This window comes from Rhizobium hidalgonense (assembly GCF_005862185.2).
GTDB lineage: Bacteria > Pseudomonadota > Alphaproteobacteria > Rhizobiales > Rhizobiaceae > Rhizobium > Rhizobium hidalgonense.
This window is the reverse complement of sequence record NZ_CP054027.1, coordinates 1,966,987-2,024,657: the sequence shown is the minus strand read 5'-3', so window position 1 is coordinate 2,024,657 and position 57,671 is coordinate 1,966,987. Positions and strand designations below refer to the sequence as shown.

Here is a 57,671-nt window from a genome sequence, read left to right as displayed (position 1 = left end):
CGGAAACCATCGCCTCCGAACGCATCATGACCGTCGGCCAGGCCGTGCGCCGTGAGGTCTCGGCCATGAATGAAGGCATCGAGCGCACCATCGCGCGTGCCTCCGAGCTGGAAACGCTCGTCCATTCCGAAGTCAATGCACTTGAACGTTCCTATGCCGACAACGAGCTGCGCGTCCGCGGCCTCGTCCACGAGCTCGGCTCCGAGCGCGAGGCGATCGTCAACCATGCCGACCGCATCCGCACCTCGATCGGCAGCGTCCACGACCAGTTGAAGGAAGAGCTGTCGCTGGCGACCGAAGAGATCGCGGTGCGGCTTTCTACATCGGGCGAAGCCTTTGCCTCGCTGATCGATACGCGCGCCGCGACGATTCTGGAAAAATCCGACAATGCCCTGCAGTCGATCGGCAGCCTGCTTGCCGCCAAGACCGATAGCCTGTTGCAGACACTGAACGCATCGGGCTTCGCGCTCGCCACCGAATTCGACAACCGCCTCGAAGCGCTCTCGGTCAACCTCAATGACCATGGTGAAAAGCTGCTCAGCCAATTCGAGACGCGCGCCTCGACCATGGACAGCAGCACCGAGAAGCTGAATGCCGCGCTGCAGGAGCGCACGCAGCAGCTCAGCGAGATCCTGATCGCCCGCACCCGCGAGATCAATGAGAGCCTGACATCGGGCGAACGCACCATCGGCGGTACGCTCGACGACGTGCTGTCGAAGCTGAATAGCGCCCTTGATGAAAAGGGCGCGAGCTTCCGCCAGAGCCTGCAGAGCACGGCCGACGACGCCGTCATGGATCTCGACGTGCGCTCCGGCTTCTTCGAAGAGCGGCTGCAGACGACGGTTGCCCAGCTATCCACCGCCTTCGACGAACGCGTCGCTGAATTCACCAGCGCCTTCGACAAACGCACCGGCTCGCTCGACACCAAGCTGATGGAGAGCCTCGCTCGCATCAACGAGACGCTGACCGGCGGCTCGGATTCGATCGACGGCATCCTGAGTTCCGGAATCGACCGGCTCGGCACCTCGATGACCGACCAGCAACTGGCGCTCGCCACGGCACTCGCCACCGGCCATGACGTGCTGGAAAGCACGCTGGGCACCCGGGCCGACGAAATTACCACCGCGCTCACCAGCCGCACCGGCGAACTGACGTCGGCGCTGCAGAGTGCCACCTCGGAAATCGCGCTGACGCTTGCATCCGGCACCTCCGAGCTGCAGAACAATCTGCAGGCACGCTCGGCCGAATTCCGCGACACGCTGCGCACCACCACCACCGATCTGACCACCGCCGTTGCCGCCGGCACCGAGCAGGTGACTGCAGCCTTCGGCGGTCGCGCCGAGGAGCTGAGCGATGTGCTTGCTGCCCGTACGGCAGAAATCAGCGAGGCGCTCGGCACGGCCCACGGCCGCATCGACAGCGTCATGGCCGAGCGCGGCGGCGCCCTGGTCGACGCGCTCACCACCCATCACGGCCGCTTCGAAGAAGCGCTGACGACCCGCGCCGACGCCATCATCGATGCCGTCTCCGGCACCCATGACCGCCTGGCCGAGACGCTTGACGAAAAGGCCATGGCGCTCGCCATCTCCCTGAACGAGAGCCAGGCCCGCATCGAGGATACGCTCGAGACCCGCTCCGGAGCGCTGCTGAGCGCGGTATCGGGCACGCATGACCGCCTCTCCGAGACGCTCGATGAAAAGGCGATGGCGCTCGCCATTTCGCTCAACGAAAACCAGGCCCGCATCGAGGATACGCTCGAGACCCGCTCCGCCGCCCTGCTGAACGCCGTCTCCGGCACCCATGCCCGCCTCTCCGAAACTCTGGACAGCAAGGCGGCCGCCCTGACCACCTCGCTCGACGAGCGCCATGCCCGCATCGACAATGCACTTGGAACGCGTGCAGAGGCGTTGCTGAACACCGTGTCCGGCACGCGTGATCGCCTTGCCGAGACCCTCGACGAAAAGGCCGCCGCCTTCGCCATTTCCTTGAACGAGAGCCAGGCCCGCATCGAAGAGACGCTCCAGACCCGCTCGGCGGCTCTGCTGAACGCTGTCTCCGGCACCCATGACCGCCTGTCCGAAACGCTGGAAGACAAGGTCGCAGCTTTTGCTACCTCGCTCAGCGAAGGCCACGCCCGCATCGACGAGACGCTCGAAAGCCGCTCCGCGGCTCTGCTGAATGCCGTCTCCGGCACCCATGACCGCCTCTCCGAGACGCTGGACGAAAAGGCGATGACACTCGCCATCTCCTTGAATGAGAGCCAGTCGCGGATCGAAGACACGCTGGAAGCGCGCTCCGAAGCCTTCCTGAAGGCTGTGTCCGGAACGCATGACCGTCTTTCGGAAACGCTCGACAAAAAGTCGGCAGCTCTCGCCGCCTCGCTGAATGAGGGCCAGAGCCGCCTGCAGGACACGCTGGAGAGCCGCTCGGAATCCTTCCTCAATGCGGTCTCCGCCACCCACGACCGTCTGTCCGAAACGCTCGACGACCGGGCGATGGCGCTTGCCATTTCGCTGAACGAGAGCCAGAGCCGTCTCGAAGAGACCCTGACATCAGGCGCCGATGCAATCACCCAAGCGGTCTCCGGTACGCATGACGGCCTGAACGGTGTGCTCGACCGGAAGGCAGCGGCCATTGCCGCCTCTCTGAATGAAGGCCAGGCCCGCCTCGAGGAAGCCTTAGTGCACCGCACCGCTGCGATCATCGGCGCGGTAACGGCAACCCACGACCGGCTGACCGACACGCTCGACGAAAAGACCATGGCGCTCGCCATTTCGCTCGACGATAACCAGAGCCGCTTCGACAGTGTGCTCGAAGCGCGCAGCAACGCCATCATGGAGGCCGTCTCCGGCGCCGAGTCACGCGTTGCCGGCGCCTTCACCGACAAGACCGATGCCATCCGCGCCGCCTACACCGACAATCAGCAGCGGCTCGAAAATGCGCTTTCCGAGCATAGTGCCGCCCTTTCGGGCGTTCTCGATGCCGGCGGCGCTCGCTTCGAGGATCTCGTCGGCGGCCTGACCGGCCGCATCGAAGGCCGGCTGAGCGATGCCCATGCACGGCTCGGAGGCCTTGCCGACGAGACCGCGGCGCGTATCGAAGGCGGGCTCACCTCCGCCCACGAGCGCATCCGCACGACGCTTGAGGATCGCGCCAACGCCATCGACCTGTCGCTGAACCAGGCTCATGCGCTGATCAGCGATACGCTGACCGAACACGCAACCAGCATCGGCACCTCGTTGGCGACGAGCGTCAGCATGCTCGAAATGTCGCTGGAGGACCGTGAAGCTTCGATCCGCCAGGCCATCGATGCCAGCGCCCAGACGTTGGAAGACCGCATGCATGCCGGCGCCGGCCAGATCGCCGGCCGCTTCCAGGAGGCGGCAAATGCGATTTCGAGTTCCACGCAGAATTTCTCCGCCCAACTCGATCAGTCGGTCGAAAACCTGACGGGCCGTTTTGAAGAAACCGGATCGCGTGTGGAATCCAGTCTTGCAGCGATCGAAACTCGCATCAGCAACGGCGTCGGCGGTGTTGCCGAAAGGGTCGAAGCGGCCAGCGGCCAGCTCTCCAGCGTGCTTGCCGACGGCATCTCCCGTCTCGGCGCGCTCGGCGACGACGCCAACCGGCGCATCTCGGCAACGCTCGAAGGCAGCGCCGCAAACCTTACTCAGGCGATCGACAGCCGCGCTGCCAATCTGGCCGAGACGCTCGACAGCCGGACCACCACCCTGACCGGCGCCATCGACGGCCGCACCGTGAGCCTCGGTGAAACCCTCGACCGCGGCAATGAACGCATCGAGGAACGTCTCTCCACCATGGACCGTGCCTTGACAGTCGGCCTCGAGGCCGTCAACCGCACCATCGAGGGCAAGGCCGCCGGCCTCGCCTCGACGCTGCGCAGCGCCGTTGCCGAAGCAGCCCAGGGAATGGAAGGCGAAGCGACGAGAACCACCGAGCTGCTCGGCAAGACCGGCCAGCAATTCGCCGAAGATCTTAATACGAAAAGCGACGAATTCACCCGCACCATGGATGAGCGCTCGTCGCAGATCGTCACCCGCGTCACGGAGGCTCAGAGCCGGCTGGCAAGCCAGGCCGCAGCCGTCGCACAGACCTTCTCGGAAGCCGGCAATGCCATCGTCAACAAGGTTGCCGAGGCCGAGACCATTGTCGGTAAGCAGGTCAATGCCATCTCCAAGGCGCTGTCGGATGCCGGCCAGTCGCTGGAGACGCGCGGCGACGCCATCCGCTCGACGCTGTCGGGGGCCGGCAACGAGATTTCCGCCACGATGGCGGATGTCGATCGGGCGCTCGAAGCCCGCAGCAGTGCTATCCGCTCCAATCTCGAAGAGCGCGCCCGCGAGATCGATACGACCTTTTCCGACATCGACCGGGCGCTCGAAGCACGCGGCGATTCGATCCGCGCGACACTCGAAGAGCGCACCCGCGACCTCAATTCGATGCTAGCAGGCCGTTCGGTCGAATTGACCCGCATCCTCGACGAAACCGCCCGTCCGATCATCGACCGATATACCGATGCCGGCGAACAGGCCGCCGCCCGCATCACCGCCGCGGCCAACCTCAGCGCCGACCGTCTGCGCGCCGAAAACGAAGCGCTCGCCAGCGCCGTTGCTGCCCGCACCGAGAATGTCGCCAATGCCGTTAGCGCCATCGAAAACAGCCTGGTCGGCAACGTCAACGGCCTTGTCGAGCGCATGGCGGAAAGCAGTGCGGCGATGGCGATGATGATGAACCGCGCCGCCGAACAGCTGACGAGCGTCGACAGCCGTCTCGGCGACACCACCACGCGCTTTGCCGACTCCGCCACCAAGGCTGCCGAGATGGTCAACGCCTCGACCCGGCTTCTCGAAGGCAAGGTCGACCGCCTCTCCGACATTTCCGGCCAGACGCTGTCGCAGGTCGGCGGCATCATCGGCCGTTTCGACGAGCACTCCAAGGTGCTGACACAGGCCTCGCAGCTTCTCGGCGCAGCCCAGTCCAACCTTGCCTCGACGCTCGAGGAACGCGAAGGCGCGCTGCAGGCGCTCTCCGTCAGCCTGGTCCAGCGCTCCGACGAAATCGAAAAGACCATGCGCGGCCTCGGCGGCATGATCGAGACCGTGTTCGAGCGCGCCGAACAACGCTCCAGCCAGGTCACCGGCAATCTGCGCCAGGGCGTGCAATCCTCCTTCGCCGATATCGGCCGCATTCTCACCGAAACCGAGAAGCGCGCCCAGGAAGCCGCCGAGACGATGCGCGAGGCGATCACCCGGGCCGGCGACGAGGCCAATACGACGATCGACGGCACCTTCGCCAACGTCGAGCGTCGCTCCGGCGACCTCTCCAATCGTATTCGCGGTGGCCTGACGGCTTCGCTGTCGGAAGTCGAGCGCATGCTCGGCGAGGCCGGCCGCGCCTCCGACGGTGCCGCCCAGCACATGCGCGAAGCGTTGCGCGAGGCGATCGATGATGCCGTCGGCCGCTTCTCCGGCGCCACCGATGATATCCGCCGCTCCGCCGTCGACATCCGCAACGAGCTCGACGCCACCCGCGCCGAGTTGAAGCGCGGCGCCTTCGACCTTCCCGAGGAAGCCAAGGAAAGCGCCTCGGCCATGCGCCGGGCCGTCGCCGAGCAGATCAAGGCGCTGCAGGATATCTCCCAGCTCGTTGGCCGCTCCAGCCAGCAGCTTGAGATTTCCGAGCCCGTCGCCCGCACGCTCGCTCAGGCGCAGCCGGCCCCGCGTGCCGCCCCGCCGATAGCAAGTCAGCCGATCGCAAGTCAGCCGGTGGCACCTCAGCCGCCGCAGCCGGCAGCGCCCCCGCCGATCGAAGCGACGGGCCTCCGCGGAACGATCGCTCCGACAGTATCCGCCGCCGCCGCCCAGCGCGCCGCTCCGCAGCCTGCCCCTGCCCGTCAGGAACCAGGCCGCCAGGAACCGGCTCGCACCGAAAGCGGCGGCTGGATCAGCGATCTCCTGCGCGGCGCATCGCGTGAGGAGGCCGCCGAAGAGGCGCCTGCCCGCACCCCGGCGCCAACGGCAGCACCGGCTGCGCGCAGCAATGATCTGCGCAATCCGCGCCACGTGGTCGAATCGCTGAATTCGCTTTCGGTCGATATCGCCCGCGCCATCGATCACGACGCCTCGGTCGATCTCTGGCGCCGCTATCAGCGCGGCGAGCGCGACGTCTTCACCCGTCGCCTCTATACGCTGAAGGGCCAGCAGACCTTCGATGAGATCAAGCGCAAATACGACCGAGAACCGGAGTTCCGCACCGCCGTCGACCGCTATATCGGTGATTTCGAGAAGCTGCTCGCCGACGTTGCCCGTACCGATCCGAACCAGACCGTCTCGCAGTCCTACCTCACCTCGGATACGGGCAAGGTCTATACAATGCTCGCCCATGCAGCAGGCAGGCTCAGCTGAGCCTGTTTGTAACCATCGATCGTTTATGACCGAATTGGACAGAAAGCCGCCGCCACACATATCGGGCGGCTTTCGTTTGTCGGAAGGGCGCGACCGAGAACGCCTATGGTGAGGTATCCGAAATGACCAAGGCCCTGCTGATCATCGACGTGCAGAATGCAATTCTTTCCGGAAAAGCCGGGCCTGAGCGCCAACCGCATATCGATGCCGCGCTGGACGAGACCGTCGCCCGGCTCGCATCGCTCCAGGAAAAGGCGAGGCAGGCGACCGCGCCGGTCGTGCTGGTCCAACATGACGGCGGCAGCGGCCACCGATTGGCCGTCGGCACGGAAGGATGGGCGTTGCGTCAGGAGATTGCGCCGAAACCAGGCGAGGTCGTCGTCCGCAAGAAAAGCGCCGACTCATTCTTCGAGACCGATCTGGCCGAACGTCTGAACGAACGCTCGGTCACCCACCTCGTTATCGGCGGCTGCATGTCGCAATTCTGCGTCGACACGACGGTCAGGCGCGCCGTTTCCCTCGGATATGACGTGACGTTGATTGCCGATGGTCACACCACCGGCGATACGGCAACCCTCACCTTCTCCGAGATTATCGCCCACCACAATGAAACGCTCGACGGTTTCGACGCGGGCAAGGCGACGGTAGACATCCGTCCGGCCGCCGGGATCACCTTTTCATAAGCCTTGGCCACGGAAAGACCGGGACCGCCAGGCGGTCCCGATCGTCTGTCTTTCACCGTTCGGCTGCTATGCTCCAATTGTAAACGCATCGATCGAGGCCGATGGCGATTTCGAGCACGAGGACGTCGTGATCTATGGCCGCTCCCTTCTTGGGTTGCGACCGGTAGCGCTGCGGAAAATCGGTGCGCCGCGAAATCGAGCAGACCTCCATCCACTTGTCGCCATTGTCGACCTCGATATCCATCGTCACCTCGGAATAGGCGGGCAGCCGGTCGGAGGCGACGATCCGCGTCGGCAGACGGATCAGCGAGGCGATCATGCGGCGCACCGGTTCGAGGCAGGCGGCGTGATAGTCGTTGCCGCTGTCGGCCGTGAAGGCACATTGGAATTCGATCTGCCAGAACTCCTTCAGCCGCATATGTTTGGTCGGCTGTTCCTGCTCACGGCGATAGGACCGGCCGGCCTGCCAGATACAGAGCGGCAGCCGCGTCTTTGAGTGATTGCCGAGAATATGCTGCATATAGGCATAGGTCGACGGCGTCGTCTCAGGCCTCAGCACCAATGTTGTATCCCCGGCTGAGAGCGCCTCCTGAACCCAGATATCGGCATTCGAATAGGCGCTTGACACCAGCGACCGCGGCATCAGCGCCGGCGCCTCGACTCTTCTGATATCCCAGGCCGGATTGATGGATCTGAGAAAACTGCGGACCTCTTGCGAGAAAAAGCCGATCATATGATCGCGCAGATGGATCTCGCGCTCCTCCCAATGGACGAGCGAATTGACATGATAAAGATTGAGCACGGTGCCTGTCTCCCTGGCAGCGTTGATTGACGTGGTGAGGGGCTTTACGTCCAGCCGCGCGCCGGACGCTCAGAGCGCCCGCACGTCACAGCAGGACGCGGAGACCTCGTCCGTCAAAAGCGCGCACAATCGCGACCTGCAGGCAGGTGCCGATATGGCGGGAGAAAGGCGCGCGCTTCATGCTCATGTTGAATTTCTACGTGCCGCTAGCGCCATTGTCAAAACCCAAGACGGTGAGACAAAATGAATCAGCTGTGGATGGGCTTTTTTATTGCCGCCTGTCCTTCATTTCGTCACAAACTTTCTCGATCCGCTTGCGTTTAGCCAATGGCTCACCCGCCGTCCAACGACAGAGCCCACCGCTCAACGACAGAGACAGTAATATCGATGACCAAGACGACCTCCCGGCTCCTTGCCACCGCGCTCTCCTCCGCCTTGCTGACGGGCGCTTTCACCCTGGCTCAAGCCGGCCAGGCAAGCTTCGTCGTCGATGCGCAATCCGGTCAGGTTCTCGAAGCCTCCAATCAGGATGAGTTGAACTATCCGGCGTCACTGACCAAAATGATGACGCTCTATCTCGCCTTCGAGGCCCTGCATGAGGGACGGCTCAAATGGGACCAGAAGCTCACCATGTCGGAAAATGCCGAGAGCAAGGAGCCATTCAAGCTCGCCGTCGGCGCCGGCCGCCAGGTAACGTTGCGCGAAGCGGTCGAAAGCATCGTCGTCTTATCCGCCAACGACTCTGCCGTGGCGATTGCCGAACAGCTCGGCGGCTCCGAACAGGCTTTTGCCACTGTCATGACCGACAAAGCGCACCAACTTGGCATGTCGAATACGGTCTTTAAGAATCCCTCGGGCCTGCCCGATCCGGAGCAGGTCACCTCGGCGCGTGACATGGCAACCCTCGGCGTTTCGCTGATGCGGGACTTTCCGGAGGAGTTCAAGCTCTTCTCCATGCGCGGCTTTCAGTTCCGCGGCATGAAGCTGCGCGGCCACAACAACCTGATGTATCGATATGAAGGCGTCGACGGCATCAAGACCGGCTATACCGATGCATCGGGCTATAATGTCGTAACGTCGGCGCTGAAGGACGGCCGCCGCGTCGTCGGCGTCGTGATGGGCGAAAAGACGGCAAGCCTGCGCGACGACAAGATGGCAGGCCTGCTGGACAGCACCCTGTCCTCGTCATCGAATGCGACAGCTTCCACAACGCCAGGCACCCAGCTGGGAGCGACGATGACGGACACACAACCGACGAAGTAGGCCTGGGTCTGCTATCTGAAAGCCACTTCCAGGTGCTGCCGGTCCTGGGCAATCACCCGGCAATTCGTTTCGAATCCTTCTCCCTTGATGGCAAGAATGAACTCGGAAGGAATGCCGGCCGAATTGGAAACCGAAATGCCGGCGCTTTCCGAGCCGATGGATTTGACGGTGCAGTCGATGGTCGAGCGTCGATCGTTGAACAGGATCGAACCCGCCTTCAGCACCCGCCGCCGCGCGCCGATAGCATGATCCGCATGGATGGAACTCCATGACACGCAACGATTTCGCCCGGAATGTTTGGCCTGATACATTGCGGCATCCGCCTGAGCCAATAGCGTCTCGATCTCCTTGCTGACCATCGAGAGCGCCGACGTTCCGAAGCTCGCCGTGACATTCAAGGCGCCGTGATCGCCGCGAATGGACTGCGCGGCGATGGCGGCCCGGAGTTTCTCGGCGACGGCGACAGCCCCTTCCCGATCGACATGCGGCAGGATGACGGCAAATTCCTCGCCCCCGATCCGCCCGAACAGATCACCGGCGCGAAGGGTCGACTTGCAGGTCGAGGCGACCGCCTTGAGAACCGCATCGCCCGCGGCATGCCCATGCGTATCGTTCACCCGCTTGAAATGGTCGATATCAAAGGCGATGCAGGCCAGGTCATGCTGGTGCCGCAAAGCGACCGAAATCAGCTGGTCGGCTTCCTGCTTGAAGGCGCGCCGCGTCATCGCCTCGGTCAGACTGTCGGTGGCGGCCGACTGCACGAGTTCGATGCGGTCCATCGCCGCCCCCGCCAACTCCTGGAGAATGTCGAGATCTCTGCTGCCGAACGACCTTGGCCGGCGATCGATCGCGCAGACCGTTCCGATCATATGCCCGTCCTTCGTTCGGAGCGGCACGCCGGCGTAAAAGCGGATATGATCCTCGCCGGTCACCGCAGGATGTTTTGAAAACCGTGCATCCTTGGTGGCGTCCTGCACGATAACAGGCTCGTCACAGTCCACCACGCAACGGCAGAACGTGTCTTCAAGCGACACTTCGTCGGCTGAGAGGCCGGAGCAGGCCTTGTACCATTGCCGGTGCGCATCGATCAGGGAGACGATGCCGATGTCGATGGAAAATATTTGCTTTATCAGGCGGACGATCCGCTCAAAACCTTCGTCCCTCGGTGTGTCGAGAATGTCGAGTTGCTGCAGCGCAGCCAGGCGAGCATTGTCGCGCTGGATGGCTTCTGATGACGACTTTCCGAATACGCGTGCGACCACCATGCAGCATGCCTCCTGACAGCGATGTCATGATGCGTTCCACAAATTCGTGAAGAAATTGAATACGATGACAGCCCCAAGCTTTTGGGGCCGAATATTTTTCAGAACAGGCAACCCTCAATGGCGACGCAATGGTGGCCAAACGCCATCTCAGATTGAGCGCAGCGTCCAGCTGACGATCTCGGAGACCACCGTGGAGAAGGCGCGGTCGAGGCCCTTGACAAAGCCGACATTGTCGCCACCGGCCGACGCCATGGCGCGAAACACCTTCTGGGCGCGGACCGAGCCGTTGCGGTCGTTGAGAATCTTCGCGGAGATTTCGACCACCGCCTGGTTGCCGTTCGAAGCATCGATCTCGAAAGAGCGGACATCGGTGACAATCTGGTAATCGATCGCCAGCCCCTGCCCCGGCATGCCGACGCCGCCAACCTTGCCGGAATTCTCGAAGGCCTCCACCAATTTCGATTGGACTATGCGCGGTAGCTTGTCGCCCCACTGCGCCCGCGACAGATACTGGATTTCCGAAGGCGAAACGCGGATGACAATCTGTTCGCTGTCGAGCGCCTTCAGCGCCGTCGGGCTGGCGATCAGGATCTGGCGGGATTTGGCCGCGGGTCCGTCACCGTCGACGGCGGCAGATAGGTCATAGGTATCGTTCTTGGCCGCGGTACCACACCCCGAAAGGATCAGCGCCGTCAGCAGCGGCGCGATCACCGTTCCCCTGATCCACGAACGGCGCGACAACAGATGCGATGCGACCATATTCGGCTACCCTGACTTTCCCTGTTAACGCCGCGTCCGGCCGTCGTACTGCTTGACCGTGTCTCCGCCGAAGATCAGGCGTTGCGGATTGCGGTCGAAGTTGGTGATCGTATCGTTCAGATTATTCACGGTTCCGCGCATGTCGTTGACGAGAGTCTGCACATCGCGCAAACCGCCGCTTGAGAATTTCTGCAGATTATCGGCGATCGGACCGATTCGCGAATTCAAATTGTCGGCGACCTTCTTGAAGGATTCCAGCGTTTCGCGCGCTTGTGCAAACATCGATTGCGTATTGTCGGTGCCGAGCAGCGCATCGACTTTGATGAGAATGCCGTCGATACGGGTCGAGGCCGAATTCAGCTTGTTGGTAAGCTGCGAGACGTCCTGAATCGTCTGGTCGATATCTTTCTTGCGGGCCGAAACCGTATCGGCGACATCACGAATCGAGGCGACGGCGGTGCGCGCATCCTTGGTCGCCTGGGCGATGTCGTCGACCGAGCCCTTCACCTTGGCGGGGTCGATCTGGGCGACGAGCGTGTCGACGCGGTCGAGCGTCGCCTGTGCCTGCTTGCCGAAATCGTTGAAGGTGGTGGCCGTCTGGTCGAACTTCTGGACCGCCCCCTTGAGCTCGCCAGAGGCATCGGCGACATTGGCGGTGATCTTCTCGGCGTTGGAAACGATGTTGTCGATCTTCTGGGCGTCGACAGCCTTGACCAGCGATTCCACCGCCTGCAGTGTCGAATCCACGCGGCCGGAGACGGCCTTCACCGTATTGGAGAGCTCACCGACGCTTTGCAGGAAGGCGTCGATATTGTCGGAATTCTTGGCCAGCGCATCCGAGAAGGTCTCTGCATTCTTGAATGTCTGGGTCAGCGGCGCACGTGAATCCTGGATGAAGCCCTGAAGTTCGCCGACTGCGTCATTGGCGCGATCGAGGATCTTGTCGGCGGTCGCCAGAAGATTGGTGACGCTCGACTGATCGGCGACGATGACGGCGCGTTTGCCGTTGTCGATCGCGTGCTGGAGGATGCTTTCCTCGCCCTTGCGGCCGCCCGACAATTCGATATAGGCGGCCCCGGTCAGGCCCTGAATTTCAAGAGCGGCCTTGGTCGAGGGGTAGATCGGCGCGTCGGTGCGCACCTGGGTGAAAGCCAGCGAATATTGCGGATCGTCGGCGTCGATCGACAGTGTCTGCACCGAGCCGATCTGGATGCCGTTGAAGCGCACCGGCGAGCCGACGCTGAGGCCATTGGCCGAGCCCGGAATACGCACGATCAGCTCGGTCATCGGGCCGCCGCGGCCATATTCGGCCATCCAGTAGACGAAGCCGAAGGCCGCCGCGATCACCAGCACCGTGAAAAAACCGACAATCGTGTAATTGGCTTTGGTTTCCATTTATCCGATCACTTCCCGCTCACGCCGTGCCGCGCGCCATTGTCCTGCGGCACGATCGAGCGCGCCCGTTTACCCTTGAAATAGGCCTGCACCCAGGGATCGTCATAGGCCAGCATGTCGTCGATCGTGCCTTCCACCATTACCCGTTTCTTTCCGAGCACGGCAATACGGTCACAGACCGAAAACAGGCTGTCGAGATCATGCGTCACCATATACACGGTCAGTCCCAGACTATCGCGAAGGTTGGCGATCAGCTCGTCGAATTCGGCAGCGCCGATCGGGTCGAGACCCGAGGTCGGCTCGTCGAGGAAGACCAGTTCGGGATCGAGTGCCAGCGCACGGGCGAGCGCCGCGCGCTTGATCATGCCACCTGAAAGTTCGGACGGGTATTTGTCGGCGGCATCGGCAGCCAAGCCCACCATGCGGATCTTCAAATGCGCCAGTTCGTCCATCAGCGAGCGGGGCAGGTCGAGATATTCGCGCATCGGCACCTGGATGTTTTCCTTGACCGTCAGCGACGAAAACAGCGCCCCCTGCTGAAACAGCACGCCGAGCCGCATATCGAGCGCGTTACGCTGCGGTTCGGTGAGTTCGTCGAAATCCTGGCCCAGAATCTTGATCGTGCCGGAGCGGCGCGGCAGCAGCCTCAGCACCGTACGCATCAGTACCGATTTGCCGGTGCCCGACGCGCCGACAAAGCCGAGGATCTCGCCGCGATAGATATTCAGGTTGAGATTGTCGAGCACCACCTTGGAGCCGAAGGCGACGGTGACGTCGCGCGCCGAGAGCACGATATCCCTCTCGTTCCTGTCTTCGGTATCGGTCGGTTTTTCCACGCGGTTTACCATGCTAGAAGTCGATCGCTGCATAGAACATCGCAAAAAGCCCGTCCATCAGGATGACGACGAAAATCGCCTTCACCACCGCGGCCGTTACATGCTGGCCGAGCGACTCCGCGCTGCCGCCGACCTTCAGCCCTTCGACGGCGGCGACGATGCCGATGACCAGTGCCATGAACGGCGCCTTGATCATGCCTGACAGAACCGTCGACAGCGTTACCGCCTCGTGCAGGCGCGACAGGAAGTTGGCGAAAGTGATGCCGGAATAGCCCCAGGCGACGGCGGCCGCACCGGCGAGCGAGGCGAAATTTGCCAGCACTGTCAGAAGCGGCAGCGCAATGGTCAGCGCCACCAGCCGCGGGAAGATCAGCACGCCGATCGGGTTCAGCCCCATCACCTTCAGCGCGTCAATCTCCTCGCGCATCTTCATCGAGCCGATTTCGGCGGTGATCGCGCTGCCCGAACGACCGGCGATCATTATCGAGGTCAACAGCACGCCGATTTCGCGCAATTGCAGGATGCCGACGAGATCGACGACGAAGACTTCAGCGCCGAAATAACGCAGCTGGAAGGCGCCCTGCTGGGCGATGATCGCCCCGATCAGAAACGACATCAGAAGGATGATCGGAACGGCGCGAACGCCCATATGGTCGATCTGGTTGACGATCGAAGCCGGCGAAACACCGCTGCCGCGCCCGAATTTCATCTGCGCGCCGCGCACGGCGGAGCCGAGGATATACATCGAGGCGGCCAGATTGTCCCAGAGATCGTAAGTCATCTTGCCGATCGGCACGAAGATGCGCGCGACAAGCGAGACCCTCTCCCTCTGCTCCGGCTCCGGTTTGGCCGGCTCCTCGGAAAACATCTCCAGCATTTCGTCGATATGCGGATTGGTGCCTTCGAAACGCACCGTTCGCCCGGCCGCCTCCTCTTCCTTCTTCAGCCGGCACAGCAGCCAGATGCCGGCGGTATCGATATCGGAAATGTCGGAGAGATCGACCGTCAGATCGCCGGCCTTCTGGTGCAGGAGCTTTTCGAAGTCGCGCAGCACGAAATGCACATAGGCACTGCGCCAGTTGCCCTTGAGACGAACATGCTGCCCCGAACCATCGGCATGGTCGTCCACTTCAAGTGAGGCAACGTTGCGATTCTCGGCGTTCAAGATACTTATGTCTTTCAAGGCTTGCAGCGACATTGCCGAATCGCGAACGATGGTTCGGCGCCGGCGCGTCAATATACAGAAGCAGGCTGCAATTTCCATGCTCGCAGGACAGCAATAATGCCGCGCAGCCTCGATATTCAGATGAATTCCTTTCCGATTGCCGGGAGCTTCACCATCTCGCGCGGCGCCAAGACCGAGGCCGAGGTAATCACCTGCGCGCTCGCCGAAGACGGTGCGCGCGGGCTTGGCGAATGCGTGCCCTATCGCCGTTATGGCGAGACCATGGAGAGCGTGTTCGCCCAGATCGAGGCCGCGCGTCCGCTGGTCGAGGCCGGCATCTCGCGCCGCGACCTTTTGTCGGCGATGCCGCCGGGCGCTGCTCGCAATGCCGTCGATTGCGCCCTCTGGGACCTCGAAGCGAAACGAACGGGCGAAAGCGTCGCGGCTCGTCTCGGCCTTGCCGATCAGAAGCCGCTCACAACTGCCTACACCATCTCGCTTGGTGAACCGGAGGTGATGGCCGCCCAGGCGCGCGAACATGCCGGCCGCGCGCTGCTCAAGGTGAAGGTCGGAACCGGCGACGATGAAAGCCGCATCCGCGCCGTCCGTGCGGCCGCACCCGACGCCGCCATCATCCTCGATGCCAATGAGGGCTGGCCGGAAGCGGTGCTGGAACGCCATCTCCATATCGCTGCGGAAGCGGGTGTGGCTCTCGTCGAGCAGCCGCTGCCGGCCGGCCGCGATGCGCTGCTTGCTGAAATCCGCCGGCCGCTGCTGGTCTGCGCCGACGAAAGCGTCCACCATACCGGTGATCTCGCAAGCCTTGCCGACCGCTACGACGCGATCAACATCAAGCTCGACAAGACGGGCGGCCTGACGGAAGCCTTGGCGATGAAGGCCGAGGCCGAACGCCTCGGATTCAGCATCATGATCGGCTGCATGGTCGGCACCTCGCTGGCAATGGCGCCCGCCGTGCTGCTCGCCCAGAATGCCGATTTCGTCGATCTCGACGGTCCGCTGCTGCTTGCCCGCGATCGCGAACCCGGCCTGCGCTACGCCGCTTCCCTGGTCTTTCCGCCCGAAAGCACGCTTTGGGGCTGAAGGTAGTAGGCCAAGATGACAAGGCCGAGGCCGGAGAATGCGACCAGCGCCATGACGTAATAGCTGACGACGCCGAGCCAGGCATAGAGATAACCCGACGCCAGCGTCATCAGCGCCATCGCCATGCCGACATAGAAGAAATAGGCGCCTTGCGCCGAGGATTCCTGCGTCTCCTGCACCGTCGCCATGATCCGCCGCTGCACGCCCGTATGCACGAAGGCATAGGTGAAGCCGTGAAAACACTGCAGCAGGAAAAAACCGGCAAAACCCGCATTCATGGGAAACAGGATCCAGCGGCAGACGCTGACGGCACAGCCGAAGCGGATCAGCGTCCAGGCGTTGAAGCGCCGGTTGAGGCGCTTCGACAGGAAGAACACCGTCACCTCGGAAGCAACGCCGGCGCTCCAGAGCAGGCCGACTTGAGCGCCTGAAAAGCCTAGCTGATGCCAATAAATCGAGGAGAAGGCGTTGAGTACCGCATGGCTCGACTGCTGGATGGCGACACCGATCAAAAGCAGCAGCAAATGCGGCTCGCGCAGCCCGCTGCCGGTAGCGGCTGGAATGTTGATCGGCTGGCCGCGGCGCCGCGTCGGCCCGATGCGCGGACAGAAGATCGCCATAACAACGGTCATGGCAAAGCCGAACACCATGACGACAAGCACCATTCCGCCGCCGAACCGGCTGACCATCTGGCCACCGACCAGCGTCGAGACGATGAAGGCGATCGAGCCCCAAACGCGCATCGACCCGTAATCGAGCCCCCAGCGGCGCACGCCCGAAATGACGATCGATTCGACGACGGGCACATAGGGCGCGAAGGTGGCGCCCTGCAGCGCGTAAACGATAGTCACGGGCCAGAAGCTGGTCGTCCAGAAAAGCGCGATCGCCGTCAGCAGCGACAGGCCGCCCGACCAGAGCAGCACGTCGGCGCGTTCCTTCAGACGGTCGGCGATCATGGCCACGACAGGCGCCACCAGCACGCGAACCACCATCGGTATGGCAAGGATGATGCCGATCTCGTGGTCGCTGAAGCTGTGGGTCGCGAGCCAGACCGGAAAGAACGGCAGAACGATGCCGTTGACGAGCAGCGGGGCGCAATAGGAAAGCGCACTGAGCAGCCGGAAGCGCGGCGGCGCTCCCTCACTCGGGGAATGTTGAGCGGGAATCATCGGTGGACCTGAAGGAAACTGATCGTTGTCCTAACACACCACCCTGGAAGCGACTATTGCGAGAAATAGCCTCACTGAAACGTTTTAGAAAATAATGGGGCCTGTCACCTGGCGGTAACGGCTAAATCACTGGGAGCGCGGCGCGGATACGCCGGCGCCAAAATCACGCGGCCAAAATCAAGCAGCCTGGGGGGCCAGTTTTGCATCTTCGAGATGCTCGAGGGCAACAAGCGCCGGCACGCTGCTGGCGAGCGCCCGCCAGGTGATCAGTTCGAAGGTGCCGTCCTCATGTTCGGCGACCGCCGTGCAGCTTTCAACCCAATCGCCGGTATTGATATAGCGGATGCCGTCCATATCCTGGATGATGGCATGATGGATGTGTCCGCAGATCACGCCGTCGGCGCCGTTCTTGCGGGCTTCCTCTGCAACGACGCGCTCGAACTCGCCGATGAAGTTGACAGCATGCTTGACCTGCAGCTTCGCCCAGGCCGAGAACGACCAGTAGGGCATGCCGAGGCGGCGGCGAACGGCGGCCAAGAGGATGTTGATGCGGATCGCCGTGTCGTAGGCCCAGTCGCCGAGATAGGCGAGCAGGCGCGCGTTGCGGACGACGACGTCGAATTCGTCGCCGTGCAGGATCAGGTATTTTTTGCCGTCGGCGCCGTCATGCATCATGCGATCGACGACCTCGATGCCGCCGAAATGCATGCCTGGGAAATCGCGTAGGAATTCGTCGTGATTGCCGGGAATATAGACAACGCGCGTGCCCTTGCGCGCCTTGCGCAGAAGCTTCTGAACGACATCGTTGCAGACCTGCGGCCAGTACCAGCTGCGCTTCAGGCGCCAGCCGTCGACGATGTCGCCGACGAGAACGATCGTATCGGCCTCGTGGTGGCGCAGGAAATCCAGGAGGAAATCAACCTTCGCGGCCTTCGAGCCGAGATGGACATCGGAAATGAAGAGCGTGCGGAAATGTCTGGGTTCCATCATGTCTATCATGAGCTGCTGCTCATGCCCCATCTTTCATCTAGCCTTCCAAAACCAGACTCGTGTTTCAGGAAGATGACAAACTGGGGAAAAAGCCCTGCAAACCCCATCCCACGCAAGCAGCTAGCGTATCGTCGGCTGCTTCCTCCCGGCAATGTTGCCCTCTCCATCGCGCGCGTTCATGATGACGGCGATTCCATATCCGACAATGCGGGATGGCTGATGCGTCTCTTTCTCGTTCGCCACGGCGAATCTCTCGGCAACCTCAACGAACGGGCCTATCGCCAATTCGGCGATCACAACGTGCCGCTGACGCAATGGGGCCATCGCCAGGCGGTGGAAGCCGGCGGCGCCATCGCCTCCTATTTGAAGGCATTGCCGGGCGCGGATTTCGGCAAGCTGCAGATCTGGTACTCGCCATTCCTCAGGACACGGCAGAGCAAGGATGCCCTGCTCACAGCCTTGCCGGAAAGCGTCGTCGGCGAGATCCGGGAGGATTACCTGCTGCGCGAGCAGGATTTCGGTCTTTTCACCGAAATCTATGACCACGCCGAACAAAAGCAGAAATTTCCCGAAGAATTCGAAAAATGGGCAAGGCTACGCAGCAACAGCGGCAAGTTCTACGCGCGGCCGCCGGATGGCGAAAGCCGGGCGGATGTGGCCCAGCGGGTGCGCCTCTTCCTTCAGACCGTCATGCGCGAGGCCGAAAACAGCAGCGACAACGTCGTCATCGTCGGCCATGGCGTCACCAACCGGGCGGTCGAAATGAATTTTCTGCACCGCCCTGTCGAGTGGTTCGAGCGTTCCGACAACCCCGGAAACGCCGATGTCACGCTGATTGAAGGGACGCGCTTGCAAGGATACGAGTCGATCCTGTTGCACCAGGCCGCTGACCGGCAGCCGGGACAGGAAGATGATCTGCGCGATGCCTATGGCGCCGACGTGACAATCACCCCGAAGACCGCCGGGTAGGTCTCCGGCGGGTTACAAAGGCAACCCGCCAACTCTTCACGTGAGGTGACGCGTCATTTACGTCGGCGACGTCACCGTCGCCGGTTCCTGCCCCGCCGAAGCCTCCTCCTTCGCCGCCTCCGGCCGTCTCGTCCTCAACAGACGCAGCACGAAGACGAAGAAGACGGGAACGAAGAAGATCGCCAGCACCGTTGCCGAGACCATGCCGCCGAGCACGCCGGTGCCGATCGCGTTCTGGCTGGCGGCGCTTGGCCCGGTGGCGATCGCCAGAGGCACCACCCCGAAGGTGAAGGCGAGCGAGGTCATGATGATCGGCCGGAAGCGAAGACGAGCGCCTTCGATCGCGGCATCCATCAGCGATTTCCCCTCGGCAAAGCCGTCCTTGGCGAATTCGACGATCAGGATGGCGTTCTTCGCCGACAATCCGATGATCGCGATCAGACCGACCTTGAAGTAGATGTCGTTGGACATGTCGCGGCTCATCACCGCGAGCACGCAGCCGAACACGCCGAGCGGGACGACCAGCATCACCGACAGCGGAATGGACCAGCTCTCGTAAAGTCCCGACAGCAGCAGGAAGACAAAAAGGATACTGAGGCCGAACAGGAACGGCGCCTGCGATCCCGATCTCAGTTCTTCCAGCGACTGGCCGGTCCATTCGAAGCCGAAACCGTCGGGAAGCTCCGAGGCCAGCCGTTCCATTTCTGCGATCGCCGCACCCGATGAATATCCGGGGGCCGGGGCGCCCGAAATGCGAACCGAGGGATAGCCGTTATAACCGACGATCTGCGCCGGTCCCTTCTGCCATTCGGCCACCGCGAAGGATGACAGCGGCACCATGCCGCCGCTCGCATTGCGGACATTGAGCTTCATCAGGTCTTCGGCCTGAAGTCTGCTCTTGTCCTGCGCCTGCACGATGACGCGCTGCATGCGGCCCGAATTCGGGAAGTCGTTGACATAACTCGAACCGAGGTTGGAGGTGATCGTGTTGTTGATGTCGGCGAAGGCGACGCCGAAGGTATTTGCCTTTTCGCGGTCGATGACCAGCACCAGCTGGGCCGAATCCGGCATGCCTTCCGGACGGATCCCGGCGATGATGGGGTTCTGAGATGCTTTGCCGAGCAGCATTCCTGCGGCCTCGGTCAGTGCCGCCTGGCCCTTGCCCCCGCGGTCTTGCAGGCGAAAGGTGAACCCGTTGGTGGTGCCGAAGCCTTCGATCGGCGGCGGCGACAGCGCGAAGGATGTCGCATCCTTCAACGCGAATAGCTGCATATTGGTGCGGTTGGAGATCTCCTGCACCGAATTGCCTGCGCCGCGTTCGGCCCAGTCCTTGAGGGTGACGAACACCAGGGCGGCATTCGGCCCCTGCCCCGAAAAGCTGAAGCCCTGAATGGCGACGACGTTGGCTACCGCCGGCTCCTTCTTGAAGATCGTCTCGATGCTTTCGAGCGAGGCCACCGTGCGGTTGCGGCTCGCCTCAGGCGGTCCCTGCACGTCGACGATCAGGAAGCCCTGGTCCTCATCCGGCACGAAGCTGCTCGGCAGGTTGACGAAGAGATAACCGAGCCCGACGACCAGCGCGACATAGACGGCCATCACCCGCCAGGATCGCTTGGCCAGTCCGCCGACGGTGCGGGCATAACGGCCGGTCAGCCGGTCGAAATTGCGGTTGAACCAGCCGGCAATACCCTTCTTCTCGTGATGGCCTTTGATCGGCTTCAGGAAGGTGGCGCAGAGCGCCGGCGTCAGCGACAGTGCCAGGAAGGCCGAAAACAAGATCGAGACGACCATGGTCAGGCTGAACTGGCGGTAGATGATGCCGGTCGAGCCCGGGAAGAACGCCATCGGCACGAAGACGCAGGAGAGCACCAGCGTGATCCCGAGGATGGCGCCGGTGATCTGCCGCATCGCCTTTTTGGTCGCCTCCTTCGGCGACAGCCCTTCCACCGCCATCAGCCGCTCGACATTTTCGACCACGACGATGGCGTCGTCGACAAGAATGCCGATGGCAAGCACCATCGCAAACATCGTCAGCACGTTGATCGAGAAGCCTGCGGCAAACATCACTGCAAGCGTGCCGAGCAGAGCGACGGGTACGACAAGCGTTGGAATGATGGTGTAGCGGAAGCTCTGCAGGAAGATGAGCATGACGATGAAAACGAGCGCGACGGCTTCGGCGAGCGTATGCGCCACCTTCTCGATCGATGCGGACACAAACGGACTGGTGTCGTAGGGAACGGAATATTCAACGCCCTCAGGGAAGAATCGTGACAACTCCTCCATCTTCGCCTTGACCAGATTGGAGGTGCTGACGGCATTGCCGGTCGACGACAGCTGGATGGCGATGGCAGCACTCGGCTGGCCGTTCAGCCGGGTGGAAAAGCTGTAGCTCTCGCTGCCTTCTTCGATGCGCGCGACGTCGCTCAGCCTGACGTTCGAGCCGTCGGCATTGGCGCGCAGAACGATATCGCCGAACTCCTTGGTATCGGTCAGCTGACCCTTGACCAGCACCGTCGCCGTCAGGTCCTGCGAGATCGGATTGGGCGCCGCGCCGATCTGGCCTGCCGCGACCTGGGCATTCTGCGCCGAAATCGCCGTGCTGATATCGGATGCCGTGAGGTTGAGGCCAACCATTTTGTCGGGATCGATCCAGATGCGCATCGCCCGCTGCGATGCAAACAGCTGCGCGCGGCCGACGCCGTCAAGACGGCGCAGCTCGCCGATGACATTTCGGTTGAGATAGTCGCCGAGCGCCACCTCATCGGTCTTCCCGTCCGTCGATGTCAGCGAGATGAACATCAGGAAGCCTGACGACGCCTCCTCGACCGTGATGCCCTGATCCTTGACGGACTGCGGCAGCCGCGGTTCGACCCGGCGGATGGCGTTCTGAACGTCGACCGAAGCCTGGTCGATATCGGTGCCGGCTGCAAAGGTCGCGGTGATCGTCATCGCACCCGAAGTGTCGGAGGTCGATTCGAAATAGGAAAGGTGCTCGACCCCGTTCAGCTCTTCCTCGATCTGACGGGTGACACCCTGATAGATGTCCTGCGGCGATGCGCCGGGATAGCTGGTGGTGATGCTGAGTTGCGGCGGTGCGACCTTCGGATATTGGGCGACCGGCAGAAACGGCAGCGCGATCAGGCCGGCAATGGAGATGAAGATCGCAAAGACCCAGGCAAGGATCGGGCGATCGATAAAGAAACGTGCCATCGATCTTACTCCGGCTTCTTGGCGTCGCCGGACGCGACTTCGCCGCTACGCCACTCTTCCGGCGCGACCTTGGCACCCGGCTGCAGTTTCTGCACACCGTCGACGACGAGGCGCTCGCCCGCGGACAGGCCGCTTTCGACCACCCATTCATTGCCGGAGGATTGACCGAGCTCGACGTCGCGCGGCTGCGCCACATCTCCCTGCTCGACGACATAGACCTGCGCCTTGCCGTCGGCCGCGCGGATGACGGCGCGTTGCGGGATGAGGATCGCCTTCTCGCGGACGGCCTGTTCGATGCGGACCCTGATGTAAAGGCCCGGCAGCAGATCACCCTTCGGATTGGGGAATTCGCCGCGCAGGGTGACCTGGCCGGTCGTCGCATCGACGCTGGCGCTGCTGAAGAGCAGCTTTCCGGACTGACTGTAGACTGTGCCGTCGTCGAAGATCAGCTTGATGTCGGCTTTGCCTGGTTCCGTCGAGGCGAGGCTGCCGTTTTCGACCGCCCGCTTCAGCGCCAGCAAGTCGCCGGAGGATTGTGTGAAGTCCGCATAGACCGGGTCGATCTGCTGGATCAACGCCAACGCATCGCCGGCATCGGCCGTCACCAGTGCGCCCTCGGTTACCAGCGCACCGCCGATGATGCCTGAGATCGGCGCCCGGACTTCGGTATAGCCGAGATTGATCTTCGCCTCGTCGAGCGCTGCCTGCGCCAGCGCCACATCGGCATCGGCCTGGGCAAGGGCGACAGCCGCCGTATCATATTCGATACCGCTTGCGACATCGCGGTCGCGCAGCGACTTCTGGCGGTCGAGCTGCAGGCGGGCGTTGGTCTGCGTCGCCTTGGCGCGCTCGAGGCTTGCCTCGGCGCTTGCCACCCGGACCCGAAACAGCGCCGGATCGATCCGGTAGAGCACGTCGCCCTGGTGAACGAGGCTGCCCTGCTCGAAGACCCGCTGCTGCAGGATGCCGGAAACTCTGGCCCGCACCTCCGAAACCCGCGTCGCGGCAATGCGCCCGGGCAATTCGCTGACGACGGGAACCGGACGTGCGTTAAGCGTCAGCACGCTGACGGCGGCCGGCGGCATGGCGCCGCCTTCCTGAGCGTAAGCCGGCAGGCCGACGGCGACGATCAGCGCCAGCACTAGCGCGCAACGCAATGATTTCGTATGAAAAAGCATGTTCATAAGCCTTCCTGATGGTCCCGCTGAGGTCCAAAAAAGCACAGCCCGCCGAAATGACGTTCGGCGGGCCTCCTCAGCCGACAGGTAATCGATATTTTTTCGATTTTCAAGATACCTACCGGTTGGTATGATAGTGAAATCACCTTACGAGTTTCCCGTGACACTGCGATCCCGAGAATGATACTGACTTCTTGGGCACCTCGTCACGAAGCGCCGCACGAATACGGATCGTCCATTGATAGATAGCCCTCGGAACAGAAAGAAACAGCCTGATGTTGTGCGGCAGGCTCTTCTCGACTGCGCCACGAAACTGGCGCTCAAACATGGTCTTTCCGCCGTCAGCCTGCAGGCGGTCGCCACTGCTGCCGGTGTGACCAAGGGCGGCCTGTTTCATCATTTTCCCAACAAGCAGGCTCTCATCGAGGCCGTCTTCGACGGGATGATGGAAAACCTGGATCGCGAGATCGACGAGGAATTGGAAAAGGACGAGGGCGGCCACGGCACATTCACCCGCGCCTATGTCCGCACCCTGTTTGCCGACCGCGCGCAAAACAACAGCCCATGGTCGGCGCAGACCATGACCGTGCTTGCCGACCCCTACTCCAAAAGCCTCTGGCACCGATGGATGAATGACCGCCTCGTCAAGCACGCCGCGACCGACACGGGAATCCGGCTGGAAATCGTGCGCCTGGCCGCGGACGGGGCATGGCTTGCCCATGTCCTCAGGCCCGACGACCATGCGGGTTCCGACGACGCCAGTCTATTGCAGGAACTGATCGAACTCACCGATAAGTGACAATCAGCCGGCTCGTCACTGCCATGAGGGCCGCGCGTCAAACTGAACGCGCGGCGGAGACTTCAACTCGGAAAGCTCCGACCCTCAGGCAGCCCGCACCGCCGCCATCGGCTTCACATTCTGGTTCATGCGAAACAGGTTGTTCGGATCGTAGTGCCGCTTGATTTCGGCAAGCCGGGCGTAATTGGCGCCGTAAGCCATTTCAACCCGATCGGCCTCATCCTCAGGCATGAAGTTGATGTAGGCGGTGCCGACTGCATGCGGCTTGGTTGCCTCGAACAGCTCACGCGCCCAGCCGGTGCAGCCTGCATCCATCCCCGCCTCCCGCCAGCGCGCATGCACATTCATGACGAAATGCGAGCTGCGCTGCGGAAATGCGGTGGCTTCGGTGGGAATGCGGCCGGCCGCACCACCGACATGGCCGACGAATATTTCGCACTCCGGCCCCGGCAGCTTGCGCACGGCGTCGACCAGCACCTCGATCGCCGCATCTGAAAGCGAGGCGAAATCCTGGCTCTTCCAGTAGTTGCGCGCACCTGGCGTCAGCAACGGATCGAATGCCTGCTGCCAGCCGGTGAACGGCACCGGGCCGACGACATCGGCGATCGGTTTTCCGATTGCCCGCAATCTTTCCGTCGCCTTTTCCCCCGCCGCGATGTCTCCGCAATAGCACATGGCGAGCACCACGATTTCCTTGCCGTGCCATTCGGCCGGCAGGAAGGGCAGCGGCGGCGCCTGGCGCATCACCACCCAGCAGGTCAGTTCATCGGGTGCCGCTTCGAGCGCCTGCCGATATTCCCTCAACACCTTTTCCGCATCGGCAAAAGGATGCACCACCAGCCCGGCGAGGACCTCGGTATTGAGCGGGTTGAGCTGAAACTCGAAGGAGGTGACGACGCCGAAATTGCCGCCGCCGCCGCGCAAGGCCCAAAAGAGGTCCGGCCTTTCCGTCTCGCTCGCCTTGACCAGCTCGCCATCGGCCGTCACCACATCGACCGAGACCAGATTGTCGATCGTCAGCCCGAATTTGCGGGTCAGCCAGCCGAAGCCGCCGCCGAGCGTCAGACCGGCGATGCCGGTGGTGGAATTGATGCCGGTCGGCAGCACCAGCCCGAAGGCCAGCGTTTCCTGGTCGACATCGGCAAGCGTTGCGCCTGGCTCGATCCTGGCGCGACGTATCTCCGGGTCGACCCGCACCGATTTCATCGCCGACAGGTCGATGACGACGCCGCCCTCGCAGACAGCGTTGCCGGCAATGCCGTGCCCACCGCCACGCACCGAAACGAGCAGATTATTGTCGCGTGCAAACCGCACGGCGCGCACGACATCGGCAGCGCCGGCGCAACGCGCGATCAGCCCGGGCCGCCGGTCGATCATCGCATTCCAGATCGCCCTAGCCTCGTTGTAATCCATATCCTTGCTGGTCAGGAGATTGCCGCGAAATCCGGCGGCAAACGCATCGATGGCCACGTCATTGACCATCGTCTGCCCCTTTTGCAGGGTCGTCAGGTTCAAATTGTCCATGATTTCCTCCATGCGACCGGCGCCCCGCACCGTCGCGGCCGCATCTTGCGCTTGCAGCGGCCGTCAAACAAGTTTTCCAAAGGGATTAGCTAGCCGCGGCGCACGCGGCGATTCGTACGCTGGTCAAGCCGGGGTATCCCACGAATGCCCACCTCACGAAAACTTCTCCCAGCCCTCATTTCCATACTGTCGCCCGTATCCGATTGATGTATGGAGGGAACTCCCAAAAAGACGTGCACGGAGGCGGCAATGGATCACCAGGAAAAATCCAAAACGGACAAGAACCTGACGAGCGGCGATCTCGACGAGCAGGCGCTGTTCTTCCACCGCTATCCGCGCCCCGGCAAGCTGGAGATCCAGGCGACCAAGCCGCTCGGCAACCAGCGCGACCTCGCACTTGCCTATTCCCCCGGCGTCGCCGCCCCCTGCCTTGCCATCCGCGACAATCCGGAAATGGCGGCCGAATATACCTCGCGCGCCAATCTCGTTGCCGTCATCTCCAACGGCACCGCCGTGCTCGGTCTCGGCAATATTGGTCCGCTGGCCTCCAAACCGGTCATGGAGGGCAAGGCCGTGCTTTTCAAGAAATTCGCCGGCATCGACGTCTTCGATATCGAAATCGACGCGGCAAGCGTCGACCAGATGGTCTCGACCGTCTCCTCGCTGGAGCCGACCTTCGGCGGCATCAACCTCGAGGACATCAAGGCGCCGGAATGTTTCGAGGTGGAGCGGCGCCTGCGCGAAAAGATGAAGATCCCTGTTTTCCACGACGACCAGCACGGCACGGCGATCATCGTCGCCGCCGCCATCCTCAACGGGCTGGAACTCGCCGGCAAGGCGATCGAAAACGTCAAGATCGTCGCCTCCGGCGCCGGGGCCGCCGCCCTTGCCTGCCTGAACCTGCTGGTCATTCTCGGAGCAAAACGCGAAAACATCTGGGTCCACGATCTCGAAGGCCTCGTCTATGAGGGCCGCACCGAGCTGATGGACGAATGGAAATCCGTCTATGCCCAGAAGAGCGACACGCGCACGCTGGCCGAAAATATCGGCGGCGCCGACGTCTTCCTCGGCCTGTCGGCCGCCGGCGTGCTGAAGCCGGAGCTGCTGGCGCAGATGGCCGACAAGCCGCTGATCATGGCGCTCGCCAATCCGACGCCGGAGATCATGCCGGACCTTGCCCGCGCCGCCCGTCCCGACGCGATGATCTGCACCGGCCGTTCGGATTTCGCCAACCAGGTCAACAACGTCCTCTGCTTCCCCTATATCTTCCGCGGCGCGCTCGATTGCGGCGCCGAGACGATCAATGAGGAAATGAAGATGGCCGCCGTGCGCGCCATCGCCGCCCTGGCCCGCGAAGAACCGTCCGATGTCGCCGCCCGCGCCTATTCCGGCGAGACCCCGGTCTTCGGCCCGGATTACCTGATCCCCTCGCCCTTCGATCCCCGCCTCATCCTGCGCATTGCGCCTGCGGTCGCCAAGGCTGCCGAACAGAGCGGCGTGGCGCGCCGGCCGATCCAGGATTTCGACGCCTATCTCGATCAGCTGAACCGCTTCGTCTTCCGCTCCGGCTTCGTCATGAAGCCGATCTTCGCCGCGGCAAAGGCCGCAGAGCGCAAGCGTGTCATCTTCTCCGAAGGGGAGGACGAACGTGTGCTGCGCGCCGCCCAGGTGCTGCTCGAAGAAGGCCTCGCCGAACCGATCCTGATCGGCCGCCCGCAGGTCATCGAGACGCGCCTGAAGCGCTACGGCCTGCGCATCCGGCCGCTGCAGGATTTCGAAGTTATCAATCCGGAAGACGATCCGCGCTTCCGCGAATATGTCGATCTCTATTTCTCCCTCGTCGGCCGCCGCGGTGTCATCCCGGAAGCCGCGCGCACCATCGTGCGTACCAATACCACCGTCATCGGCGCGCTGGCGCTCAGGCGCGGCGAGGCCGATGCGCTGATCTGCGGCCTGGAAGGCCGCTACGAAAAGCATCTGCGCGACGTCCGCCAGATCATCGGCAAACGCAAGGATGTCCGCGATTTCTCCGCCCTCAGCCTGATGATCTCGCAGCGCGGCGCCACCTTCTTCACCGACACCTACGTCACCTTCAATCCGAGCGCTGAGGAAGTTGCCGAGTCGACGGTGCTGGCGGCCGAGGAAATCCGCCGCTTCGGCATCACCCCGCGTGCTGCGCTCGTCTCGCATTCCAATTTCGGCTCGCGCGAATCCGAAAGCGCCACGAAGATGCGCAACGCCCTGCAGCTGGTGCGCGACACCGCGCCCGATCTCGAGGTCGATGGGGAAATGCATGGCGAAAGCGCTATCACCGAAGCGCTGCGCAAACGTGTCATGCCGGATACGACGCTGCACGATGAAGCAAATCTGCTGGTCTTCCCGAACCTCGACGCCGCCAACATCACGCTTGGTGTGGTGAAGTCGATGACCGACGGCCTGCATGTCGGCCCGATCCTGCTCGGCACCGCCCTGCCCGCCCACATCCTCGCGCCCTCGGTCACCTCCCGCGGTGTCGTCAACATGGCGGCGCTGGCCGTCGTCGAGGCGTCGCAGCCGGCATAGCCGGCTGCGAACATATCAGCCACCCGGGATCGACAAGCGCCCATTGTCCGCGAGCACATCCGCGCGTTCGTTGCCGATAATTCCCGAATGGCCCTTGCACCAGGCAATGCTCACCAGGGCGTTCCGGGATAGCTGAAGATCGACCGCTTTCCAGAGTTCCGCATTGTCGATCGTTCGCCTTCGCCCATTCCCGTTCGGGCCGCTTTTCTTCCAGTCGTTGTTCTTCCAGATATGTCGCCGGCTGTTGCAGCCTTTGACGGCATAGATGGAATCCGACCAGATGACCGCGGCTTCGCCAGTTGTTTGGCTATTGATCCACATGGCTGCCTTGAGAACGGCGGTCAATTCCATCGCATTATTGCTGGAATCTTCAACGCCACCGTAATCGGCGGCAATTTCCACCGCATCGCGATAAGCGATAAACGACCATCCTCCATGCCCGGAACCGGGCTCGTAACAACCGTCCGCGAAGACGTGAAGGCCGTGTTGGGAGCCCGGTGCGCCTGATGCCGGTGCGGAGGATCGGATCTCGTCGGGAATGCCTGTCATTTTCACCGGGTCTCGGGCGATTACTGGATAAGGTCGCGAAAATACGCTAGGATTTCATCTGAGCTTATTAAGAGAAACACGTTAAGGGAAAACGCGCGGCCGGTTGAAGTCGCCAGTGACCATCGACACTTTCTCATCCGGAACGAGCCGTGAAACGCCGAAACCTGTCTCTTGCGCTTCTTCTTGCCATCGCGGCGCCCGCCGCCGCGCAGACCAGCGTCATCTGCGAGGATCTGCGCGGCCGCCTCGCCGACCTGCCGCGATCGATCGGCAACGGCAACGGCCCGGAAGCCCGCCAATATGCCAGCGCCATGGCCGAGCAGAACCTTGAACTGCGCAAGGTTCGCAACGACCTGCGCAGCTACGGCTGCACCTCCGGCAGCATGGTGGTGATCGGCGGCGAAAGTGCCGATTATTGCGACGAGCTCTCGCAGGCCGAAGCCCGGATGATCGACAATATCCGTTATCTCCAGGACCGCCGCGCCGAGCTGCGCGCCCAGGGCGGCGGTGATGACGGCGCCCGCCGCGAGTTGATTGCCGCGCTCGACCGCAACGGCTGCAACAGCGAAAACTTCTATGCGCCCGACGAGCGTCGCGCCAACGACCCCGCTCCGAGCGTCGAGGAACAGGCAATGCGCTCCGATACCTTCATCCCGCTCGGCGGCGGTGGAGAGGTCGACCCGCGTTACGGCCTGCCGCGGGCCGACATGATGTCGCCTGTCAGCACCATGTGCGTGCGCAGCTGCGACGGTGGTTTCTTTCCGATCAGCTCGAACGCCACCTCGGTCGATTTCGGCCGCGACGCCGAGACCTGCGCCAAGATGTGCCCCGGCATCGAGACGGAACTCTTCTATCGCGACGTGACGAGTACCGAGGCCTCGAACATGATCTCGGTTGCAACCGGCACGCCCTACAGCGCCATGAAGAACGCCTTTGCCTACAAGAACCGCACACCTGGCGAAAAGACCTCCTGCGCCTGCAATCTCACCGCCTATTACGACGAGATGCGCGGCAAGCAGGCGGTGAGCCAACCGCCGCAGCAGGGCTCGATCACCACCATCCACACCAATCCGCCGGCGAAGGATGCCGCTGCGGCCGCCGCGCCGCAGCCATCGGTTCCGGAACGTCCCTACGACCCCACGAAGAGCAAGGTCCGCCAGGTCGGCCCGCAGTTCCTCGCCGGCGATCAGGGCTCGATCGACCTCGCCAATCCGGCAACGCCGGGACCGCAGCCGCAACAGCAGTGATTGGCCGAGCCGCGTTCGAAGCGACGCCGTTCAGCGCTCGCTGCGCCCCCAGCCATCATGAAACACCAGCTCCTCGAGCGGCAGCCGCTGCCGCCAGCCTTTGACGGAGAGTTCCGGCTGGTCATAGAGCCGATCGACAAAACCGGCGCAGAGCCAGGCGACCACCTCGATATGCTCGGGTATGCCGAGAATGCTCTTCAGGTCGCCTTCCCGAAAGATGCTAACCCAGCCGATGCCGATCCCCTCAGTGCGGGCCGCTAGCCAGAGATTCTGGATCGCGCAGACTGTGGAATAGCTGTCCATCCTCGGATTATGAGTGCGCCCCAGCACCACGCTGCCGCTGCGGGTGGGATCGCAGGTCACGCATATGCCGAGCGGCGCCTCGACGATGCCTTCGAGCTTGAGCGAGCGATAGGCCTGCCGCCGCTCGCCCTCGAACATTAATGCCGCCTCCTCGTTGGCCTTGGCAAAAGCGTCCCGGATGCGCGCTCGCACAGTTGGACTTTTCACCAGAATGAAATTCCACGGCTGCATGAAGCCGACGGAGGGCGCATGATGGGCGGCCGTCAGCAGCCGCGCCACGACATCGTCGGGCAACGGGTCGGGCAGGAACTGGCTGCGCACGTCGCGCCGCGTCATGATCGCGTGATAAACGGCTTGGCGTTCAGCCAAGGAAAAACCGGACGCCACTGACAGGGCATCCTCATCAAAGGGTCGCATCGTCAAATCCCCAACAACGCAACCGCCCGCCGTCCGCGCGGGTTGGGTCTATCTTGCCAGGCCGGTCTTCTGACTTGGCGTCATCCGTCTGCCGCAGCCTTCCCGGCAAGAGCCAGTGGCGTAATGTTGCGGCAAGCGTCGGCCTTACAGCGTTGGGCACGTTCCGGCCTTGCACCGGATTCCCGATTCTCCCGCTTTGACGGCGGGCACCTGACGGCGCATCTATTTCAGGAAACGGGTGCTGCGGCAAGGCCGCTCCGATGGCGCAGTCGAAAGCGAAGCGCAATAATGAGCTCACCCCGCCCCGCGTCGGTTTGAAGCAGCTCGCCAAACCCCTTCATCGATCGTTTCTATGGCCTTATCATCGCCGACGGCGTATGGACGATGCAGTCCCTCGCAGCACCCCGGTTGCCCGTGTCCCGCCTGACGCCCATGATCCTTGCGGTCGCCCTGTTCATGGAACAGATGGATTCGACCGTGATCGCCACTAGCCTGCCGGCCATCGCCGCCGATATCGGCACCTCGCCGATCGCGCTGAAGCTTGCCGTCACCAGCTATCTCGTGGCGCTGGCGATCTTCATCCCGATCAGCGGCTGGATGTCCGATCGTTTCGGCGCGCGCAACATCTTCCGCCTGGCAATCTCAGTCTTCATGATCGGCTCGGTCGCCTGCGCCTTTTCCAATTCGATCGCCGCTTTCGTCGTCTCGCGGCTGATCCAGGGCGCCGGCGGCTCGATGATGACGCCGGTCAGCCGCCTGCTGCTGGTTCGGGGAACGCCGCGCCACGAACTCGTTGATGCCATGGCCTGGCTTACCATTCCCGCCCTGATCGGCCCGATCATGGGGCCGCCGATCGGCGGTTTTCTGACCACCTATCTCACCTGGCACTGGATCTTCTGGATTAACGTCCCGATCGGCGTCGCCGGCATTATCCTCGTCACGCGTTTCCTGCCGGCGGTCGAGCCGCGCAGTCCGCGGCCGATGGATTTTCCCGGCTTCTTCCTTTGCGGCATCGGCTTTTCCGGCTTCGTCTTCGGCCTGTCGGTCATCAGCCTGCCGGCCGTGCCCATCATCTACGGTTATATCACCGTGGCGATCGGCATCCTTGCCGGGTCTATCTACCTTCTGCATGCCCGCCGCGCGCCCCATCCGCTTCTCGATCCGAAAATGTTCCGCTACCCGCTGTTCCGGGCGGCTATCCTCGGCGCCTCCAATTTCCGCATGGGCCTCGGCGCTCTGCCCTTTCTGATGCCGCTGATGCTGCAGCTCGGTTTCGGCCTGACGCCGTTGCAATCGGGCTCGGTCACCTTCGTCAGCGCGCTCGGCTCGATGGGGTCGAAATTCGCCGCTTCGCGCACCTTCAATGCCTTCGGCTTCCGAACCGTCATATCGATCACCACCTTGCTGGCGGCAATCTTCCTCGGCATCAACGGGCTCTTCACCGTTGCAACGCCGCTGCCGCTGATCATGGCCTGCCTGCTGATCGGCGGCCTGTTCCGCTCCATGGCCTTTTCCGGCGTCAACGCCATGGCCTTCGGCGATGTCGACGATGCCGACAGCAGCCAGGCGACCGCGATCAACGCTGTTGCCCAGCGTATCTCCATGGCGATGGGTGTGGCGATTGCCGGCAGCATCCTGGAAATTTCGAGCAGTCTCCACGGCGGCAGGCTGCTGGTTTCGGATTTCCACATCGCCTTTTTCAGCGTCTCTGCCATTTCGGCGCTGGCCTGCATCACCTTCCTGCGCCTGCCGCGCGATGCCGGCGCGGAGCTGACGACGCGCCGCCGCAAGCATCGCGGGATCGAGCCCGACGGGGCCATGGCGGAAAACAGCCCCTAATTTCGCAAGAAAAGCAGCTCTCGGCGATCAAGGCCGGCCGAAACGCCGGTCCGCGCCGGTATCCCATTCTACTTTATGATTTATTCACACATCAAAGACACACTGCGTCTGCGCGTTTTGGGTCGCAAGGGGGACATGGGCATGAGTGCTCATGCTGCGACTGCCGGCGTGGATGCCCGTGTTGATAGGCTGGTCGAGAACATATCCGACTGAGCTGCGTTTCGAGGCCCCCGCGGCATGTTCCAACTTTTGAAAACGATGCCTCTGACAGCCAAGCTGGCGGCGATTATCGTGGCCGTCAACCTTTGCGGCATCTCCGCTTTTGCAACCTACACCTGGATGTACGAAACCAGGGCGTTGATCGATGGCGCCAAGGCGAACTGGTCCAAGGATGCGGAGCAGTTTGCGTCCCTGGCTGCCGGCGGCGTAAAATGGGGCAAGGCGAACGCCGTTCGCGAGGCCTATTCGCTCTACCGCGACGATCCCTCGCTCGACCTGGTGCAGTTTGCTGCCTTCAACGCGGAACCTGCCGCCGTCGACACGTGGACGCGCGACGGCATTGACGGTCTGCCCGCACCGGCCGATCTGGCGAAACGCCTCAGCACCAAGCCCGAAAAAACGACGATCGATGACAGCGGAATATCTGCCGGCGTGGTCACGATCATCGCGCCGCTTCCGCTGGATAAGTCTGGCAAGGCCACCGGCTACGTCGTCACCAACTGGTCGATCGAAAAAATCGCTGCCGAAGTCAAGCAGAAGGTCCTGATTTCGCTGCTGACGCAGTTCGCGATTACCGCCATGGCGGTTGTCGCCTTTCTTCTCGCCATGCGCAGCCTCGTCGGCCGCCCCCTCAGAATTCTCAGTGAAAGAATCAGCGCGTTGCAGAAGGGCGATCTGGCCTCTCCCGTCACCTACCGGGAAAATGGCGACGAGATCGGCTTCCTCGCACGTGCCTTGGAAGTTTTCCGCAATGAGGCGATTGCCAAGGTCGAAAGAGAGCAAGCAGCGGCCGAACAGAGCGCCTCGTTCGACGCCGAACGGGCGCGCAACACCTTGTTGACGGAAGAGGCCAGCAACGCTCAGCGGCTGGTCATGACAGCGCTAGCAAATGAATTGGAAAAACTCGCCGCCGGCGATTTCTCGATACAGCTCGCCGATCTCGGCCCAGAATTCGATAAATTGCGGCAGGATTTCAATAATATGGTTCATGCGGTCGCAGCCGCGCTGACGGAAATCAAGACTGCCTCCGTCGCGGTTGAAGGCGGCTCGAGCGAGCTGGCATCCTCCGCCGATCAGCTCGCCAGGCGGACTGAGCAACAGGCCGCCGCCCTGGAACAGACCGCCGCGGCCCTTGATGAGGTAACGACGACGGTCAGAACCTCGTCGCAGCGGGCCGAAGATACCGGCAAGCTGGTCGAGGAAACCAAGCGCAGCGCCCATGTCTCGGCAACGGTGGTACGCGATGCGATCGGAGCGATGGATAGGATCCAGACCTCATCGAGCCAGATCGGCCGCATTATCGGCGTCATCGACGAAATCGCTTTCCAGACGAACCTGCTGGCACTGAATGCCGGTGTCGAGGCCGCCCGTGCCGGCGAAGCCGGCAAGGGTTTTGCCGTCGTCGCACAGGAAGTGCGGGAACTCGCCCAGCGCTCCGCCAATGCGGCAAAGGAAATCAAGAACCTGATCAACGTCTCCGGCCAGGAAGTGGCAGCCGGCGTCGGGCTGGTGAACGAGACCGGCGATGCCCTCTTGAAGATCGAGGAGCAGATCAACCGCATCAGCGACAGCATCGCGTCGATTGTCCACTCCTATCGCGAACAGGCGACGGGTCTGCAGGAAATCAACGGTGCGATCAATCAGATGGATCAGGCCACACAGCAGAACGCAGCCATGGTCGAAGAGACTAACGCGGCCTGCCAGGAACTGCGCACGCAGGGACGCCTTCTGCAGGACTCGGCCGGCAGGTTCACCGTTGCCGTCTCTGCCGCCAGCCAGCCCAGATCCGCTCAACCGAGCATTCGTCAACCCCGTCCGGAACAGAGGAACTTTTCGCAGCGCCATGCGGGTAACGCCGCCGTCGCCGCCGCTCCCGGCGCCTGGGAAGAGTTCTGACGCCGACCTCGTTCGCTAAGCTTTAATCCTCAACACCCCAAAATCGGGAAGGGAACAGTTATGAAGAAAGTTGTGACCGCATTTCTTTTGGCCTGCACCGCAGTCGCCGTGCCTATGGGCGTATCCATGGCGCAGGATGCCAAGCTTGCCCCGATCTCCGACTACGTGACGAGCGACGTAAAACCCTGGCTGAACGACCCTGCTATCATCGAGGCCATTAAGGCGCAGAACGCCGCAAACGCCAATCTCAGCCAGGCCGATATCGACACCCTCGACAAGAAGTGGCGCGCCGAAGTCGATGGCTCCGACCATTCGATGATCGACGGCGTTCTCGGCAATGCGCTGTCGAAGTTCCTTCAGGAAAAGAAGGCTGCTTCCAACGGCAAGATTTCGGAAATCTTCGTCATGGACGCCAAGGGCCTGAACGTCGGTCAAAGCGATCCGACTTCCGACTACTGGCAGGGTGACGAGGGCAAGTTCCAGAAGTCCTTCGGTGCCGGCAAGGACGCCGTCTTCGTCGACGAGATCGAAAAGGATGAATCGACCCAGACGCTGCAGTCGCAGGCAAGCGTCACGATATCCGATGACAAGGGAACGCCGATCGGCGCCATCACCGTCGGTGTGAACGTCGACGCTCTCTGATTCAGATTCTCAGTTCATATCGCCCGGAAGCAGCGCGCTTTTGGGCGATATGCTTTCTGCCTCCCCGCCTGAGCGATTGGCGGTCCCGCAGAAGCCGCCGCAAATTCTGCGTGACATCAGGCGGCCGTGACGTTACATACGCGTCATGTCGATCACTTCAAACTACGCCTCGCGATTTTATGCGTACCGCTGCTCTCAGCGGATGCGGGTCCATGCGTAACTGAATTCTGCGCGACGACAACCCGAACAGCCGCTAGTCTACCTGGCGGCTTTTTTTGTTCCGCACGGTATGACCAAACAGGAGCCATACCGTGTCCGATACCATTGATGATCTGCGAATCCTCGAGATCACCCCGCTGACCAAACCTGCCGATATCCTTGCGGAAATCCACCGCGACGCCGTGGTCACCGAAACCGTGACCAGCAATCGTGATGCAATCCACAAGATCCTCCAGGGCGAAGACGATCGCCTGGTTGTCGTCATTGGCCCTTGCTCCATCCATGACCCGATTGCCGCCCGGGAATATGCCGAGCGGCTCAAGCAGCAGCGACAGCGCCTCTCCGACGACCTCGAAATCGTCATGCGCGTCTATTTCGAAAAGCCCCGCACCACCGTCGGCTGGAAGGGCCTGATGAACGATCCGCATCTCGACGGCAGCTACCGCATCGAGGAAGGGCTGCGCATCGCCCGGCGCCTGCTGCTCGACATCAATGCCATGGGCCTGCCGGCCGGCGTCGAATTCCTCGACACGATCACACCGCAATATATTGCTGATCTCGTCAGCTGGGGCGCAATCGGCGCCCGCACGACCGAAAGCCAGATCCATCGCCAGCTCGCCTCCGGCCTCTCCTGCCCGATCGGCTTCAAGAACGGCACCGATGGTAGCGCCCGCGTCGCACTCGATGCAATCCTGGCCGCATCGCAGCCGCACCATTTCCCCGCCGTCACCAAGGACGGACAAGCGGCGATCGCCTCGACGACAGGCAACGAGGACTGCCACATCATTCTGCGCGGCGGCAAGCAGCCGAACTATAAAGCGGCCGATGTCGAAGCTGTGGTCGGCGAAGCCGTCAAACTCGGTGTAGCCCCGCGTATCCTGATCGACGCCAGCCATGCCAACAGCAGCAAGGACCCGATGAACCAGCCGCGCGTCGTCAGATCCGTGGCCGCGCAGGTCGCCGCCGGAAACCACCACATCAAGGGCATGATGATCGAGAGCAACCTCGTCGCCGGCCGCCAGGATTTGATTCCCGGCAAGCCGCTGGTCTACGGCCAGTCGATCACCGACGGCTGCATCGACTGGGACATGTCGGTCGATGCGCTCGAGGATCTGGCCAAAGCCGTCCGCGACCGCCGCAAGGCTGCTGTTGCGGCCTGAGTGGCACTATCAAGCGCGGCGGGCAGATATCCCGCCGCCCATTCACAGGTCAATCTTCGTCCAAAAGACGCAGGCCCTCATCGGTCCAGAAGCCGCCCCATGGTTCCGGTTTGACCAGACCATAGGAAGCCAGCACTTCGACCGCGCCTTCGCCGGCACCCATGGACTTGTGAACCAGCCCGTCTCGACCATCATCCATATACTGAACACACATGGAGGCCAGAGCCTTAAGGATCGCTCGTTCTTCAGGTATTATTGAAATTAAGCTTCCTGCTCGGTAAAAACTTGAGACGGTGATTGTTAAAGTACAATTTCGCCACCCACCACCCCGTCATTAATGTTGGCTCGATCGCCGGTGAGGGCTTTTCACGACGTGCGCCTGTGCAGGCACTTAGAGGCGACGACCGTATTATAAGCGGTCACGGTTCGGATAGAGTCGAGATATTCATTCTCGTCATAAACGACGTCACTTAAAAACAGGAGCACAATCTTGTCCTGTGACTGGAGCATAAGCTCCTCTTCCGGCGAAAGCGGCAGGTCATCGAAAAAGCTCATGGCATTGTGATTCCTGAAGTACGTCTCGTTACCACAAGCATATCTCATATCGTGCTGAATATAGAATTTGGCGATGGGAACCGCCATCTGATTTAAAGCTTGAGACTCTTGGTATTGTCCGAACGACCGGAGGTACTCCACCGGAAACGCGGCAAAGAGTAAAATGGGGCAGCAGATTATGATGGCTAATGTCCCGAACAATACGGTGCGCACGATCGAGCGACTTCCTTTAAACTCATTGGCGGGACCTATCTAGGCCCATTAGTTGATGGGCATCAAGGCCGGCGCCGCTGTAAAAAGTCAAGCTCATCCGGGAATTTTGAGTAGTTACAATTGTTCAATGAAAAGAAGGACACGTCGCTGTTTATTTTGTTGGCCGAAAGTTCCCACTCAAAGGTGTCATGGCCACCCATCCCAGTTGTCAAAGCCATTATGCTTAGCTCAAACATCCTTTCCGGAGGAGGATAAGGGGCACCATACAATATCGCCTCCTTATCGGTGAAGGTGCCCTTGATGACCCTCTTGATCTCTAGGTCGACCCGGATCATCCGTTTCGGAAAATCTCTAGGGAGCAACAGACCGGACTCTCCGATGGAGAGCGATTTCACGCGTGCCTCGACCACGACCTTGGCATTCGCCAGCGTATTTCCGCGACAGGCAGGCGTTGCGGCTGCCATACTTGGGAAGCAAAGCATCAGTACAAGAACTATCTGCATACGGAGTCGCATAGCTGAAATTACAGGCATATTCGGCATCGATTTCCCCATCGTATGGCCAATGCCTATTTCAGAAAGGTTGCATGAGGCTTTGTTGTGATGCCTACCACCACCCCATCCTAAATTGATGTGTAAAACTGTGCGCTCTATATTGGCCGGCAAGCAGTTTAGCGCCTGTGTCGTGCGGCAGGAGAAACTTGTCACCCCACCGCGCCATCATCAAATGGCAGTGCGCGCCGCTCTCAAGATCTCACCGGGAAATACCTGACATAGGCAAACTCGTCACCATCTGGTGACCAGCAGGGCACGTTGATCGTGCCCTGCCCGCCGAAAAGCTCGAACAGCGTCTTCAGATTGCCGCCGTCCATATCCATCAGCCGCAGCCGCACGTCGAGGTCGCGCGGATGGTCGAACACCGAGGGGTCGTAGGACAGGATCAGCACCTTGTCATTCCTGGGCGACGGATGGGCGAACCAGTTGCCCTGATTGTCCGAGGTTACCTGTTCCAGCCCGGTGCCATCGGGGTGAATGCGCCAGATCTGCATCAAACCGGTGCGGCTGGAATTGAAATAGATCCATTGCCCGTCGGCGGAATAATCCGGCCCGTCGTTGCGGCCCTCGCCATGCGTCAGCCGCGTCTCGGCGCCGCCGTCGACGGAGATCGTATAGATGTCGAAGAGATCGTCGCGGATGCCGCAATAGGCGAGCTGACGCCCATCCGGAGACCAGCCGTGCCAATAGGAGGGCTGGTTCTCGGTGATCAGCCGCGGCGTGCCGCCCTCGATCGGCAGGATATAGATCGTCGACTTACCGAATTCGGTCTTGTCGGAGATGACGATCTCGGTGCCGTCGGGCGAAATGCCGTGATCATTGTTGCAGTTGACGGCAAAGCCGGTATCGACCTGGGTGACTTCGCCGCCGTGAAGCGGCAGCCGGAAAAGCAGACCGTCGCCGTTCAAGAGCAGGTAGGAACCATCAGGCGAGAAGTTCGGCGCCTCCACCAGCTTGTCCGTCTGCCAGACTTCGCGCGCCCTGCCCGTCCTGACATTGTAGATCTCAACCGAGCTGCGCATGTTTCCTCCCTTGTATTCGATCGCGCTAGCGATCGCGGAACCGGTTGGTGATCGGATAGCGCCGGTCGCGGCCGAAATTCTTCTTGGTGATCTTTACCCCGGGCGCCGATTGCCGGCGCTTGTATTCGGCGAGATAGAGCAGGTGCTCGACGCGGTGAACGGTGGCGACGTCGTGGCCGCGCGCGACGATCTCATCGACCGCCATCTCCTTTTCGACAAGGCATTCGAGAATATCGTCGAGCACGGGATAGGGCGGCAGCGAATCCTGATCCTTCTGGTCGGGACGCAGTTCGGCCGATGGCGCCTTGTCGATGATATTTTTCGGGATCACCTCGCCCGACGGCCCGAGCGCACCCGGCGGCACATTCTCGTTGCGCCAGCGCGACAGTGCATAGACCTGCATCTTGTAGAGGTCCTTGATCGGATTGAAGCCGCCGTTCATGTCGCCATAGAGCGTGGCGTAGCCGACCGACATTTCCGATTTGTTGCCCGTCGTCACCACCATTGCGCCGAACTTGTTGGAGATCGCCATCAGGATGACGCCGCGCGCCCGGCTCTGCAGGTTCTCCTCGGTGACGCCGCTGTCCGTACCCTCGAAGAGGCTGGCGAGCGCGCTGCTGAACCCCGTCACCGGCTGTTCGATCGGCACGATGTCGTAACGGCAGCCGAGCGCTTTGGCGCAGTCGGCGGCGTCCTTCAGCGAATCCTCGGATGTATAGCGGTATGGCAGCATGACGGTGCGCACCCGCTCTTCGCCCAGCGCATCGACGGCGATGGCCGCGCAGATCGCCGAGTCGATGCCGCCGGAAAGGCCGAGCACCACCGTCTTGAAGCCGTTCTTGTTGACGTAATCGCGAAAGCCGAGCAGGCAGGCGCGGTAATCGGCCTCCTCGCCTTCCGGGATATGCGCCATCGGCCCTTCGGCGCAGTGCCAGCCGGCCTCGCCGCGCTTCCATGTGGTCACCGCCAACGCCGTCTCGAACTGGCTCATCTGGAAGGCAAGCGACTTGTCGGCGTTGAAGGCAAAGCTGGCGCCGTCGAAGACAAGCTCGTCCTGACCGCCGAGTTGAGCGGCATAGACCAGCGGCAGGCCGGTCTCGATCACCTGCTTCAGCACCACCTGATGACGGATATCGACCTTGCCGCGATAATAGGGAGAACCGTTCGGCGACAGCAGAATCTCGGCCCCGCTTTCGGCCAACGTCTCGCAGACGCCGAGATCGCCCCAGATATCCTCGCAGATCGGAATGCCGATGCGCACGCCGCGAAAATTCACCGGCCCCGGCATGGCGCCCTGGTTGAAGACGCGCTTCTCGTCGAATTCGCCATAGTTCGGCAAATCGATCTTGTCGCGCACCGCGATCACCTTGCCACCGTCGAGCACGGCGACGGAATTGAAGCGCCCGGTCTCGTCCTGGCGGGGAAAACCGATGAGAATGCCCGGCCCGCCATCGGCGGTGTCGGCGGCGAGAGCCTCGACCGCTTTCCAGCAGGCGCGGATGAAGGCCGGCTTCAGCACCAGGTCTTCAGGCGGATAACCGGAAATGAAAAGCTCGGTCAGAACGAGCAGATGCGCGCCCTCCCGGCCCGCGTCGGCGCGCGCTTCGCGTGCCTTGGCGAGATTGCCGGCGACATCGCCGACCGTTGGGTTGAGCTGCCCGATGGCAATGCGGAGGATATCGGAGAGAGCGTTTTCCTGTGTCATGTCATTTATTTAGCCTGCGCCTTCCGCAACGGCAACATGTTCGCCCCGAAAGCGGCGCTTCCCAGAGACGAAATTTTTATGAACGAATCGCACGGCGCGACGCGGCATCGATACGCATTGCAATTTGCCGGCAGAGCGGAATACTGGCCCCGAAAGCGATCCTAGCGATAACCGGCACCGGAAACAGGCAATGTCTAATCTTTCGAACTTCATGCACCATCATTTCGACAAGCCGGCCAACGAACTCGGCGATATCGAAAAGCGCGTGCTCGCAAGGGCGCACGAGCGCAAGGTCATCTCGACCGACGTCAACGCCGCTCTTTCCGCCGAGGCCTCGTTCGGCGAGCGTGTCGCCGACGGCATCGCCCGCGTCGGCGGTTCCTGGTCCTTCATCCTCGCCTTCCTGGCGTTCCTTGTCGTCTGGACACTGATTAACACCATCATCCTGGCGACCGGCGCTTTCGACCCCTATCCCTTTGTCTTCCTCAACCTGATCCTGTCGATGCTGGCCGCCATCCAGGCGCCGATCATTATGATGTCGCAGAACCGCCAGGCCGAACGTGACCGCTTCGAGGCCGCCAAGGATTACGAAGTCAATCTCAAGGCCGAACTCGAGGTACTCTCGCTCCACCAGAAGATCGACATGAGCGTGCTGACAGAGTTGACGGCGCTGCGCGAGGATGTCGCCCGCCTCAGCGCCGCGCTTTCCGCAAAGAGCTAGCCGCCCTCGCAAGGATCAATCACCCGGGCCTGCAAACAGGATAAGATTTCCATCCGGATCGAGCACGATAAAGTTTCTGGCGCCCCAGGGTTCTTTCCTCAAGGTTTGGTGAAACGGCACTCCAGCGGCCTGGAAATCCAGGAAGAGGCGCTTGATCTCGTCCGACGTATCGACGGCAACCGACGCTGAAAGCAGATGTTCGCGTTGCCTGATGTCGCCGACGAACACAGGCTCCCACACCTTCCGCAGGGCGATTTGCGCATTGTCGCGGATAACCTGCCCGTAAAAAGGCGGATCGCCGTAAAGGAAGTCGATCGTGAAGCCGAGTTGGCTGGTGAAGAATTGACACGACGCCTCGATGTCGGCAACGAAGAGCTGGGCCGATATCGAACGCAGAACGGGCTCAGGTGTGGATTGCTTTTTCGGATCTGCCATGACTGCGGCTCCTGTTTTGAGCGCCTGCCATCCCTCGAACCCCAACTGACGCGCGATTAGATCCTGCGCGTCCGCGAGCCTGAAGCTCGCTTCCAGCACTTCCTTGTCATCAAGATGCTGGAAGCGGGACAAGGCTGCTCTGATTTCGGCCGCCACCGGATAGTAGCCTTCACGATGCCACCGCAGATATTGCTTGGCCTGTTTTTTGAGGTTTTCGAGATTCGGCATGGGCGCAACTGTTAATACAGTGTAGGCGGGCATTGCCCTTTCGGCATTGGTCCGAAGCGCCCTACGCAGCACACCAAGTCTAGCCTCGGCGACCCACTATTGTCAATCTAAACGGGATACCTGTCATATTGCGGCAGCCCATCTGATATCTCGTAGAAATCGCCCTTGTCGGCGCAGTAAATATGGTGGCTGAAGACAAGACCGCTTGGTTCGTCGAAGGCGCCCGCCATCACGGAAATCTCGGGCGATTGATCGCCCTGCCAGAACAGCGCCGAGCCGCAATTCGAACAAAAGCCGCGCTGGGCTTCGGCGCTCGAGCGATACCAGCGGATCGCGCCGGCGTCCTCCACCGAGAGGGCTGCGCGCGGCACGTTGACTGCGGCGTAATAGAACCCGGTCTGCCTGCGGCATTGCGAACAATGGCAGCCGACGACGGGTCCGGGCTTTGACCCAATTGAAAATCGCACGGCGCTGCAAAGACAGCCGCCTGTATGCCGTTCGGTCATAATCGCTCTCCCATTTTATGAGTGAAAATTGCCGCCGATCGCGCTTGCCGTCAAATCCATTCCGCTCAACAAAATCATCAGAAATTTTGAAGGCCGCCGGTGATTTGGCTTGAGACACACTGTTGCCGGTCAACAACAGTCACCACCCTCCTCCCATCGCCGGTTGCATCAATCGCCATTGTGGGCGATAATCGTGATGCAATTCACACAACCCTAGGGAGACTGACATGAGAGCGACCCTGTCCAAACAGAAAGGAAACATCGCCCACAAGGACATTCTGCCTCATGAATATTCGGTTCGCCCGCGCGAGGAAAAGCTCGCGACGCCATAACCCCTTCCTGAAACTCTTCCCCGACCATTCGAACGCTGCCGACCGCGAGCGGCGCCGGTCGCGCATGCGAAAATTCCTCTCCTACTATCGCCCGCATCTGCCTTTGCTGCTGGCGGATCTGGTGTGCGCCATCCTCGTCGCCGGCACGGCGATCGCACTGCCACTCTGCGCCAATGTCGTCACCAGCCGGCTTCTCACGCTGCCTGACGCGCCACAAGCTTTCACACACATCCTTGCGATGGGCGGCGTGATGCTGGCTGTTCTGGCGGTCCAGATGGTCGCCATCTTCTTCGTAGACTATCGCGGCCACGTCATGGGCGCCCGCATCGAGGCGACGGTCCGGCAGGAGCTCTTCGAGCATTGCCAGAAGCTCTCCTTCAGCTTCTACGATCGCCAGCGCACCGGCCAGCTGATGAGCCGCATCACTAACGATAGCCTTTGGTTGGGCGAACTGTTTCACCACGGTCCAGAGGACCTTTTCATCGCCGTGCTGAAATATGGCGGCGCCATGCTGGTGCTATTCTTCATCGATCCGCCCTTGGCCGGCCTCATCCTGCTGCTGACGCCTGTCGCGGTGATCTATGCGCTCTATTTCAACCGGCGCATGAACCGCGCGCTCGAAGCCAGCAAGCACCAGATCGCCGCCGTCAACGAGCGCGTGGAGGATGCGCTCGCCGGCATCCGCGTCGTTCAGTCCTTCGCCAACGAGGCACTGGAAAGGCAGCGCTTCGCCGAGCAGAACCGGCGCTTCCTGCAAAGCCGCGCCGACGGCTACCGCAGCGAGGCGTGGTTTTCTGTCGGCACCGAAACTTTCGCCCAGCTCGTCACCATACTGGTGATCGTCGTCGGGGGCTTACGCATCCTGGCAGAGCATCTCACCGTCCCCGATATGCTGACCTTCCTGCTCTGCGTTGCCGTCCTTGTCGACCCCGTTCAGCGGCTCGCCAATTTCGTGCGTCTCTGGCAGGAAGGCTATACCGGTTTCATCCGGGCGATGGAAATCCTGGAGATCGACCCTGATATCACCGACCGGCCGGCCGCCCAGCCGATGCCGGCGCCCAAAGGCGAGATCAGCTTTACCGATGTCGCTTTCGGCTACGAGGCCGATGGTCCGCGGGTGCTGGAGCGGCTATCGCTCACAATCGCGCCGGGCGAGTTCGTTGCCCTGGTCGGTCCTTCCGGGGTCGGCAAGAGCACGCTGTGCGCGCTCATCCCACGCTTCTACGATGTCGAGGCCGGCGCAATCCGCATCGACGGCACCGATGTAAGAGATGTGACGCTGGCCTCGCTGCGGCGTCATGTCGGAGTGGTGCAGCAGGATGTCTATCTCTTTGCCGGCACCGTGGCGGAGAACCTGCGCTACGGCAGGCCCGACGCCAGCGATAGGGAGTTGGAAGCGGCCGCCCGCGCCGCCAATGCGCACGACTTCATCATGGCCCTGCCCCAGGGCTATGACACCGATATCGGCCAACGCGGCGTCAAGCTCTCCGGCGGCCAGCGCCAGCGCATCACCATCGCCCGCGCCTTCCTCAAGGATCCGGAGATCCTGATTTTCGACGAGGCGACCAGCGCACTCGACAATGAGAGCGAACGGGCGGTGCAACAGGCGCTGCTGAATCTCTCGAACGGGCGAACCACTTTGGTCATCGCCCATCGCCTGTCGACCGTCCGCCATGCCGACCGGATCCTGGTTCTGACGGCAGACGGCATCGTCGAACAGGGCACCCATGACCAGCTCATGGCGCATGACGGCGTCTATGCCAACCTGCACAGCGTCCAGGCGAGCATCTGACGGAATTGTCGACTCCGCAACAATAAAAAAACCCGGCTCGCGCCGGGTTTTTCGTCATCCGTTTCCGGTATCTCAGCCGTTGGCGACCATGCGCTTCTCGTCGCGACCGCCCTTCATGCGCTCGGCAAGCAGGAAGGCAAGTTCGAGCGCCTGGTCGGAGTTGAGGCGCGGGTCGCAATGGGTGTGGTAGCGGTCCTGCAGGTCGTCGGCGGTTACAGCGCGGGCGCCGCCGGTGCATTCCGTCACATCCTTGCCGGTCATCTCGACATGGATGCCGCCGGGATGCGTGCCTTCGGCGCGGTGGATTTGGAAGAAGCTTTCGACTTCCGACAGGATCCGTTCGAAGGGACGGGTCTTGTAGTTGTTGAGGGTGATCGTGTTGCCGTGCATCGGGTCGCAGGACCAGACGACCTTGCGGCCCTCGCGCTCGACGGCGCGGATGAGCCGCGGCAGGTTTTCGGCGACCTTCTCATGGCCGAAGCGGCAGATCAGCGTCAGGCGCCCGGCTTCGTTAGCCGGATTCAGAATGTCGATCAGCTGCAGCAGGTCGTCGGCCTGCAGCGACGGGCCGCATTTCAGGCCGATCGGGTTCTTGATGCCGCGGCAATATTCGATATGCGCATGGTCGGCCTGGCGTGTGCGGTCGCCGATCCAGATCATGTGGCCTGATGTGGCATACCAGTCGCCGGAGGTGGAATCGACGCGGGTCAGCGCCTCCTCGTAGCCGAGCAGCAGCGCCTCATGGCTTGTGAAGAAATCGGTTTCGCGCAGGCTCGGGTGGTTTTCCGAGGTGATGCCGATCGCCTTCATGAAATCCATAGTTTCGCTGATGCGGTCGGCAAGCTTGCGGTAGCGCTCGCCCTGCGGGCTGTCCTTGACGAAGCCGAGCATCCACTGATGGACGTTTTCGAGATTGGCGTAACCGCCCATCGCGAAGGCGCGCAGAAGGTTCAGCGTCGCAGCCGATTGGCGGTAGGCCATGGCCTGACGCTCCGGGTTCGGAATGCGCGACTCCTCGGTGAATTCGATGCCGTTGATAATGTCGCCGCGATAGGCCGGCAGCGTCACGTCACCCTGCTTCTCGACATTCGAGGAACGCGGCTTGGCGAACTGGCCGGCGATGCGGCCGACCTTGACGACCGGCAGCTGCGCGCCGAAGGTCAGCACGACGGCCATCTGCAGGAAGGCGCGGAAGAAGTCGCGAATATTGTCGGCGCCGTGCTCGGCGAAGCTCTCGGCGCAATCGCCGCCCTGCAGCAGGAAGCCATTGCCCTCTGCGACATTGGCGAGATGCTTCTTCAGGCGGCGCGCTTCACCGGCAAAGACGAGCGGCGGATAGCTGGCGAGCGTGGCCTCCGTTGCCGCCAAAGCGGCCTCATCCGGATATTCCGGAACCTGCAGGATGGGCTTTTGCCGCCAGCTGCTCGGGGTCCAATTCTCTGCCATCTCACTCACCTCATTCACATCCGTCCCTGGGATGCACCTATCCTTGATTGCGGCGGCTTATAGACCTTTAGATCGGGCTTGCAAAGGCCATTCGCCGCAAGCTCCATGCCGCGCCGCTGCCATCACCCGATGCTCGCACATAGGTAGCAAAAATCGCCGATTCCATCGTTAAACCGGCATATACCACGTCGATTTCCCTATATTTCAGAATTTAAATGTAAAACGGCAAGGAGTTTCAACATCGGGGACCTGTGATGGCCATCCTTCCGTCGCGCTTCGTATCGGATCGTTCAGGCAATTTCGGCATCATGACGGCATTGTTGATGGTGCCGCTTCTTGGCACGGCGGGCATGGCGGTGGATTTCGGTCACGCCCTGAGCCTGCGCACGCAGCTCTTTGCCGCCGCCGACGCCGCCGCCGTCGGCTCGATCGCCGAAAAATCCGGCGCGGTCGCCGCCGCCATGACCATGAGCGGCAATGGCACGATCTCGCTTGGCAAGACCGATGCTCGCAGCATCTTCATGTCGCAAGTATCGGGAGAATTGGCGAACGTGAATGTCGATCTCGGCATCGACGTTACCAAGACCGCCAACAAGCTGAATTCGCAGGTTTCTTTCACCGCAACAGTGCCCACCACCTTCATGCGCGTTCTCGGCAAGGATTCGATCACCATCTCCGGCACGGCGACGGCCGAATACCAGACCGCGTCTTTCATGGATTTCTACATCCTGCTCGACAACACCCCCTCGATGGGCGTCGGCGCCACCGCGACCGACGTCGCGGCGATGGAAAAGAACACCAGCGATAGCTGCGCCTTCGCCTGCCACGAAACTCAGAACAAAAACAACTACTACAATCTCGCCAAGAAGCTCGGCGTCAGCATGCGCATCGACGTCGTGCGGCAAGCGACAAAGGAGCTGACGCTGACCGCCAAGTCGACGCGTGTTTCTACCAATCAGTTCCGCATGGGGGTCTATACCTTCGGCACCAAGGCCGAGGATGCCAAGCTGACCACCATATCCGACCCGACGGACGATCTCGACAAGGTGCGCAGCTATACCGACGCCGTCGACCTGATGACCATTCCCTATCAGGGTTATAACAACGACCAGCAAACGAGCTTCGACAGCGCCCTGACGCAGATGAAAGACATCGTCACCACCCCCGGCGACGGCAGCACCGCCACGACTCCGCAGAAGATCCTGTTCTTCGTCTCGGATGGCGTCGGCGACAGCGAAAAGCCGAAGGGCTGCACCAAGAAACTGACCGGCAATCGCTGCCAGGAGCCGATCGACACTTCCTTCTGCCAACCGCTGAAGGACAAGGGCATCCGGATCGCGGTGCTCTACACCACCTACCTGCCTCTGCCGAAAAACAACTGGTACAACACGTGGATCAAGCCCTTCCAGGGCGAAATCCCGACGAGAATGCAGGCATGCGCTTCGCCGGGCCTCTATTTCGAGGTGACGCCGACCGAAGGTATTGCCGATGCGATGAAGGCGCTTTTCCTCAAGGTCATCCGCGCGCCGCGCATCACCAGCTAGGCGCGCACGGGAAAACTCAGATGCGCTGCCCGTCACGGACCCGATAGGTCGGCGCGTACATGGTGACGAGTTCTTCGGCCGCCGTCGGATGCAGCGCCATGGTCTGGTCGAAATCGTCCTTGGTGCAGCCGGCCTTCAGCGTGACGCCAAGCAACTGCGCCATCTCGCCGGCATCGTGGCCAAGGATATGGGCGCCCACCACCTTGCGGCTTGCGGCATCGACGATCAGTTTCATGATCATTCGCTCGGCCCGGCCGGAAAGCGTCGCCTTCAGCGGCCGGAACTGGGCCCGGTAAACCTCGAGCTCGCCGTAGCGCTTGCCCGCCTCCTCTTCCGAAAGACCGACGGTGCCGATCTCCGGCTGCGAGAAGACGGCGGTCGGGATCAGCTCGTAGTCCGGCCGGGTCGGATTGTTCTTGTACTCGGTCTCGATGAAGCACATCGCCTCGTGGATCGCCACCGGCGTCAGCTGTACCCGGTTGGTGACATCGCCGAGCGCATAGATGTTTTCGACATTGGTGCGGGAATAGTCGTCGACGATAATCGCGCCGCGCTCGTCGACGGCGACGCCGGCCGCATCGAGGCCGAGGCCTTCGGTGTTCGGATCGCGCCCGAGCGCCAGCATGACGACGTCGGCTTGCAGCGTGCCGCTGTTCAGGGCCTCCAGAACGAGGCCGCCCTCACCCTTCGAAACCTTCTGCAGCGTGTCGTGGCAGAGGATGCGGATGCCCTTGGCGACCATCGCCTCATGCAGACCGCGCCGCAGATCCTCATCGAAGCGCGACAGGATCTCGGCGCCGCGATAGATCAGCGTGGTCTCGACACCGAGGCCGTGGAAGATGTTGGCGAACTCGACGGCGATATAGCCGCCGCCTGCTATCACAATCGATTTCGGCAGCTCTTCGAGATGAAAGGCCTCGTTGGAGGAGATGCAGAACTCGTGGCCGGGAAGGGCCGCATGCGGGTTCGGTCGTCCGCCGGTGGCGATCATGATCGTCTTTGCCGTCACCGTCTGACCCGTTTTCACAAGCCGCACCGTATGGGCGTCGACGAGTTCGGCGCGCGTTTCCAGGATCTCGGCATTGGCGCCGGCGAGACCCTTCTTGTAGAGGCCTTCCAGCCGGGCAATTTCGGCATCCTTGGCCGCCACCAGCTTCTTCCAGTCGAAGCTGCTGTCACCGACCGTCCAGCCGAAGCCGGCCGCATCCTCAAAATGCTCATGGAACTGCGAAGCATAGACGAAAAGCTTCTTCGGCACGCAGCCGCGAATGACGCATGTGCCGCCGTAGCGGTACTCCTCGGCAATCGCCACCTTTTTGCCGAGCGAGGCCGCGACACGCGCGCCGCGCACGCCTCCGGAACCGCCGCCGATGACGAAGAGGTCGTAGTCGTAGGAAGACATGAGGAACTCCGGAAGGGAATCGCAGGAAGGATGTTCCTGATATAGAGCCTTTCCTGGTTAGATTGAAGCATTCTGCCGGAGCAGGTTTTCGTCAGGGCAAAGGCGATTGGCGATGGGCATACCCCAAGGTACGTCCGAGCCGATCGCCTTTGATCCTGGCTAGAGATGCCCGGCCCACCGGCCGCACCGCTTCGCCATGGCGAAGCGATAAGTGCGTCCGGCGATTTTTAAGTCTTGCAGATTTGCCAGGCAAATCTGCGGGAGGGTTGGCTGAAACGGGCCGGCTGATCGACCGGCCGGCTTGGCCGTAGAGCCGGGCTACGACGCGCGCCGGCCGGTCGACCATCCGACTCCGTTTGAGCCAACAGAATGCTTCAATCTAACCAGGAAAGGCTCTGGGGGCGATCGCACTGAAAACAAAAGCCCGCTCCTCTCATCATCCCGTTCGCCTCGCCGAATCTTCCCGGCAAACGGGTTGACCCGGTCGCCAGAGGCTGGCAGGCAAATCCATGCAGTAAAAAGAAGCCGGAGCAAACGATGGATCAGACTCTCTTCGCCAACCTGTGCAAGGCTGGCAAATTCAAGGAAGCGCTCGGCCTCGCCATCCAGGGCCACGAGAACGAAAAATACGCGCCGAGCCGCTTCGCGATGGACAAGAAAACAGGACTGCCGATCTTCTACCGCGGCAACAAGCGCGTCGAGCCGGATGAAACGGGTGTATGGCAATTGGCCAAGAGCTCGAAGGATTGGGGCTGAGCGTCCGGCGCGTCTGAGATGCCTATCTCTTGGCGGATTGCCGCTTTCAACCGGTGATGCGGAAATCCGTCGGCATTTCCGCAAGCTGGGTCGCTTTCGTCTCAACGGCTGAAACCGATGCCCCCGAAGGCCCGCGGCTGAAACGCTCGATCATTGTCGAGATGGCGGTATCGGGGCCTGCGATCAAAGCGGCGACAGATCCGTCCGCTTCATTGCGCACCCAACCTGTGAGCCCGAGCCGCAACGCCTCATCGCGCGCCCACATGCGGAATCCGACACCTTGGACCCTGCCTGATACCCGCACTCGCACAGCCTCGTCATCAGCAGACATGTTGCCTCACCAAAGCCTCTTCGGTATTGCGGCCTCCATCATAGCAAAAAAGCCCGGACGATGCCGGGCTTTTGCAAATCCGCTGAGACAGACCTTATTTCTGGGCAGCCGGTGCGGGCGCCGGAGCCGGTGCCACCGGGCTGTCGGTTGCCGGCGGCGGCGCCTTGATGACCTTGGAGAGTTCGGCATTGCTCTGCTTTTCCAGGTCGCGGGAAATGCCCTGCGCCCAGATGTCGGCAGCCTTCGCCGTCTCGCGCGAGGCGACCGGGCCGTCGCGCAGCAGCTTCTTGCCGACGTCGGAATTATAGAAGTCGGCGATCGCCTTCAGTTCGTCGGCGGTAAAGGTCTTGGCATAGGTGAGTGCCGCTTCCTTCTCCAGATCGCCGCGGCGGGGCGCCAGCGCCAGCGCCTGCGCGTCGACCGTCGACGAAATGATGTCCTGGTAGTTCGGCGAATCCTGGATCAGGCCGGCCTTCAGGCGCTCGGCAAGACCAGGCAGAATGTTGTCGAACTGGGCGGTGGCGCCGATCGCGTCAATCGCCGCGCGAGACGCCTTCAACTGCTCCTCGGAGACTTCCTGCGCCTTGACGGCGGTGCCGAAGGCAAGCCCGGAAAGAACGATCGTCGCAGCGGCAAAACGGCCAAGACCTGCAATGTTCATCATGAGTGTATGCTCCTGTTATCTGTTTGCCTGCAGCGTGCGCGCACCCGCAGGACCGGCAATGATCGCAAGTGCCGCCATATTGATAAAGAGCCCGTGTTCGACGACGCCGGGTATGGAATTCAGCTCGCTCGAAAGCGCCTCTGCATCAGGAATGCGGCCAAAAGATGCATCGATAATGTGATGGCCGCCATCCGTGGTAAACTCTCCGTCACCGGATTGGCGCAGGCTGAGTCCACCGGACAGGCCGAGCCGGGCCGCGACCTTCTCGATCGCGATCCGTGTCGAGACCAGCCCGAACGGGTTGACCTCGATCGGCAGCGCGTAGGCGCCGAGCGTGTCGACCAGCTTACTCTCGTCGGCAATGACGATCATCCGCTCGGAAGCCGCCGCAACGATCTTTTCACGCAGCAATGCGCCGCCGCCGCCCTTGATCAATCGGAGCGCCGGATCGACCTCGTCGGCGCCGTCGATCGTCAGGTCGAGTGCCGGCAGTTCGTCAAGCGATTTCAGCGGCACGCCGAGTTCGACGCAAAGCCGCGCCGTCCGTTCGGACGTCGGAACGCCTTCGACCCTGAAGCCGCCAGCGACCTTCTCTGCCAACAGACGAACGAATTCTTCCGCCGTGCTGCCCGTGCCGATGCCGAGCCGCATTCCGTCTTCGACATGGGCGAGTGCGGCCGCGGCGGCCTTGATCTTCATTTCGCGGGCATCCATGCGCCGCCAGCTCCTGATATTGCGTTCGATGTGCTGTTTACACGGCTCGCCTGGCAAACGAAAGTCAAAATCATCACGGAAAATGAAAAGCCGAAACAAATGCCTGCGGCCTTCCCGGCAAGCCCCCGGCGTTGCTTTCCGCCGCGCGATCGCCTACCTCAGGACCCAGCCATCGTTCCGGCGGGCGACCTGTCGTTCGCCTTGAAACGACATTCGTTCCACCGATGACCACCCGTCGCTTCAGAACGACCCATTGCGCAAAGAGATAAAGCCTTGACCCCTTCTCACGCTCGCCCGGCACTCATCGTCTTCGATCTCGACGGTACCCTTCTCGACACCCATACCGATCTGGTCGAGAGCCTGAACCATACGATCGCAGCCCTTGGCCTCGAACCGGTCAGCTATGACGACCTTACCCATCTCGTCGGCCACGGCGCGCGCGTGATGATCGAGCGCGCCTGCCGTCTGCGCGGCCATCCGCTCGAAAGCGACGCCCTGCCGCCGCTAGTCGAGCGCTTCGTCGCCCATTATGCCGCCAACATGCCCGGCCGTACCGAACCATATCCCGGCCTCGTCACAGCGATGGACCGGCTTCAATCTGCCGGTTACCGCCTCGCGGTCTGCACCAACAAGATGGAGAGCCTGGCGCTCGCCCTGCTCGACAAGCTCGATCTCACCGGCTATTTCGCCGCCGTCACCGGCGGCGACAGCTTCGCCGTACGCAAGCCCGACGCCCGCCACTTGACCGGCACCATCGACCGCGCCGGCGGCGACATCGCCCGCACGGTGATGATCGGCGACAGCATCAACGACATCGCCGTCGCCAGAAATGCCGGAGTGCCGTCGATTGCCGTGCCTTTTGGCTATTCGGATGTGCCGGTCTCAAACCTCGACCCGGATATGATTATCACCCATTACGATGAGCTGACGCCCGAACTGGTGGAGAGGCTGCTGCGGGAATTTGCGGCGAAGGTCGCGGTTTGAGGCGATTTGCCCACCTCTCCTTTGCTGGGGTGCCACACGGCACACACTCTCGTCATTCCTTATTTTTAAAAGCCACCCCAAAACAAAACGGGCGGCCCGAAGACCGCCCGCCCGCATAACCATCAAATCCGATATCAGATCTGCGCGCCACGCGCCTTTGTCGTCGCATCGAAGGCCTTCTCGACATAGGCGTCGCGGCCATAGACGTCATCGAAATATTCCACCACGCCGTCCTTGTTCGGCCAGGCGGTGAAATAGGAAACGTAGACCGGAATCCTCTGCGGCACCTTCACCGCATGATTCTGCCCGGTGGCGATCTGCTTGGCGACCTCGTCGACCGTCGTGCCGAGCACGGCGGCTGCCATCGCACGCGGATTGGCAAGACGTACGCAGCCGTGGCTCAGAGCCCGCATATCGCGCTTGAAGAAGCTCTTCGACGGCGTGTCGTGCATGTAGATCGCGTGGCTGTTGGGGAACAGGATCTTCAGCTCGCCGAGCGCATTGTCGCTGCTCGGCGGCTGGCGCACCGAGACGTTATCGGTCGAGCCGTACCAATCGACACTCGACGAAGCGACGGCATGGCCGTTCACCTCGACCTCATAGCCGAGCTGGTCGAGATAATTCGGATCCGAACGCAGCTTCGGCAGCATCTCGTTGATGATGATCGACTGCGGCACGCCCCAGAACGGGTTGAACTCCACCGTCTCGATCTCGTCGTCGAAGAAATAGGTCTGATTGTTCTTGCCGCCGACCACGACGCGCATCGACAGCTGTTCCTTGCCGTCATTGTGGTAATAGACCATGTAGGCCGGCTGGTTGATCATGACGTAACGGGAACCGAGATCTTCCGGCAGCCATCGCGCCTGTTCCATGGCGACGACGAGCTTGTCGATCTTCGAGGCATTGGTATCGCCGCCGGTCATCGCGCGCACGGTCGCCTGGCCGATGACGCCATCGGCCTTCAGTCCGCGCTCCTTCTGGAAATCCTCGACGAGCGAGACGATTTCTGGCGAATAGTCGATGCTGCCTGCGTAAGCGGCAAGCGTTGCGGCGTGATCGGTCTTCAGCGTTTCGGACCCATGCTTACCGATCGCCTTGACGATATTGGCGATCTCCGGCGAGCTGTCGCCGGGCTTCAGCAGCTTGTCGAGCGAGACGACGATTTGCTCCTCATTGCCGCCGTCGGCGGCGCGAAGCTTGGCAAGCTCCGACTTCAGCGCCTCGAACTGCGGACCATCGGGCGAACGGTTGGCGATGTAGGCGCCGACATCGGGGCTCATGCGGGCAAGCTTCAGCACCGGCGCCAGATTGACGGCCTTGCGCTGGAAGTCGTGATAGCCGGAAATTTTATTCGGATCGATGCGGCCACGCACGGTGTCCTGCACGAAAGCCAGCACTTTGGCGGAGAGCTCGAGCTCGAACTGCGTCAGCGCCCGGTCACGGAAGGCCGGATCGGGATTGGCCGGGTCGATCGCCGGCATCTGGACGGTGTAATCCGCCGGGTCGAGACCGACGGAAGCCGCATCGCCAAGGGCCGTCATGGCCGACTTGGCGCGGTCGTTGATCTGGTTGCCCTCGACCCAGACGAGCGGATTGCGGCTGTCTCCGTAATAGGCTTCGAGCGCCTTGGCGACATCAGCATTGGCGCGCACCTTGGCCTGAGCCAGGAAACGGCGCTGCACGGCGGGTTCGGCGCTGGCATCGCCGCTCGCCGAAACATCGGCGACTGCGCCGGTGACAACCGGATCGGCAAACTTGCCGGTATCGACGAACTGCAGCGTTTCGGCTTTATAAGTGTAGTAACGCGGGCCGCTCACCTTCGGTAGCGGCGCTTCCGGATCGAGCCCGCCGAGCGAGCCGCCGACGCCGTTGCGCGGCACCGGACGGCCGGGCGCCTGGTCCATGAAGATGGTGCTTTGGCTCCGCTGCCTGTCGCCGCGCAGCATGTCCATCAATGTATAAGCATGCGCGGGTGCGGCACTCATAACCGCCACGCCGCAGGAAATTGCCAATGCGGATGCCGCGCTTTTCAAAACGAACGTCATATATCTTCCAGTCCCGGTGTCATGCTGTTCTCAGCTCAAATCCCGCGATACTCAGCGTCCGGCTCATTGATCAGAAACCGGCCTGCGCCGCCAGCGCCGGCGGACTCAATTTTGTGTGACGGGAATCCTGCACGGCGCCGCGCAGTAGTTCACACAAAATTATGAAATTATTAGTTAATTTTTTACTCAATTTTTGTCGCCAGACCAGTACGGCGAAAACGCCCGGACGCATAAAATTTTCAAAGTGGCCTAAAAAGCACGCCCCACAACCGGCGTAAACATGACTTCCGATTTCAATATTTCGCAGGGCGTCCGGTTTTCTTGTTGGGCTTTCCCACCTATAAGACCTCATCCTTTGAAGATGACCGAAAACAGCATGTAAAGGGAAGGCAAGGCCGATGACCGCAACCCGCACCGAAACCGATACTTTTGGCCCGATCGACGTCGCCGCCGACCGATATTGGGGCGCCCAAGCCGAACGTTCGCTCGGCAATTTCAAGATCGGTTGGGAAAAACAACCGCTTTCGATCGTGCGCGCACTCGGCATCGTCAAACAGGCGGCCGCCCGCGCCAACATCTCGCTCGGCCAGCTCGACCCCGCTCTCGGCCAAGCCATCATCGATGCCGCCCAGGAAGTAATCGACGGCAAGCTCGACGAGCATTTTCCGCTTGTCGTCTGGCAGACCGGTTCGGGTACGCAGTCCAACATGAATGCCAATGAAGTGATCTCCAATCGCGCTATAGAAATGCTCGGCGGCGTCATGGGTTCCAAGAAGCCGGTGCATCCGAACGATCACGTCAATATGAGCCAGTCGTCGAACGACACCTACCCGACGGCGATGCACATCGCCTGCGCCGAACGGATCGCTCATCACCTGCTGCCGGCCCTCAAACACCTGCATGCCGCCCTCGACATGAAGGTTATCGAATTCAGCCACATCATCAAGATCGGCCGCACCCACACCCAGGATGCGACGCCGCTGACGCTCGGCCAGGAATTTTCGGGTTATGCCGCCCAGGTCGGCTCGGCCATCAAGCGCATCGAAATGACCCTGCCCGGCCTCTGCGAACTCGCCCAGGGCGGCACTGCCGTCGGCACCGGCCTCAATGCGCCGGTCGGCTTTGCCGAAAAGGTCGCCGAAGAGATCGCCGCCATAACAGCCATGCCCTTCGTCACCGCGCCGAACAAGTTCGAGGCCCTCGCCTCGCATGACTCGATGGTGTTTTCCCATGGCGCCATCAACGCGGCGGCGGCCGCGCTCTTCAAGATCGCCAATGATATCCGCCTGCTCGGCTCCGGCCCGCGCGCCGGCCTCGGCGAGCTGGCGCTGCCGGAAAACGAGCCCGGCTCCTCGATCATGCCCGGCAAGGTCAACCCGACCCAGTGTGAGGCGCTGACGCAGGTCTGCATCCACATCTTCGGCAATCATGCAGCCCTCACCTTCGCCGACAGCCAGGGCCATTTCGAGCTCAACGTCTACAATCCGATGATGGCCTATAATTTCCTGCAGTCGGTGCAGCTGCTCGCCGACGCCGCCGTCTCCTTCACCGACAACTGCGTCGTCGGCATCGAGGCACGCGAAGACAACATCAAGGCCGGCCTCGAACGCTCGCTGATGCTGGTCACGGCGCTTGCCCCCAAGATCGGCTACGACGCCGCCGCCAAGATCGCCAAAACAGCCCACAAGAACGGTACGACGCTGAAGGAAGAGGCGCTCGCTAGCGGCCTGGTGACGTCGGAGGAGTATGACGCCATCGTGCGCCCGGAGACTATGATCGGGCCGAAGTAAAAGAGCCGCGATACGCAGCCCCTCATCCGCCTGCCGGCACCTTCTCCCCGTAAACGGGGCGAAGGGAGATAGCCGCAACCTCTCCGTCCCTCACCAACCTCTCGCAGGGCACGTCCCCTCGCCCCGTTTTTTACGGGGAGAGGGTTAGGGTGAGGGGCACACCACACGGCACATCAGACAAGCCTCAAACCAACAACGAAAAATTGTCCATCACGACAGAATTACCCATGAAGTCGAAACGGATTTCTTCGATGTCTTCGAGCTTGACCTCGAGACTGGGACCGGTGACCTCAAGCTCCTGCTGATAGACAATCTGGCCGTCGTTCAGGGCGGTGAGCGTCAGGTGAAAGGGCGCTGCCGACAATTCAGCGATCGAAACGCTCTGAAAGGTGAACTCCCCGCCATCGAGCAGTTTCAAGCTGACCGGCGCAGAACCTGGCGATAGAACGGTATCGCTAAAGCCATCCTCGGTAATGGCGTCGACACCCGGGATGGTATCATAGACGATGCCGTTCAAAAGCGTGACGTCGTGGCTGCCGTTCACGGAGAGCGCAAAGCCCCGGTAATTGGGGAGAGAGAAATTATCCGCCCTCGATAAGACGCCCATATCATCGAAATCCAGGACTTCGTGGTATTTTTCGCCTTCACTGACGCCGTCGATCGCAAGGGTCAGCACGCCGAGGTCCGTGCCTCCCGAGCCGTCGGACATCTTGTAGCTCAGCTTTTCAATGAGCTGATCGTACTTCCCCAAATTCTTCACCACGTCGAGCGTGTAATCCAGCTCATATGTGAAGTGGCCGTCAGGTTTCACTTTGAAGGTGCCGTACCTGCCCTGAATGATCGTTTCGTGGTCAGGCCCATGTTTGGCGTCGATACGGACGCCATTGACGAAGCGAGCATACATATCCGCTCCCTCGGGATCGCTGGCGAGGCGCAGCAGATCCCCACGGATCCAATTGTCTTCGAAAAAAACGAGAAGGTCGTCGACAGCAGTTGGCCTGGCATTTGTCATTGAAAGCCCCGGCAGGTTAACGGTGCCGGGAATATGAACTGGGCTTGAACTGAAGGCAACCTGAAGTCGTCCATTCGCGACAAATGTCGATATCACCGTTCCGTCACTCGTCTAATGCGTGTGACGTGCGACAGCAAAATGGGGCACGGACATAGCTCCAACTCCAGACTCCGCCGCATCCAGATTGCATTTACTGCGCTCCGGATTTAGACGGGTTCCAATTTAGCGACGCACGCCCACCAGAAAGGTCACTTCGATGGCTGACGATCTCTTCCCGCTCGGCAAGGACAACACCCCCTATCGCAAGATCAGCGATGACCACGTCTCGGTCGAC

General features: G+C 61.7%; 46 protein-coding genes and 1 riboswitch (2 of these 47 only partly in view). Of the genes, 19 read left to right on the top strand and 27 right to left on the bottom strand.

What is annotated here, in order from left to right; genetic code table 11:
• Together FFM81_RS09610 and FFM81_RS09605 are read left to right on the top strand one after the other, a co-directional pair.
• Positions 1–6,425: the 3' portion of an apolipoprotein A-IV repeat region-like domain-containing protein gene (locus FFM81_RS09610; RefSeq protein ID WP_138384221.1), read on the top strand. 574 nt of this gene lie to the left of the window's left edge; 6,425 of the gene's 6,999 nt are visible here — the last part of the coding sequence; its start codon lies off the left edge, out of view; it ends in the stop codon at positions 6,423–6,425.
• A gap of 122 nt (positions 6,426–6,547) precedes the next feature.
• A complete protein-coding gene (locus FFM81_RS09605; protein ID WP_138384220.1) occupies positions 6,548–7,108 on the top strand; it encodes a cysteine hydrolase family protein in 561 nt (186 codons plus the stop codon).
• 52 nt (positions 7,109–7,160) lie between these two features.
• Here the strand turns inward: FFM81_RS09605 and FFM81_RS09600 are convergent, their stop codons facing one another.
• On the bottom strand, positions 7,161–7,910 hold the full coding sequence (locus tag FFM81_RS09600; protein WP_025416298.1) for an aminoacyl--tRNA ligase-related protein: 750 nt from the start codon (positions 7,908–7,910) through the stop codon (positions 7,161–7,163).
• 387 nt (positions 7,911–8,297) lie between these two features.
• On the opposite strand from FFM81_RS09600, the gene FFM81_RS09595 reads away from it, so the two are divergent.
• Positions 8,298–9,173 (top strand): D-alanyl-D-alanine carboxypeptidase family protein, encoded by an 876-nt coding sequence (locus FFM81_RS09595; protein ID WP_025416300.1) that lies wholly within the window; start codon positions 8,298–8,300, stop codon positions 9,171–9,173.
• Between the two features lie 11 nt (positions 9,174–9,184).
• Here FFM81_RS09595 and FFM81_RS09590 read toward each other — a convergent pair whose 3' ends face one another.
• The 5 genes from FFM81_RS09590 to FFM81_RS09570 all read right to left on the bottom strand — a co-directional run bounded on the left by FFM81_RS09590 (position 9,185) and on the right by FFM81_RS09570 (position 14,611).
• Positions 9,185–10,438, bottom strand: a complete 1,254-nt coding sequence (locus tag FFM81_RS09590) for a sensor domain-containing diguanylate cyclase (RefSeq protein ID WP_128398526.1) — start codon at positions 10,436–10,438, stop codon at positions 9,185–9,187.
• A 147-nt stretch (positions 10,439–10,585) separates the two neighbouring features.
• Complete coding sequence (locus tag FFM81_RS09585; protein ID WP_003569028.1) at positions 10,586–11,197, bottom strand: ABC-type transport auxiliary lipoprotein family protein; 612 nt, start codon at positions 11,195–11,197, stop codon at positions 10,586–10,588.
• Positions 11,198–11,221: 24 nt separating this feature from the next.
• Positions 11,222–12,592: an MlaD family protein gene (locus FFM81_RS09580; protein ID WP_025416302.1), complete on the bottom strand. Its 1,371-nt coding sequence runs from the start codon at positions 12,590–12,592 to the stop codon at positions 11,222–11,224.
• Between the two features lie 8 nt (positions 12,593–12,600).
• Positions 12,601–13,440 (bottom strand): ABC transporter ATP-binding protein, encoded by an 840-nt coding sequence (locus FFM81_RS09575; protein ID WP_025416303.1) that lies wholly within the window; start codon positions 13,438–13,440, stop codon positions 12,601–12,603.
• Between the two features lies 1 nt (position 13,441).
• Positions 13,442–14,611, bottom strand: coding sequence for an MlaE family lipid ABC transporter permease subunit (locus FFM81_RS09570; protein WP_025416304.1), 1,170 nt, complete (start codon positions 14,609–14,611; stop codon positions 13,442–13,444).
• Positions 14,612–14,710: 99 nt separating this feature from the next.
• On the opposite strand from FFM81_RS09570, the gene dgcA reads away from it, so the two are divergent.
• Positions 14,711–15,694, top strand: coding sequence for an N-acetyl-D-Glu racemase DgcA (dgcA, locus tag FFM81_RS09565; protein WP_138384219.1), 984 nt, complete (start codon positions 14,711–14,713; stop codon positions 15,692–15,694).
• Here the strand turns inward: dgcA and FFM81_RS09560 are convergent.
• Both FFM81_RS09560 and FFM81_RS09555 read right to left on the bottom strand, forming a co-directional pair.
• On the bottom strand, positions 15,646–16,863 hold the full coding sequence (locus FFM81_RS09560; RefSeq protein ID WP_003569034.1) for an MFS transporter: 1,218 nt from the start codon (positions 16,861–16,863) through the stop codon (positions 15,646–15,648). The genes dgcA and FFM81_RS09560 overlap by 49 nt on opposite strands.
• Before the next feature lie 177 nt (positions 16,864–17,040).
• The gene (locus tag FFM81_RS09555) at positions 17,041–17,883 is read right to left on the bottom strand and encodes a UDP-2,3-diacylglucosamine diphosphatase (protein WP_003569035.1); all 843 of its coding nucleotides are present in this window, start codon (positions 17,881–17,883) and stop codon (positions 17,041–17,043) included.
• Between the two features lie 189 nt (positions 17,884–18,072).
• Between FFM81_RS09555 and FFM81_RS09550 the strand changes: the two genes are divergently transcribed.
• Positions 18,073–18,822 carry a histidine phosphatase family protein gene (locus tag FFM81_RS09550; RefSeq protein ID WP_003569036.1) on the top strand — a complete coding sequence of 250 codons (750 nt, stop codon included), beginning with the start codon at positions 18,073–18,075 and terminating at the stop codon, positions 18,820–18,822.
• 57 nt (positions 18,823–18,879) lie between these two features.
• Here FFM81_RS09550 and FFM81_RS09545 read toward each other — a convergent pair whose 3' ends face one another.
• Both FFM81_RS09545 and FFM81_RS09540 read right to left on the bottom strand, forming a co-directional pair.
• Positions 18,880–22,032, bottom strand: coding sequence for an efflux RND transporter permease subunit (locus tag FFM81_RS09545; RefSeq protein WP_138384218.1), 3,153 nt, complete (start codon positions 22,030–22,032; stop codon positions 18,880–18,882).
• Between the two features lie 5 nt (positions 22,033–22,037).
• Positions 22,038–23,216, bottom strand: a complete 1,179-nt coding sequence (locus FFM81_RS09540) for an efflux RND transporter periplasmic adaptor subunit (RefSeq protein WP_173883771.1) — start codon at positions 23,214–23,216, stop codon at positions 22,038–22,040.
• A 232-nt stretch (positions 23,217–23,448) separates the two neighbouring features.
• Here FFM81_RS09540 and FFM81_RS09535 point away from each other — a divergent pair, with 232 nt between their 5' ends.
• A complete protein-coding gene (locus FFM81_RS09535) occupies positions 23,449–24,009 on the top strand; it encodes a TetR/AcrR family transcriptional regulator (RefSeq protein WP_138384217.1) in 561 nt (186 codons plus the stop codon).
• An 84-nt stretch (positions 24,010–24,093) separates the two neighbouring features.
• Here FFM81_RS09535 and FFM81_RS09530 read toward each other — a convergent pair whose 3' ends face one another.
• A complete protein-coding gene (locus FFM81_RS09530; protein ID WP_138384216.1) occupies positions 24,094–25,533 on the bottom strand; it encodes an FAD-binding oxidoreductase in 1,440 nt (479 codons plus the stop codon).
• Between the two features lie 249 nt (positions 25,534–25,782).
• Here FFM81_RS09530 and FFM81_RS09525 point away from each other — a divergent pair, with 249 nt between their 5' ends.
• Positions 25,783–28,095 carry an NADP-dependent malic enzyme gene (locus FFM81_RS09525; RefSeq protein ID WP_025416311.1) on the top strand — a complete coding sequence of 771 codons (2,313 nt, stop codon included), beginning with the start codon at positions 25,783–25,785 and terminating at the stop codon, positions 28,093–28,095.
• A gap of 15 nt (positions 28,096–28,110) precedes the next feature.
• On the opposite strand, the gene FFM81_RS09520 is transcribed toward FFM81_RS09525, so the two are convergent.
• Positions 28,111–28,644: a ribonuclease H family protein gene (locus FFM81_RS09520; RefSeq protein WP_138384215.1), complete on the bottom strand. Its 534-nt coding sequence runs from the start codon at positions 28,642–28,644 to the stop codon at positions 28,111–28,113.
• Positions 28,645–28,793: 149 nt separating this feature from the next.
• Between FFM81_RS09520 and FFM81_RS09515 the strand changes: the two genes are divergently transcribed.
• Positions 28,794–29,891 carry a DUF2865 domain-containing protein gene (locus FFM81_RS09515; RefSeq protein WP_138384214.1) on the top strand — a complete coding sequence of 366 codons (1,098 nt, stop codon included), beginning with the start codon at positions 28,794–28,796 and terminating at the stop codon, positions 29,889–29,891.
• 30 nt (positions 29,892–29,921) lie between these two features.
• Here the strand turns inward: FFM81_RS09515 and bluB are convergent, their stop codons facing one another.
• Positions 29,922–30,611: a 5,6-dimethylbenzimidazole synthase gene (gene bluB / locus FFM81_RS09510; protein ID WP_097532698.1), complete on the bottom strand. Its 690-nt coding sequence runs from the start codon at positions 30,609–30,611 to the stop codon at positions 29,922–29,924.
• A 42-nt stretch (positions 30,612–30,653) separates the two neighbouring features.
• Positions 30,654–30,840: riboswitch (cobalamin riboswitch) on the bottom strand.
• Between the two features lie 203 nt (positions 30,841–31,043).
• Between bluB and FFM81_RS09505 the strand changes: the two genes are divergently transcribed.
• The 4 genes from FFM81_RS09505 to FFM81_RS09490 all read left to right on the top strand — a co-directional run bounded on the left by FFM81_RS09505 (position 31,044) and on the right by FFM81_RS09490 (position 36,586).
• Entirely contained in the window at positions 31,044–32,450 is a 1,407-nt protein-coding gene (locus tag FFM81_RS09505) for an MFS transporter (RefSeq protein WP_138384385.1), read from the top strand.
• 237 nt (positions 32,451–32,687) lie between these two features.
• Entirely contained in the window at positions 32,688–34,565 is a 1,878-nt protein-coding gene (locus FFM81_RS09500) for a methyl-accepting chemotaxis protein (protein ID WP_138384213.1), read from the top strand.
• A 60-nt stretch (positions 34,566–34,625) separates the two neighbouring features.
• Positions 34,626–35,207, top strand: a complete 582-nt coding sequence (locus FFM81_RS09495) for a cache domain-containing protein (protein WP_003569057.1) — start codon at positions 34,626–34,628, stop codon at positions 35,205–35,207.
• A 311-nt stretch (positions 35,208–35,518) separates the two neighbouring features.
• Positions 35,519–36,586: a 3-deoxy-7-phosphoheptulonate synthase gene (locus FFM81_RS09490; RefSeq protein WP_138384212.1), complete on the top strand. Its 1,068-nt coding sequence runs from the start codon at positions 35,519–35,521 to the stop codon at positions 36,584–36,586.
• A 49-nt stretch (positions 36,587–36,635) separates the two neighbouring features.
• Here FFM81_RS09490 and FFM81_RS09485 read toward each other — a convergent pair whose 3' ends face one another.
• The 5 genes from FFM81_RS09485 to FFM81_RS09465 form a co-directional block, all read right to left on the bottom strand.
• On the bottom strand, positions 36,636–36,785 hold the full coding sequence (locus FFM81_RS09485) for a hypothetical protein (protein WP_342635245.1): 150 nt from the start codon (positions 36,783–36,785) through the stop codon (positions 36,636–36,638).
• Between the two features lie 167 nt (positions 36,786–36,952).
• The gene (locus FFM81_RS09480; protein WP_138384211.1) at positions 36,953–37,354 is read right to left on the bottom strand and encodes a hypothetical protein; all 402 of its coding nucleotides are present in this window, start codon (positions 37,352–37,354) and stop codon (positions 36,953–36,955) included.
• Between the two features lie 62 nt (positions 37,355–37,416).
• Positions 37,417–37,896: a hypothetical protein gene (locus FFM81_RS09475; protein WP_003569063.1), complete on the bottom strand. Its 480-nt coding sequence runs from the start codon at positions 37,894–37,896 to the stop codon at positions 37,417–37,419.
• 203 nt (positions 37,897–38,099) lie between these two features.
• Entirely contained in the window at positions 38,100–38,930 is an 831-nt protein-coding gene (locus FFM81_RS09470) for a TolB family protein (protein WP_003569065.1), read from the bottom strand.
• 25 nt (positions 38,931–38,955) lie between these two features.
• Positions 38,956–40,635 (bottom strand): NAD+ synthase, encoded by a 1,680-nt coding sequence (locus FFM81_RS09465; RefSeq protein WP_003569066.1) that lies wholly within the window; start codon positions 40,633–40,635, stop codon positions 38,956–38,958.
• Between the two features lie 190 nt (positions 40,636–40,825).
• Between FFM81_RS09465 and FFM81_RS09460 the strand changes: the two genes are divergently transcribed.
• On the top strand, positions 40,826–41,356 hold the full coding sequence (locus FFM81_RS09460; RefSeq protein WP_003569068.1) for a DUF1003 domain-containing protein: 531 nt from the start codon (positions 40,826–40,828) through the stop codon (positions 41,354–41,356).
• A 15-nt stretch (positions 41,357–41,371) separates the two neighbouring features.
• Here FFM81_RS09460 and FFM81_RS09455 read toward each other — a convergent pair whose 3' ends face one another.
• Both FFM81_RS09455 and FFM81_RS09450 read right to left on the bottom strand, forming a co-directional pair.
• Complete coding sequence (locus FFM81_RS09455; protein WP_025416320.1) at positions 41,372–42,019, bottom strand: VOC family protein; 648 nt, start codon at positions 42,017–42,019, stop codon at positions 41,372–41,374.
• A 107-nt stretch (positions 42,020–42,126) separates the two neighbouring features.
• A complete protein-coding gene (locus tag FFM81_RS09450; RefSeq protein WP_003569069.1) occupies positions 42,127–42,525 on the bottom strand; it encodes a GFA family protein in 399 nt (132 codons plus the stop codon).
• A gap of 285 nt (positions 42,526–42,810) precedes the next feature.
• On the opposite strand from FFM81_RS09450, the gene FFM81_RS09445 reads away from it, so the two are divergent.
• Entirely contained in the window at positions 42,811–44,649 is a 1,839-nt protein-coding gene (locus tag FFM81_RS09445) for an ABC transporter ATP-binding protein (RefSeq protein WP_003569071.1), read from the top strand.
• A 72-nt stretch (positions 44,650–44,721) separates the two neighbouring features.
• Here FFM81_RS09445 and FFM81_RS09440 read toward each other — a convergent pair whose 3' ends face one another.
• Positions 44,722–46,095 carry a class II 3-deoxy-7-phosphoheptulonate synthase gene (locus FFM81_RS09440; RefSeq protein WP_003569072.1) on the bottom strand — a complete coding sequence of 458 codons (1,374 nt, stop codon included), beginning with the start codon at positions 46,093–46,095 and terminating at the stop codon, positions 44,722–44,724.
• A gap of 254 nt (positions 46,096–46,349) precedes the next feature.
• Between FFM81_RS09440 and FFM81_RS09435 the strand changes: the two genes are divergently transcribed.
• Positions 46,350–47,639: a vWA domain-containing protein gene (locus tag FFM81_RS09435; RefSeq protein WP_003569073.1), complete on the top strand. Its 1,290-nt coding sequence runs from the start codon at positions 46,350–46,352 to the stop codon at positions 47,637–47,639.
• Positions 47,640–47,655: 16 nt separating this feature from the next.
• Here the strand turns inward: FFM81_RS09435 and gor are convergent, their stop codons facing one another.
• The gene (gene gor, locus FFM81_RS09430; protein WP_003569074.1) at positions 47,656–49,041 is read right to left on the bottom strand and encodes a glutathione-disulfide reductase; all 1,386 of its coding nucleotides are present in this window, start codon (positions 49,039–49,041) and stop codon (positions 47,656–47,658) included.
• Between the two features lie 537 nt (positions 49,042–49,578).
• Between gor and FFM81_RS09425 the strand changes: the two genes are divergently transcribed.
• Positions 49,579–49,797 (top strand): hypothetical protein, encoded by a 219-nt coding sequence (locus FFM81_RS09425; protein WP_003569075.1) that lies wholly within the window; start codon positions 49,579–49,581, stop codon positions 49,795–49,797.
• A gap of 46 nt (positions 49,798–49,843) precedes the next feature.
• Here the strand turns inward: FFM81_RS09425 and FFM81_RS09420 are convergent, their stop codons facing one another.
• The 3 genes from FFM81_RS09420 to rpiA form a co-directional block, all read right to left on the bottom strand.
• Complete coding sequence (locus FFM81_RS09420; RefSeq protein ID WP_003569077.1) at positions 49,844–50,128, bottom strand: acylphosphatase; 285 nt, start codon at positions 50,126–50,128, stop codon at positions 49,844–49,846.
• Positions 50,129–50,222: 94 nt separating this feature from the next.
• The gene (locus FFM81_RS09415; protein WP_003569079.1) at positions 50,223–50,792 is read right to left on the bottom strand and encodes a DUF2059 domain-containing protein; all 570 of its coding nucleotides are present in this window, start codon (positions 50,790–50,792) and stop codon (positions 50,223–50,225) included.
• A gap of 15 nt (positions 50,793–50,807) precedes the next feature.
• Positions 50,808–51,506, bottom strand: coding sequence for a ribose-5-phosphate isomerase RpiA (gene rpiA, locus FFM81_RS09410; protein WP_003569081.1), 699 nt, complete (start codon positions 51,504–51,506; stop codon positions 50,808–50,810).
• A gap of 273 nt (positions 51,507–51,779) precedes the next feature.
• On the opposite strand from rpiA, the gene FFM81_RS09405 reads away from it, so the two are divergent.
• Positions 51,780–52,490 (top strand): HAD family hydrolase, encoded by a 711-nt coding sequence (locus FFM81_RS09405; protein ID WP_138384209.1) that lies wholly within the window; start codon positions 51,780–51,782, stop codon positions 52,488–52,490.
• A gap of 134 nt (positions 52,491–52,624) precedes the next feature.
• On the opposite strand, the gene FFM81_RS09400 is transcribed toward FFM81_RS09405, so the two are convergent.
• Positions 52,625–54,535 carry a L,D-transpeptidase family protein gene (locus FFM81_RS09400; RefSeq protein ID WP_025416325.1) on the bottom strand — a complete coding sequence of 637 codons (1,911 nt, stop codon included), beginning with the start codon at positions 54,533–54,535 and terminating at the stop codon, positions 52,625–52,627.
• A gap of 398 nt (positions 54,536–54,933) precedes the next feature.
• On the opposite strand from FFM81_RS09400, the gene fumC reads away from it, so the two are divergent.
• Complete coding sequence (fumC, locus tag FFM81_RS09395; protein ID WP_003569085.1) at positions 54,934–56,325, top strand: class II fumarate hydratase; 1,392 nt, start codon at positions 54,934–54,936, stop codon at positions 56,323–56,325.
• A gap of 184 nt (positions 56,326–56,509) precedes the next feature.
• Here fumC and FFM81_RS09390 read toward each other — a convergent pair whose 3' ends face one another.
• Entirely contained in the window at positions 56,510–57,337 is an 828-nt protein-coding gene (locus FFM81_RS09390) for an Ig-like domain-containing protein (RefSeq protein ID WP_128398517.1), read from the bottom strand.
• Between the two features lie 256 nt (positions 57,338–57,593).
• On the opposite strand from FFM81_RS09390, the gene FFM81_RS09385 reads away from it, so the two are divergent.
• Positions 57,594–57,671: the 5' portion of a fumarate hydratase gene (locus FFM81_RS09385; protein WP_025416327.1), read on the top strand. The gene runs 1,530 nt beyond the window's last position; only the first 78 of its 1,608 coding nucleotides appear in the window; it begins with the start codon at positions 57,594–57,596; the stop codon falls past the right edge of the window.

Bases quoted from the DNA above. Each gene is read 5' to 3' on its own strand.
- FFM81_RS09400 (WP_025416325.1), bottom strand. From the start codon at position 54,535: ATGACGTTCGTTTTGAAAAGCGCGGCATCCGCATTGGCAATTTCCTGC.
- FFM81_RS09545 (WP_138384218.1), bottom strand. From the start codon at position 22,032: ATGGCACGTTTCTTTATCGATCGCCCGATCCTTGCCTGGGTCTTTGCG.
- FFM81_RS09550 (WP_003569036.1), top strand. From the start codon at position 18,073: ATGCGTCTCTTTCTCGTTCGCCACGGCGAATCTCTCGGCAACCTCAAC.
- dgcA (WP_138384219.1), top strand. From the start codon at position 14,711: ATGCCGCGCAGCCTCGATATTCAGATGAATTCCTTTCCGATTGCCGGG.
- FFM81_RS09455 (WP_025416320.1), bottom strand. From the start codon at position 42,019: ATGCCGAATCTCGAAAACCTCAAAAAACAGGCCAAGCAATATCTGCGG.
- FFM81_RS09520 (WP_138384215.1), bottom strand. From the start codon at position 28,644: ATGACAGGCATTCCCGACGAGATCCGATCCTCCGCACCGGCATCAGGC.
- FFM81_RS09465 (WP_003569066.1), bottom strand. From the start codon at position 40,635: ATGACACAGGAAAACGCTCTCTCCGATATCCTCCGCATTGCCATCGGG.
- FFM81_RS09585 (WP_003569028.1), bottom strand. From the start codon at position 11,197: ATGGTCGCATCGCATCTGTTGTCGCGCCGTTCGTGGATCAGGGGAACG.
- FFM81_RS09560 (WP_003569034.1), bottom strand. From the start codon at position 16,863: ATGATTCCCGCTCAACATTCCCCGAGTGAGGGAGCGCCGCCGCGCTTC.
- FFM81_RS09500 (WP_138384213.1), top strand. From the start codon at position 32,688: ATGTTCCAACTTTTGAAAACGATGCCTCTGACAGCCAAGCTGGCGGCG.
- FFM81_RS09525 (WP_025416311.1), top strand. From the start codon at position 25,783: ATGGATCACCAGGAAAAATCCAAAACGGACAAGAACCTGACGAGCGGC.
- FFM81_RS09450 (WP_003569069.1), bottom strand. From the start codon at position 42,525: ATGACCGAACGGCATACAGGCGGCTGTCTTTGCAGCGCCGTGCGATTT.
- FFM81_RS09595 (WP_025416300.1), top strand. From the start codon at position 8,298: ATGACCAAGACGACCTCCCGGCTCCTTGCCACCGCGCTCTCCTCCGCC.
- fumC (WP_003569085.1), top strand. From the start codon at position 54,934: ATGACCGCAACCCGCACCGAAACCGATACTTTTGGCCCGATCGACGTC.
- FFM81_RS09425 (WP_003569075.1), top strand. From the start codon at position 49,579: ATGGATCAGACTCTCTTCGCCAACCTGTGCAAGGCTGGCAAATTCAAG.
- FFM81_RS09460 (WP_003569068.1), top strand. From the start codon at position 40,826: ATGTCTAATCTTTCGAACTTCATGCACCATCATTTCGACAAGCCGGCC.
- FFM81_RS09540 (WP_173883771.1), bottom strand. From the start codon at position 23,216: ATGAACATGCTTTTTCATACGAAATCATTGCGTTGCGCGCTAGTGCTG.
- FFM81_RS09580 (WP_025416302.1), bottom strand. From the start codon at position 12,592: ATGGAAACCAAAGCCAATTACACGATTGTCGGTTTTTTCACGGTGCTG.
- FFM81_RS09390 (WP_128398517.1), bottom strand. From the start codon at position 57,337: ATGACAAATGCCAGGCCAACTGCTGTCGACGACCTTCTCGTTTTTTTC.
- FFM81_RS09415 (WP_003569079.1), bottom strand. From the start codon at position 50,792: ATGATGAACATTGCAGGTCTTGGCCGTTTTGCCGCTGCGACGATCGTT.
- rpiA (WP_003569081.1), bottom strand. From the start codon at position 51,506: ATGGATGCCCGCGAAATGAAGATCAAGGCCGCCGCGGCCGCACTCGCC.
- FFM81_RS09445 (WP_003569071.1), top strand. From the start codon at position 42,811: ATGAATATTCGGTTCGCCCGCGCGAGGAAAAGCTCGCGACGCCATAAC.
- FFM81_RS09485 (WP_342635245.1), bottom strand. From the start codon at position 36,785: ATGGATGATGGTCGAGACGGGCTGGTTCACAAGTCCATGGGTGCCGGC.
- FFM81_RS09475 (WP_003569063.1), bottom strand. From the start codon at position 37,896: ATGCCGAATATGCCTGTAATTTCAGCTATGCGACTCCGTATGCAGATA.
- FFM81_RS09495 (WP_003569057.1), top strand. From the start codon at position 34,626: ATGAAGAAAGTTGTGACCGCATTTCTTTTGGCCTGCACCGCAGTCGCC.
- FFM81_RS09440 (WP_003569072.1), bottom strand. From the start codon at position 46,095: ATGGCAGAGAATTGGACCCCGAGCAGCTGGCGGCAAAAGCCCATCCTG.
- FFM81_RS09590 (WP_128398526.1), bottom strand. From the start codon at position 10,438: ATGGTGGTCGCACGCGTATTCGGAAAGTCGTCATCAGAAGCCATCCAG.
- gor (WP_003569074.1), bottom strand. From the start codon at position 49,041: ATGTCTTCCTACGACTACGACCTCTTCGTCATCGGCGGCGGTTCCGGA.
- FFM81_RS09435 (WP_003569073.1), top strand. From the start codon at position 46,350: ATGGCCATCCTTCCGTCGCGCTTCGTATCGGATCGTTCAGGCAATTTC.
- FFM81_RS09605 (WP_138384220.1), top strand. From the start codon at position 6,548: ATGACCAAGGCCCTGCTGATCATCGACGTGCAGAATGCAATTCTTTCC.
- FFM81_RS09470 (WP_003569065.1), bottom strand. From the start codon at position 38,930: ATGCGCAGCTCGGTTGAGATCTACAATGTCAGGACGGGCAGGGCGCGC.
- FFM81_RS09530 (WP_138384216.1), bottom strand. From the start codon at position 25,533: ATGGACAATTTGAACCTGACGACCCTGCAAAAGGGGCAGACGATGGTC.
- FFM81_RS09575 (WP_025416303.1), bottom strand. From the start codon at position 13,440: ATGGTAAACCGCGTGGAAAAACCGACCGATACCGAAGACAGGAACGAG.
- FFM81_RS09420 (WP_003569077.1), bottom strand. From the start codon at position 50,128: ATGTCTGCTGATGACGAGGCTGTGCGAGTGCGGGTATCAGGCAGGGTC.
- FFM81_RS09505 (WP_138384385.1), top strand. From the start codon at position 31,044: ATGATCCTTGCGGTCGCCCTGTTCATGGAACAGATGGATTCGACCGTG.
- bluB (WP_097532698.1), bottom strand. From the start codon at position 30,611: ATGCGACCCTTTGATGAGGATGCCCTGTCAGTGGCGTCCGGTTTTTCC.
- FFM81_RS09555 (WP_003569035.1), bottom strand. From the start codon at position 17,883: ATGGGGCATGAGCAGCAGCTCATGATAGACATGATGGAACCCAGACAT.